At 60.3% G+C, this 57,671-nt stretch carries 49 protein-coding genes and 1 pseudogene (2 of these 50 cut by a window edge); 26 read left to right on the forward strand and 24 right to left on the reverse strand.

Annotated features, from left to right (window positions below; genetic code table 11):
* The 8 genes from FP026_RS04480 to FP026_RS04515 all read left to right on the forward strand — a co-directional run.
* Window positions 1-32 carry the 3' end of a class I SAM-dependent methyltransferase gene (locus tag FP026_RS04480; protein WP_246665233.1) on the forward strand. 769 nt of this gene lie to the left of the window's left edge, so 32 of the gene's 801 nt are visible here — the last part of the coding sequence; its start codon lies off the left edge, out of view; the stop codon is at window positions 30-32.
* A 93-nt stretch (window positions 33-125) separates the two neighbouring features.
* Complete coding sequence (locus tag FP026_RS04485; protein WP_149633418.1) at window positions 126-1,157, forward strand: prephenate dehydratase domain-containing protein; 1,032 nt, start codon at window positions 126-128, stop codon at window positions 1,155-1,157.
* Window positions 1,154-2,581, forward strand: a complete 1,428-nt coding sequence (locus FP026_RS04490) for an FAD-binding oxidoreductase (RefSeq protein ID WP_149633419.1) — start codon at window positions 1,154-1,156, stop codon at window positions 2,579-2,581. Before FP026_RS04485 ends, FP026_RS04490 begins: the two co-directional genes overlap by 4 nt.
* A 36-nt stretch (window positions 2,582-2,617) precedes the next feature.
* The gene (locus FP026_RS04495) at window positions 2,618-3,838 is read left to right on the forward strand and encodes an alpha-hydroxy acid oxidase (RefSeq protein WP_149633420.1); all 1,221 of its coding nucleotides are present in this window, start codon (window positions 2,618-2,620) and stop codon (window positions 3,836-3,838) included.
* A 39-nt stretch (window positions 3,839-3,877) separates the two neighbouring features.
* Window positions 3,878-4,858: an ABC transporter substrate-binding protein gene (locus FP026_RS04500; protein WP_149633421.1), complete on the forward strand. Its 981-nt coding sequence runs from the start codon at window positions 3,878-3,880 to the stop codon at window positions 4,856-4,858.
* Window positions 4,855-5,787: an ABC transporter permease gene (locus FP026_RS04505; RefSeq protein WP_149633422.1), complete on the forward strand. Its 933-nt coding sequence runs from the start codon at window positions 4,855-4,857 to the stop codon at window positions 5,785-5,787. Before FP026_RS04500 ends, FP026_RS04505 begins: the two co-directional genes overlap by 4 nt.
* The gene (locus FP026_RS04510; RefSeq protein WP_188112507.1) at window positions 5,787-6,584 is read left to right on the forward strand and encodes an ABC transporter ATP-binding protein; all 798 of its coding nucleotides are present in this window, start codon (window positions 5,787-5,789) and stop codon (window positions 6,582-6,584) included. Before FP026_RS04505 ends, FP026_RS04510 begins: the two co-directional genes overlap by 1 nt.
* A gap of 91 nt (window positions 6,585-6,675) precedes the next feature.
* On the forward strand, window positions 6,676-7,194 hold the full coding sequence (locus FP026_RS04515) for a MarR family winged helix-turn-helix transcriptional regulator (RefSeq protein WP_246665234.1): 519 nt from the start codon (window positions 6,676-6,678) through the stop codon (window positions 7,192-7,194).
* 183 nt (window positions 7,195-7,377) lie between these two features.
* On the opposite strand, the gene FP026_RS04520 is transcribed toward FP026_RS04515, so the two are convergent.
* Window positions 7,378-8,121 (reverse strand): SDR family NAD(P)-dependent oxidoreductase, encoded by a 744-nt coding sequence (locus tag FP026_RS04520; RefSeq protein WP_149633425.1) that lies wholly within the window; start codon window positions 8,119-8,121, stop codon window positions 7,378-7,380.
* Between the two features lie 599 nt (window positions 8,122-8,720).
* Between FP026_RS04520 and FP026_RS04525 the strand changes: the two genes are divergently transcribed.
* From FP026_RS04525 to FP026_RS04535, 3 genes are all read left to right on the forward strand, one after another.
* On the forward strand, window positions 8,721-10,511 hold the full coding sequence (locus FP026_RS04525; protein ID WP_149633668.1) for an ABC transporter ATP-binding protein: 1,791 nt from the start codon (window positions 8,721-8,723) through the stop codon (window positions 10,509-10,511).
* Window positions 10,512-10,785: 274 nt separating this feature from the next.
* Window positions 10,786-11,337 (forward strand): glutathione peroxidase, encoded by a 552-nt coding sequence (locus FP026_RS04530; protein WP_149633426.1) that lies wholly within the window; start codon window positions 10,786-10,788, stop codon window positions 11,335-11,337.
* 181 nt (window positions 11,338-11,518) lie between these two features.
* Window positions 11,519-12,580 carry a class I SAM-dependent methyltransferase gene (locus FP026_RS04535; RefSeq protein WP_149633427.1) on the forward strand — a complete coding sequence of 354 codons (1,062 nt, stop codon included), beginning with the start codon at window positions 11,519-11,521 and terminating at the stop codon, window positions 12,578-12,580.
* Between the two features lie 41 nt (window positions 12,581-12,621).
* On the opposite strand, the gene FP026_RS04540 is transcribed toward FP026_RS04535, so the two are convergent.
* From FP026_RS04540 to FP026_RS04570, 7 genes are all read right to left on the reverse strand, one after another.
* A complete protein-coding gene (locus FP026_RS04540; RefSeq protein WP_149633428.1) occupies window positions 12,622-13,707 on the reverse strand; it encodes an ABC transporter ATP-binding protein in 1,086 nt (361 codons plus the stop codon).
* A gap of 3 nt (window positions 13,708-13,710) precedes the next feature.
* Entirely contained in the window at window positions 13,711-14,619 is a 909-nt protein-coding gene (locus FP026_RS04545) for a carbohydrate ABC transporter permease (RefSeq protein WP_149633429.1), read from the reverse strand.
* Window positions 14,619-15,557: a carbohydrate ABC transporter permease gene (locus FP026_RS04550; protein ID WP_149633430.1), complete on the reverse strand. Its 939-nt coding sequence runs from the start codon at window positions 15,555-15,557 to the stop codon at window positions 14,619-14,621. Before FP026_RS04550 ends, FP026_RS04545 begins: the two co-directional genes overlap by 1 nt.
* A gap of 75 nt (window positions 15,558-15,632) precedes the next feature.
* On the reverse strand, window positions 15,633-16,880 hold the full coding sequence (locus tag FP026_RS04555) for an ABC transporter substrate-binding protein (protein WP_246665235.1): 1,248 nt from the start codon (window positions 16,878-16,880) through the stop codon (window positions 15,633-15,635).
* 210 nt (window positions 16,881-17,090) lie between these two features.
* The gene (locus tag FP026_RS04560; protein ID WP_149633431.1) at window positions 17,091-18,212 is read right to left on the reverse strand and encodes a Gfo/Idh/MocA family protein; all 1,122 of its coding nucleotides are present in this window, start codon (window positions 18,210-18,212) and stop codon (window positions 17,091-17,093) included.
* A gap of 13 nt (window positions 18,213-18,225) precedes the next feature.
* Window positions 18,226-19,155, reverse strand: a complete 930-nt coding sequence (locus FP026_RS04565; protein ID WP_188112494.1) for a sugar phosphate isomerase/epimerase family protein — start codon at window positions 19,153-19,155, stop codon at window positions 18,226-18,228.
* 244 nt (window positions 19,156-19,399) lie between these two features.
* Complete coding sequence (locus FP026_RS04570; protein ID WP_246665254.1) at window positions 19,400-20,461, reverse strand: LacI family transcriptional regulator; 1,062 nt, start codon at window positions 20,459-20,461, stop codon at window positions 19,400-19,402.
* Window positions 20,462-20,690: 229 nt separating this feature from the next.
* Between FP026_RS04570 and FP026_RS30125 the strand changes: the two genes are divergently transcribed.
* Window positions 20,691-20,840 (forward strand): hypothetical protein, encoded by a 150-nt coding sequence (locus FP026_RS30125; protein WP_015342612.1) that lies wholly within the window; start codon window positions 20,691-20,693, stop codon window positions 20,838-20,840.
* Between the two features lie 51 nt (window positions 20,841-20,891).
* Here the strand turns inward: FP026_RS30125 and FP026_RS04575 are convergent, their stop codons facing one another.
* Window positions 20,892-21,683, reverse strand: coding sequence for an HpcH/HpaI aldolase family protein (locus FP026_RS04575; RefSeq protein ID WP_149633434.1), 792 nt, complete (start codon window positions 21,681-21,683; stop codon window positions 20,892-20,894).
* A 396-nt stretch (window positions 21,684-22,079) separates the two neighbouring features.
* Between FP026_RS04575 and FP026_RS04580 the strand changes: the two are divergent.
* Window positions 22,080-23,761 (forward strand): annotated as a pseudogene (locus tag FP026_RS04580) (gamma-glutamyltransferase family protein).
* 159 nt (window positions 23,762-23,920) lie between these two features.
* On the opposite strand, the gene rhaI reads toward FP026_RS04580, so the two are convergent.
* Together rhaI and FP026_RS04590 are read right to left on the reverse strand one after the other, a co-directional pair.
* Window positions 23,921-25,213: an L-rhamnose catabolism isomerase gene (rhaI, locus tag FP026_RS04585; protein ID WP_149633435.1), complete on the reverse strand. Its 1,293-nt coding sequence runs from the start codon at window positions 25,211-25,213 to the stop codon at window positions 23,921-23,923.
* A gap of 92 nt (window positions 25,214-25,305) precedes the next feature.
* Window positions 25,306-27,402: a bifunctional rhamnulose-1-phosphate aldolase/short-chain dehydrogenase gene (locus tag FP026_RS04590; protein ID WP_149633436.1), complete on the reverse strand. Its 2,097-nt coding sequence runs from the start codon at window positions 27,400-27,402 to the stop codon at window positions 25,306-25,308.
* 207 nt (window positions 27,403-27,609) lie between these two features.
* Here FP026_RS04590 and FP026_RS04595 point away from each other — a divergent pair, with 207 nt between their 5' ends.
* The 7 genes from FP026_RS04595 (at window position 27,610) to FP026_RS04625 (ending at window position 34,912) form a co-directional block, all read left to right on the forward strand.
* Complete coding sequence (locus FP026_RS04595) at window positions 27,610-28,422, forward strand: DeoR/GlpR family DNA-binding transcription regulator (RefSeq protein ID WP_149633437.1); 813 nt, start codon at window positions 27,610-27,612, stop codon at window positions 28,420-28,422.
* A gap of 54 nt (window positions 28,423-28,476) precedes the next feature.
* On the forward strand, window positions 28,477-29,472 hold the full coding sequence (rhaS, locus tag FP026_RS04600) for a rhamnose ABC transporter substrate-binding protein (RefSeq protein WP_149633438.1): 996 nt from the start codon (window positions 28,477-28,479) through the stop codon (window positions 29,470-29,472).
* Window positions 29,473-29,545: 73 nt separating this feature from the next.
* Complete coding sequence (locus tag FP026_RS04605; RefSeq protein WP_149633439.1) at window positions 29,546-31,081, forward strand: sugar ABC transporter ATP-binding protein; 1,536 nt, start codon at window positions 29,546-29,548, stop codon at window positions 31,079-31,081.
* Window positions 31,082-31,192: 111 nt separating this feature from the next.
* Window positions 31,193-32,197, forward strand: a complete 1,005-nt coding sequence (locus FP026_RS04610; RefSeq protein WP_149633440.1) for an ABC transporter permease — start codon at window positions 31,193-31,195, stop codon at window positions 32,195-32,197.
* Window positions 32,194-33,210 carry an ABC transporter permease gene (locus FP026_RS04615; protein WP_149633441.1) on the forward strand — a complete coding sequence of 339 codons (1,017 nt, stop codon included), beginning with the start codon at window positions 32,194-32,196 and terminating at the stop codon, window positions 33,208-33,210. Before FP026_RS04610 ends, FP026_RS04615 begins: the two co-directional genes overlap by 4 nt.
* Complete coding sequence (gene rhaM, locus FP026_RS04620) at window positions 33,207-33,533, forward strand: L-rhamnose mutarotase (protein ID WP_149633442.1); 327 nt, start codon at window positions 33,207-33,209, stop codon at window positions 33,531-33,533. The genes FP026_RS04615 and rhaM overlap by 4 nt, the downstream gene beginning before the upstream one ends.
* A complete protein-coding gene (locus FP026_RS04625; protein ID WP_149633443.1) occupies window positions 33,530-34,912 on the forward strand; it encodes an FGGY-family carbohydrate kinase in 1,383 nt (460 codons plus the stop codon). The genes rhaM and FP026_RS04625 overlap by 4 nt, the downstream gene beginning before the upstream one ends.
* 57 nt (window positions 34,913-34,969) lie before the next feature.
* On the opposite strand, the gene FP026_RS04630 is transcribed toward FP026_RS04625, so the two are convergent.
* On the reverse strand, window positions 34,970-35,797 hold the full coding sequence (locus tag FP026_RS04630) for an aminoglycoside phosphotransferase family protein (protein WP_149633444.1): 828 nt from the start codon (window positions 35,795-35,797) through the stop codon (window positions 34,970-34,972).
* Window positions 35,798-36,203: 406 nt separating this feature from the next.
* On the opposite strand from FP026_RS04630, the gene FP026_RS04635 reads away from it, so the two are divergent.
* Window positions 36,204-37,310: a branched-chain amino acid ABC transporter substrate-binding protein gene (locus FP026_RS04635; RefSeq protein ID WP_149633445.1), complete on the forward strand. Its 1,107-nt coding sequence runs from the start codon at window positions 36,204-36,206 to the stop codon at window positions 37,308-37,310.
* Between the two features lie 80 nt (window positions 37,311-37,390).
* On the opposite strand, the gene FP026_RS04640 is transcribed toward FP026_RS04635, so the two are convergent.
* The 4 genes from FP026_RS04640 to FP026_RS04655 form a co-directional block, all read right to left on the reverse strand.
* The gene (locus FP026_RS04640) at window positions 37,391-38,215 is read right to left on the reverse strand and encodes a sugar phosphate isomerase/epimerase family protein (RefSeq protein WP_149633446.1); all 825 of its coding nucleotides are present in this window, start codon (window positions 38,213-38,215) and stop codon (window positions 37,391-37,393) included.
* Between the two features lie 27 nt (window positions 38,216-38,242).
* Entirely contained in the window at window positions 38,243-39,418 is a 1,176-nt protein-coding gene (locus FP026_RS04645; RefSeq protein ID WP_149633447.1) for a dihydrodipicolinate synthase family protein, read from the reverse strand.
* Between the two features lie 12 nt (window positions 39,419-39,430).
* Window positions 39,431-40,588: a Gfo/Idh/MocA family protein gene (locus FP026_RS04650; protein ID WP_149633448.1), complete on the reverse strand. Its 1,158-nt coding sequence runs from the start codon at window positions 40,586-40,588 to the stop codon at window positions 39,431-39,433.
* Window positions 40,589-40,828: 240 nt separating this feature from the next.
* Complete coding sequence (locus tag FP026_RS04655; RefSeq protein ID WP_149633449.1) at window positions 40,829-41,536, reverse strand: TetR/AcrR family transcriptional regulator; 708 nt, start codon at window positions 41,534-41,536, stop codon at window positions 40,829-40,831.
* Between the two features lie 268 nt (window positions 41,537-41,804).
* Between FP026_RS04655 and FP026_RS04660 the strand changes: the two genes are divergently transcribed.
* Window positions 41,805-43,016: a TIGR03862 family flavoprotein gene (locus FP026_RS04660; protein ID WP_149633450.1), complete on the forward strand. Its 1,212-nt coding sequence runs from the start codon at window positions 41,805-41,807 to the stop codon at window positions 43,014-43,016.
* Window positions 43,017-43,038: 22 nt separating this feature from the next.
* On the opposite strand, the gene FP026_RS04665 is transcribed toward FP026_RS04660, so the two are convergent.
* The 6 genes from FP026_RS04665 to FP026_RS04690 form a co-directional block, all read right to left on the reverse strand.
* Window positions 43,039-43,992: an NAD-dependent epimerase/dehydratase family protein gene (locus FP026_RS04665; RefSeq protein ID WP_149633451.1), complete on the reverse strand. Its 954-nt coding sequence runs from the start codon at window positions 43,990-43,992 to the stop codon at window positions 43,039-43,041.
* A gap of 180 nt (window positions 43,993-44,172) precedes the next feature.
* Window positions 44,173-46,308: a beta-galactosidase gene (locus FP026_RS04670; protein ID WP_149633452.1), complete on the reverse strand. Its 2,136-nt coding sequence runs from the start codon at window positions 46,306-46,308 to the stop codon at window positions 44,173-44,175.
* Between the two features lie 26 nt (window positions 46,309-46,334).
* The gene (locus FP026_RS04675; protein ID WP_149633453.1) at window positions 46,335-47,480 is read right to left on the reverse strand and encodes an ABC transporter ATP-binding protein; all 1,146 of its coding nucleotides are present in this window, start codon (window positions 47,478-47,480) and stop codon (window positions 46,335-46,337) included.
* A 58-nt stretch (window positions 47,481-47,538) separates the two neighbouring features.
* On the reverse strand, window positions 47,539-48,390 hold the full coding sequence (locus FP026_RS04680) for a carbohydrate ABC transporter permease (protein ID WP_149633454.1): 852 nt from the start codon (window positions 48,388-48,390) through the stop codon (window positions 47,539-47,541).
* Window positions 48,390-49,274 (reverse strand): carbohydrate ABC transporter permease, encoded by an 885-nt coding sequence (locus tag FP026_RS04685; protein ID WP_149633455.1) that lies wholly within the window; start codon window positions 49,272-49,274, stop codon window positions 48,390-48,392. The genes FP026_RS04680 and FP026_RS04685 overlap by 1 nt, the downstream gene beginning before the upstream one ends.
* Before the next feature lie 64 nt (window positions 49,275-49,338).
* Entirely contained in the window at window positions 49,339-50,610 is a 1,272-nt protein-coding gene (locus FP026_RS04690) for an ABC transporter substrate-binding protein (protein ID WP_149633456.1), read from the reverse strand.
* Window positions 50,611-50,885: 275 nt separating this feature from the next.
* Between FP026_RS04690 and FP026_RS04695 the strand changes: the two genes are divergently transcribed.
* Window positions 50,886-52,091, forward strand: a complete 1,206-nt coding sequence (locus FP026_RS04695; RefSeq protein ID WP_149633457.1) for an ROK family transcriptional regulator — start codon at window positions 50,886-50,888, stop codon at window positions 52,089-52,091.
* 270 nt (window positions 52,092-52,361) lie between these two features.
* On the opposite strand, the gene FP026_RS04700 is transcribed toward FP026_RS04695, so the two are convergent.
* Window positions 52,362-52,718 (reverse strand): hypothetical protein, encoded by a 357-nt coding sequence (locus FP026_RS04700; RefSeq protein ID WP_149633458.1) that lies wholly within the window; start codon window positions 52,716-52,718, stop codon window positions 52,362-52,364.
* Between the two features lie 110 nt (window positions 52,719-52,828).
* Here FP026_RS04700 and FP026_RS04705 point away from each other — a divergent pair, with 110 nt between their 5' ends.
* The 3 genes from FP026_RS04705 (at window position 52,829) to FP026_RS04715 (ending at window position 57,182) form a co-directional block, all read left to right on the forward strand.
* Complete coding sequence (locus FP026_RS04705) at window positions 52,829-53,749, forward strand: LysR family transcriptional regulator (RefSeq protein WP_149633459.1); 921 nt, start codon at window positions 52,829-52,831, stop codon at window positions 53,747-53,749.
* A 493-nt stretch (window positions 53,750-54,242) separates the two neighbouring features.
* Entirely contained in the window at window positions 54,243-56,600 is a 2,358-nt protein-coding gene (locus tag FP026_RS04710) for an Orn/Lys/Arg decarboxylase N-terminal domain-containing protein (RefSeq protein WP_149633460.1), read from the forward strand.
* A gap of 21 nt (window positions 56,601-56,621) precedes the next feature.
* Entirely contained in the window at window positions 56,622-57,182 is a 561-nt protein-coding gene (locus tag FP026_RS04715; RefSeq protein WP_149633461.1) for a GNAT family N-acetyltransferase, read from the forward strand.
* A gap of 118 nt (window positions 57,183-57,300) precedes the next feature.
* Here FP026_RS04715 and FP026_RS04720 read toward each other — a convergent pair whose 3' ends face one another.
* Window positions 57,301-57,671, reverse strand: the 3' portion of a protein-coding gene (locus FP026_RS04720) for a hypothetical protein (RefSeq protein ID WP_149633462.1). The gene runs 85 nt beyond the window's last position; 371 of the gene's 456 nt are visible here — the last part of the coding sequence; its start codon lies beyond the right edge, outside the window — the gene reads right to left on this strand; it ends in the stop codon at window positions 57,301-57,303.

Consider the following 57,671-nt stretch of genomic DNA (forward strand, 5'->3'; position numbering starts at 1 on the left):
TGGAAACGACACGGCTGCCGCCCGCAAATTAATCATAGATGACCGATGACAGGCGCTTGACGCGGGACGGACAAATCCGCCCGCGGTGTGACCTGGCGTGCACAAATTTCCTTCGGAGATCGCCTATGACATCGACCGCCGCAAACCGTGGATCCACGGCCCCTCCCTCCGCGACCCCTTTCGATCCGGATACAGGTCCATTGGCTCCGGGCGCCAAGAAACCCGGTTCGGACACCGCAGTCCATAAAGTCGGCTATAATGGTCGGCCCGGTGCATTTGCAGATGTTGCCTGCAGGATGGCGTTCCCATCCGCAGATCGCATCGCCCTGCCGAGCTTGGAGACCACGATTGCCAGCACCGCCCGCGGTGAAGTCGACCGGATCCTCCTGCCATGCGAAAACAGCTTGGTTGGGCGCGTGCCGGATGTGCACAGGATCGTGCCCGACAGTGGTTTGCATATCGTCGGCGAGCATTTTCAACGCGTCGAACATTGCCTCATGGCGCCGGCAGGCGCATCGCTTGCGAGCATCAGACGCGTGCGTTCGCATCCCGTGGCGCTTGGTCAGGTCAGCCGGCTTATCGCCGCACTCGATCTCGAGGCAATCGCCGCTCCGACGACATCGCACGCCGCCGAGCTGGTGGCTTCTTGCGAGGATCCGAGCGAGGCCGCGATTGCTTCGGATCTCGCAGCCGACCTTTACGGATTGAATATCCTCAAACGCAATGTCGAAGACGATCCGCATAACACGACGCGGTTCTATGTGCTGTCTGCCGAACCTCAAGCGGTCGAGCAAAAGACACAGCTTCTGACGACAATCGTCTTCCGCACCCAGAACCGGCCGGGCTGCCTCTACCACGCCATTGCCGGATTTGCCGAAAACGGCATCAACATGACCAAGATCGAAAGCTACCTTGTCGGCGGGCAATTCGTGCCGTCCCGCTTCCTGTGTGAGTTCGAGGGCGATCCAGCCACACCAGACGTGGCTGATGCGCTCGATATTCTCGCCCGCCATGCTCGCGAGCTGGTCGTGCTCGGTACGTTTCCGATGGCGAGCCGCCATCTGCGAAACCGCAGTGAGGAAAGTCTCTGTTCTTGGGGAACCAAGCCTCCGGCCGCCTTTCGATGGTCCCATGGCCAGCAGGAGGTCGAGCAATGACGACCGCGGTGAACCACTACGGACGCCATGGCGATCTTGTCGATGCGGCAATCATGAAATTGAAGCTGCATTTTGGCGATCGGCTGACAACGGCGGCGGCCGTGCGTGATCAGCATGGCCATGACGTAAGCTGGCATCCTTCTCATCCGCCGGACGCGGTCGTTTTCCCTGATACGGCGGGTGAGGTATCGCGTATCGTGGCGACCTGCTACGCCTTTGACGTGCCGGTGATCCCGTTTGGAACCGGCACCTCCTGCGAGGGACATGTTGCCGCCCTTATGGGCGGAATATGCATCGATCTCTCACGGTTGGATCGGATTTTGATGATTCGACCGGACGACATGACGGCGACGGTCGAGGCAGGTGTGACCCGCAAGCGCCTCAACGCCGAACTGCGCGATACCGGATTGTTCTTTCCCGTCGATCCCGGCGCAGACGCCTCACTTGGCGGGATGGCCTCGACGCGGGCCTCAGGTACGAATGCCATGCGGTATGGCACGATGAAAGACAACGTCATTTCACTCGGTGTCGTCCTGCCCAATGGTGATCGGATCCGCACCGCAAGCCATGCTCGCAAATCGGCTGCCGGGTACGATCTGACACGTCTCTGGGTCGGGTCGGAAGGCACGCTCGGCATCGTGACCGACGTGACCGTCAAGCTTCATCCAATTCCAGACCACGTCGTTGCGATCTCGGCGAGTTTCTCCACACTGGAACAGGCGGTCGGTTTCGTGCTTGTTGCGACCAGGCTCACCGACACATTGGCACGCATCGAACTGCTCGATGAACTGCAGGTCGAGGCCGTCAATCGCTATTCAAAACTCTCCTTGCCGGTCGAACCAACGCTTTTTATCGAACTGCATGGTAGCCGCGCGGCGGTCGAGGCCGCCTTGCCGTTCATAGAGGAGGAGGCACGCGTCGCCGGCGCCAGTCGGTTTGATACGGCCGTGTCGGCAGAGGACAGAGGCAGGCTCTGGCAGGCACGCCATGATATCTGGTGGGCCAACCTCGCGCTGCGCCCGGGCGCAAGTGCCCTCCCCACGGATAGCTGCGTGCCGGTATCGCGGCTCGTCGAGGCAATTCTTGCCGCCAAGGCCGACGTGCGAGATCTTGGTCTCCTCGCCCCCATCTGTGGTCATGTAGGTGACGGCAATTTCCATCTTTGCGTACTCTTTGATCCCACCGACGCCGACGAGCGTCAGCGCGTCGAGGCGCTAACCAAACGTCTCGCCGCACGCGCCATCGCCCTGCAAGGGACGTCGACCGGCGAGCATGGGATAGGCCACGGCAAAATAGCAGCGCTTGTCGCGGAGCATGGTCCTGCCATTCGGGTCATGGCAGCGATCAAGCGCGCCATCGATCCTCACAACATCATGAATCCAGGCAAGATTTTCAATCTCGCCGAAGCGCCGCCTTTCAATTGAGCAAGATCCATAAACCAGGGAGGAAATAGAACAATTATGTCCAACCAGCATGGCCCAGCATCGATCGCCGATTTCAGAATTGCCGCGCGGCGCACATTGCCGAAAATGGTCTTTGACTTCTTCGACGGCGGGGCCGGCTCGGAACTGACGCTGCTCGAAAACCGCGCGGCACTGGACCGGATCCGTCTCGTCGGCTCCGCACCGGTCGATGTCGGTCATCGCTCGGCGGCGATCTCGCTTTTCGGCAAGCCGGTCTCAATGCCGATCATCATCGGACCTACCGGGCTTGCAGGTGCGGCATGGCCCGCAGGCGACCAGGCGTTGGCCCGGGCCGCCGGACGAGCGGGAATCCCCTTTGTCATGAGTTCGGCAGCCAGCGCGACCATGGAGGCGGTAGCCGCCGCCGGCGAAGGCAGAAAGTGGTTTCAGCTCTACCTGTTCCGTGACCGCGAGGTAAGCCTCAGACTATTGAAGCACGCTGAGGCGTTGGGCTTCGAAGCAATCGAGATAACCGTCGACAACGCCATTCCCGGCAGACGGTTACGTGACGCCCGCAATGGCTTTTCGCTGCCGTTCCGCTGGACACCCAGAAAGCTCCTGAGCCTTGCGGCTCATCCCGGATGGGCCTTGCGAATGGCCAAGGCCGGCGCTCCGCGTCTGGAAGTCATGGAAGCCGAGTTCGATCTCAAATCTGCAGGAACGATTGCCGAGGTGATGGAGCAGCAGCTCGATCCGACCGTGTCTTGGGACGACATCGCCTTCATACGGGATCGCTGGAAGGGACCACTGATCCTCAAGGGATTGCTCAATCCGAGGCAGGGGAACCGGGCAGCCGAGTTTGGGCTTGACGGTATCGTGGTCAGCAATCACGGCGGGCGGCAACTCGATGGAGCCGTCGCGAGTATCGACATCCTGCCGGAATTTGTCAGCGCTGTCGGGGGCAAGCTCGCAATCCTGGTCGACAGCGGCTTTCGCAGCGGCACCGATGTTGCCAAGGCGCTGGCGCTTGGAGCAACGGCCGTGCAGGTCGGCCGGGCGACACTCTACGCCTTGGCGAGTGGCGGCGAGGATGCCGTGTTTAGAGCCCTTGCCATCATCGCTGCCGAACTCGACGTCGCTCAGGCAATGATGGGTGCGCCCACCATTGCCGATCTTCGACCTTCCAAGCTTCGCCTTCCTCCAACGCTGTTGCGGCCCGAGCAAGTTTCCGCCCGCGAACCCATGTCTTCGCGCCCGCAGTCACCATTTGCCGCCTGACCCCGTCATTACCAAAACCCTTACGAGGAGATTGCTCCGGTGAAACGCAGAACCGCTTTAGTACACGCACTGGCCCTCTCGGCCCTACTCCTGTCTCTTTCCGCCACGGTCACAACCGCGGCGAACAAGACGGTGGCACTGACCTATATCGTCGAGCATCCGGCCATCGACGCGGCCCGCAAGGGAATCGTCGATGCACTGGCCGATGCCGGTTTCGTCGATGGCAAAACCATAACGCTCGACGTCGCAAGCGCTCAAGGGAGCATGCCAACGCAGACGCAGATCGCCAGGACATTTGCCGGCAAATCGCCCGACGTGATCGTCGCCATCTCCACACCGTCCGCCCAGGCCTGCCAGGCCGCGGCCAAAGGAGCGATCCCGATCGTGTTCTCGGCCGTGACGGATCCCGTTGCCGCGAAATTGGTCAAAAGCTTCGCTCAGCCGGACGGCACGCTGACCGGAACCAGCGACAGACAACCTCTGAACCTGACCTTCGAACTGATCCATAAAATGACACCAACGGCAACGAAGGTCGGCGTCCTCTATAATGCTGGCGAAGCCAATTCCGTCGCACAAGTGGCTGAGATGAAGACCGAGGCGGCCAAGATTGGCATGAGTATCGTCGAGGCGACGGCGGCACAGTCAGCCGCGGTGCCGGACGCCGCCCGCAGCCTCGTCGGCAAGGCCGATGTGATCCTCCTGCCAACCGACAGCACGGTGGTTTCCGCCGTCGAAAGCGTGGTCAAGGTCGGCGTCGACGCGAAGATCCCGGTCTACGCCAGCGACACCAATTCGGTCGAACGGGGTGCAATGGCTGCACTGGGATTCAATTATTACAAGCTGGGACGGCTGACGGGCGAGATTGCCGCCAAGGTTCTGAACGGCGCAAAGCCGGGCGACATCCCGGTCGGAACGCTGGACAGCGAGGATCTTTACCTCAATCTCGCCTCGGCCAAGAAGATGGGCGTCACTCTCTCTGAAGCGATGACGCAGAGCGCAGCGAAGGTGATCGACCAATGAGCCTGATTGCCCTTTCCGGTGCCTGCGAAGCAGGCCTGCTGTTTGCCCTCGTTGCCCTTGGCGTCTATCTCTCGTTCCGAGTGCTCGATTTTCCGGATCTAACTGTCGACGGCAGTTTCCCGCTCGGCGCCTCGGTCGCGGCGTCGACGATCGTGGCCGGCGTGCCGCCCATTGTCGCAACACTCCTCGGATTTGCCGCGGGCGCTTCTGCGGGCTTCGTCACGGCATTCCTGTCGGTCCGGCTGAAGATCATGAACCTGCTCGCAGGGATCCTGACCATGGTCGCATTGTTCTCCATCAATCTGCGCGTCATGGGTAAGCCGAATATTTCGCTTTATGGGACCGACACCATATTTTCCTGGATCGACGGGATCGCGGCGCTCGGGGTCTGGGCCAATACGATATTGCTTTTCTGCATCGTGTTAGCCGCAAAGGTGTTCGTAGACTGGTTCCTTGCCACGCAAATGGGGCTGGCCTTGCGTGCAACCGGCGCCAGCCCGAGGATGGCCGAGGCACAGGCCGTCGATAATGGCCGCATGGTCACGCTCGGCATGGCCCTCGCCAACGGCCTCGTCGGCCTTGCCGGGGCGCTTTATGCCGAAAGCCAAGGCGTTGCCGATGTCTCGATGGGTATCGGCACGATCGTCACCGGTCTTGCCGCCGTCATTATCGGCGAAACAGTCGTCGGCGCAGGATCGGTCGCACGAGCTACGCTCGGCTGTATCCTCGGTGCATTGATCTACCGGCTGGTCATTGCGCTGGCGCTCGACGGTGGCGTGATCGGAATCCAGGCACAGGATCTCAATCTGGTAACCGCATTGGTGGTCGCCGTCGCCGTGATGATTTCGAAAACACGGCTGAAGAAGCTACCCTCCATCAGGCGTACCCGGCTGCCTGAGTCATCGAAAGCAGAAGGAGCGGCCTCATGATGCTGAATCTCGATACGATATCGGTCACGTTCAACCCGGGGACAGCTCTCGAAGTGGCCGCCCTGCGCAACCTGTCCCTGGCGATCCCACAAGGGCAGTTCGTAACCGTCATCGGCAGCAATGGTGCCGGAAAGTCCACACTGCTTTCGACCATTGCCGGTGCAACTTCGCCCGATCGGGGCCGGATCGTTATCGACGGCGTCGACGTTACGCGGTTGTCTACGCAGGCACGGGCGCGATTCATCGGCCGCGTATTCCAGGACCCCCGTATCGGAACCTGTGAGGCTCTTACCGTCGAGGAAAATCTCGCGCTCGCTTCCGCGCGCGCCGGACGGCGCGGACTGTCCCTTGCGCTTGGCGGACGGAATGGGCGCGCGCGGTTCGAAGAACAGCTTGCCAGTCTTGGTCTTGGACTTGAAAGGAAGCTTAGGGCGGGGATCGGCACGCTTTCCGGCGGCCAGCGACAGGCGGTAAGCCTGTTGATGGCGACATTGCTGCCGATGAAGCTACTTCTTCTCGACGAACATACGGCAGCGCTCGATCCCAAGGCAGCGTCGCGCATCCTGGCACTTTCGGCGGAGATCAGCGAACGTCAGCATCTCACCACGCTGATGGTCACGCACAGCATGCGCCATGCTCTCGACTATGGCGAGCGCACCATCATGATGAGCGGTGGACGCATCGTACTTGATGTGGCAGGCGAAGAGCGGGCCGGCTATGATATGCCCGGCCTAATCGCCCTGTTCGGAGCGGCGAGTGGCGGCGAGATTGCCGAAGACAGGCTATTGCTCGCTTGATTGCCGCCGCGATCGTCCGCAGCTTGTTTTCGCAACTTCACTGGAATATATCTGCAATATGCAATTAAAAAACGATCAACCTGATAATAGGGTGGCGGAGGAACGCGAGGATGGAACGGCGGTCAAGCCGGCATTTCGGCTGGATCGCTGGATACCCTATCGAATGTTTCTGGTCGCAAGCAGCACCGCCGAGTTGCTCGCGTCCTACTACGGGCCGCGCTACGGCCTGTCCCAGGCGTCGTGGCGCATTCTCGCCATCGCTGGGGGCCGACCCGGGCTTTCGAGCAAGGAAATCTGTCACGCCGGTGCGCTGGACCAATTCGCCGTCAGCCGCGGTATAGCGCAACTGGTCTCTCTGGGTTTTGCCCGGCGCAATGCCGGTGCCGGTGACCGGCGGTTTTCGGCGGTCGAACTGACAGCCGATGGCTACAAGGTGCTCGAAGAGATTGTGTCCATCGGCCAGGCCATGGAAGCACGTATTCTCGAAAGTCTGTCCGAGGGTGAGCACGAGACGCTGCATGCCATGCTTGATCGCATCGAAGATGCTTGCGCCGGAGCGGTTGCTCGCGGCTGGCAGGCTGTCGTGACCGACGTCAAATCTGGAACCTGATCTCCTGTTCGGATCAGCACACCAACCTGGAAGCGCTAAGTTTGAAGGTGCGACGCTTCGGGGCCGATAGCGGCCTGAGGCGGCGGTGCTCGAACATCTGGAGTGTTCGCCTTCGCGTTTATGAATTAAAGGCAGCCGCTTGCGCCGAACGGCGCGGCAATGCCGTTCGGCGCAAACAGAGCGTCAGTGGTGACAACAGTCCAGAGCCGCCTCAGCTATCGGCGGAACGTACGCGGCAAACTCCCGTTCGAGAGCCTTGATGACGCCGGTGCGCCAGCCATCTGCAATGCGTTCGGAATAGGGATCCGGAAAGATATCCTCCTCTCCTCTTTCGAAGCCGTTGAATATTCCGGCTGCCACCAGGCTGGGCGGCGACTTCGGCACCTCGAAACCGCGTGTCATGTCGGTATCAACAGGCCCGGTGAAACAACTGTGCACTGCGACACCGTGCGCCGACAGGAGCGCTCGGAAGGCCTGCATCAAATTATGCGCCGCCGCCTTCGAGATCGAATAGGCAGGTGTAGAAGCGACCGGCACGAGTGCCGATAGCGAGAGGTTGTTGATGATGGCGCCTTTCGATCGCATCAATGCCGGCAGAAAGGCCTGGGTCACTCTCAGTGGCCCGAAGAAATTGACCGCCAGATGGCGATTGATGATGTCTGCGTTGCCGAGATCGTCAGGCATGAAGATGCCGGCATTGTTGATGAGGATATCGAGATTCCCGATCGTCGTGACTGCCTCCTGGAGGTCGCGTTCGTCGGTTATGTCGAGTTTGACGACGGTGACGCGTTCATCATCATGACGTTGCTCGCTACGCGATCCCGAATAGACGCGCTTTGCACCGCGCCGCAGCGCTTCGTCCACGAGAGCCCGGCCGATGCCACGATTGGCGCCGGTGATCAGGACCGTTTTGTTTTCGATGTTCAAGACATGCTCCTGTAACTGACCAGCCACCAGGAGGGGTTTCCTGATGATCATCGAGAAGCTTAGTCCCGGCAGCCTATACGTGGGAGTAACAAGGTTGGCGGGATTTCTGAGGCGTATGCGGGTGACTGGACCCCCAGGCCCTCTCGCGACGAGCTTGCCTTGCCGGGATTTCCACCGCTTGGACGGCTCGCCGGGCCGCTGCGCAACCCACAGCCCTACGGCGGCGCGCCAGCGCGCATCAGCTCGACCAGGCGGATGGCTCTTTATGCGCCGAAATGGTGTGGCATTCGCGCATCATTCTCCGCAAAGTAGAAAATATCGAGTTGGCAAAAACGAAATAGTTCGGTACAGAATTTCCACCGCAGCAGATCAATCAAAGGAGGCGTTGCATGACACCAGCATCCATCGAAACCCTCCCGTCCGGAATGATCCGACACTAGGTCATTTCTATTCGCGGCCCGCCACGGGTGCGACATGCGGTTTTTAATTTCCTTCACAGCTCGATCGATCTGCCGGGATTAGTTCGTCTCCCGTCCGACTGTGTCTATTAACTCTCGATTTTGGGGCCGACTGCCAAACACGGAGTCGGACTGGTTAAAATGACTCGCAAGAAGCTCGACTTCCGTGCCGATGCTTATCGCAACGTGCTCGGCTTTGTTTTTCGTCAGTGGACCCATCGTCCCGCTCTGGTGGGCATCATCATTCTGCTGGTAATCGCTAGCACGCTGGCCGAAGTTTTGGTGCCAGTATTTTCCGGCCAGATCGTCGACACGATTGCCAGCGGCGATGCGGCTGGTGATGCAATTCGTGCCTTCGCTATCGTAGCGACCCTGGGCCTGACCAGTGTCACCTTACGCTGGTTTATCTTCGACGGGATCATCCGGCTGACGCTGCGCATCATGGCGGATGTGGTCAATAACGGCTTCCACAAAGTCCAGCGGTTCTCAACCGATTGGCATGCCAATAGTTTCGCCGGCTCGACCGTACGCAAGATCACCCGCGGCATGTGGGCGCTCGACTCTCTCAATGACTTGCTGCTCGTAGCCCTGCTGCCTTCGATCGTCATGCTGGTGGGCGCAAGCATCGTGCTGGGCAGTTACTGGCCGATCATGGGTCTGATCGTGGCTGCTGGATCGCTGATCTACATCGGCGTGACTGTGATGCTTTCGGTGGGCTTGGTGTCACCGGCGGCGAAGCTTGCCAATGCCTGGGATACCAAGCTGGGTGGTGCGCTGGCTGATGCCATCAGCTGCAACTCGGTGGTGAAGGCTTTCGGCGCTGAAATCCGCGAAGAGGAACGCTTGCGCCATGTACTGGCCAAGTGGGACAACCGAACACGACGGACGTGGAAGCGCGGGACACTGAACGGCACGATCCAGGGCTTCATGATGGTCTTCATGCAGGCCGGCATTCTTGGGACCGGGCTTGTCATGTGGCAGCAGGGGCTGGCGACGCCCGGCGATATCACATTTGTCCTAGCGATGTTTTTCGTCCTGCAGGGATATCTGCGCTCGGTAGGGCAAGACATTCGAAACCTGCAGCGCGCTGTCAACGACATGGAGGAGCTTGTCCTGCTCGACAAAACGCCGCTGGGCATCGAGGATAAGCCGAACGCGAAGACCATCGCGATCGGTGAGGGCGAAATCGTGTTCGATCGCGTCACCTTCCAGTACGGCGCCCATCCCACCCCGCTCTACGACGATTTCTCGGTCACGATCAAACCGGGGGAACGGGTCGGATTGGTGGGACATTCGGGCTCGGGTAAGACGACCTTTGTCAAACTCATCCAGCGCCTCCATGACGTGAAGTCCGGCTCGATCCGAATCGACGGACAGGATATCGGCCAAGTCAAGCAATCGAGCCTGCGCGGCCAGATCGCTATCGTGCAGCAGGAGCCTATCCTGTTTCATCGCACTCTGGCCGAAAACATCGCCTATGGCCGGCCAAACGCATCCCGGCGTGAGATCGAGAATGCAGCGAAACAGGCCAGTGCACATCGCTTTATCATGGACTTGCCGAAGGGCTATGAGACGATGGTGGGCGAGCGCGGTGTCAAGCTGTCGGGTGGCGAACGTCAGCGTGTCGCCATCGCTCGGGCATTTCTGGCTGATGCACCCGTGCTGATCCTGGATGAGGCGACCTCCAGCCTGGACAGTGAGAGCGAAGTGCAGATCCAGCAGGCCATGGAGCGCCTGATGGAGGGCCGCACGACGCTCGTGATCGCGCACCGGCTGTCGACGGTGCGGGCGCTCGACCGACTGCTGGTTTTCGATAGAGGAAAGATCGTCGAAGAAGGCGACCATCAAGCGCTCATCCGGCTCAACAACGGCATCTATCGCCGACTGTTCGAGCGGCAGGCGCTCGAACTGACCAAGGGACTGGTGGCATGAGCAGAAGCACTGCAGCTTTATCTGCACTTGCTCAATAGGGAAGAAGTCTCGTCCGCCTTCGGGCCCATTGCGGACTTTCATAGCCCGTGCGAATTTGAGATCATGACAAGACCTTGTGCAGGATACCACCCGGGATAACACAGCGATCGGAAATTGGCGGATAATGGTAGCGGCAAATGCGACAATCCGTCAAAGCAACACATTGATATTGTAGTGTACTTAGGATCGCAGCGCAGTATAGGGTAGATCAAAATCATGTTTGGAGTTGAATGAAATGACCGACAGCGTGCTCGATATTCCGGTAAAAAGGATCGACGGCAGCGATACGACGCTTACCGACTTTCGCGGCAAGGTCATCATGGTCGTCAACGTCGCGTCCAAATGCGGCCTGACGGTGCAGTACGAAGGATTGGAAAAGCTTTACGAGGACAAGCGTGACGAGGGCTTTGTCATTGCCGGCTTCCCAGCCAATGATTTCAAGGGCCAGGAGCCGGGCAGCAACGACGAAATATTGAGCTTCTGCACCCTGACCTACGATGTGCAGTTCCCGATGTTTTCCAAGATTTCCGTCACCGGCGAGGAACGCCACCCGCTGTATACCAGCCTGATCGCCTCCGGTGTCGAGACGATCGGAGACGGACCGATGCGTGAGCGGCTGGCAAAGCACGGCCTTGAAACCGGACAGGACGGCGGCATTGTCTGGAATTTCGAAAAATTCCTCATCGGCCGCGATGGCAAGGTTGCCGCCCGTTTTGCTCCGGATATAACTGCGGATGATCCACGTTTTATTTCCGTTCTGGAAAAAGAACTCGCTCGCGCCGGCTGAAAAACCGCGACGATTTAGATAAGAAACCTCAATTAATTCAAAGTAATAATCTATATCTCCATCAACGCGGCAAGTATTACTTTGCCGCGTTGCGCCATTGCTTACCCTTGTGCCCAGGAGTATTTTGAAGCCTCCGAATATATCGGATGGAACGCTACATCAATTCTGGGAGGAGGATGTCATGCGCGAACCTGATATGCAGAAACTTGATGCCTTGGTTGGGCGCCTGGTCGGCGATGTCGGCGCGGCGGTCTCGGGCGTGCTGGTGACACTCGGGGACCATCTGGGTCTTTTCAAGGCCATGGCGGACGGAACACCGATGACGTCGGCGGAGCTTGCCGACAAGGTTGGCGTGAAGGAGCGCTATGTGCGCGAATGGCTGTCGGCGCAGGCGGCGGCCGATTATGTCACCTACGACGACAAGACCGAGCGCTTCTACCTGACGCCGGAACAAGCCATGGTGTTTGCGGAGGAAAACAGCCCCGCCTTCTTCACCGGCGCCTTCGACGTGGTTCAATCCATGTGGCTGGATGAGCCGAAGATCGCCAATGCCTTCAAGACCGGCAGCGGCCTCGGCTGGCATGAGCACAGCGCCTGCCTGTTCCGCGGCACGGAGCGGTTCTTCCGGCCGGGCTACAACAGCCATCTCGTTGCTGAATGGATACCAGCGCTGGACGGTGTGCATGAAAAGCTTCAGGCAGGCGCCGCCGTTGCCGATGTCGGCTGCGGCCACGGTGCCTCGACCATTCTGATGGCACAGGCCTATCCGAACTCGACCTTCTTCGGCTTCGACTATCATCTGCCCTCGATCGAACGGGCGCAAGCTGCCGCCAAGGAGGCGGGCGTTGACGGCCGCATCACGTTCGAGCAGGCAAGTGCCAAGGATTTCCCGGCTGCCGGTTACGATCTCGTGGCGATGTTCGATTGCCTGCATGACATGGGCGATCCGGTCGGCGCCGGCAAACATGTCAAGGAAAGCCTCGCTGATGATGGCACCTGGATGATCGTCGAGCCCTTCGCGCATGATTGCCTGAAGGACAACCTCAACCCGGTCGGCCGCGTCTATTACGGCGCATCGACGATGATCTGCACACCGGCTTCGCTGTCGCAGGAAGTCGGGTTGGGTCTGGGCGCGCAAGCCGGCGAGTTGAAACTGCGCAAGGTTGCCATGGATGCGGGCTATTCGCATTTCCGCAAAGCGACCGAAACGCCGTTCAACATGGTCTTCGAAGTCAGGCCATGAAGATCGTGCGGCGCGCTTGATCGAAGGCGCGGCACGGCGGCTTATAGACGCTGCCCGTCTTCGCCGAACAGCGACGCGAGCGTCGGCTGGAAATAGACCGGCTGCTCGCGGTCGAGCGCAACATCCTCGTCGGCATCGATGCGCACCGACAGCGTCTCGCTGCCGACCTGGCCCCAGATCAGATTGTCCGAGCCCATGGGCTCGACGATGGTGAAGGTTGCCGGCAGACTGGCAGCCCGGCCACCCGCGGGCTGGAACTGCATCTGCTCGGGCCGGACACCGAGCGTCGCCTTGCGGCCCTCGCCCGGCGCGCCCGAGAACTCGTAGCCGTTGAGATCGATCTTGCGGCCGTCCGGCAATGCAAAGGACGGCACGCCGCCGTTGCTCGTCACCTGCCCGGAGAGGAAATTCATCGAGGGCGAGCCGACGAAGCCTGCGACGAAGCGATTGACGGGGCGCCGGTAGATTTCCTTCGGCGTGGCGAATTGCTGGATGACCCCGCCGCTCATGACGGCGATACGATCGGCAAGCGTCAGCGCCTCGATCTGGTCGTGAGTCACATAGATCATGGTGGAGCCTAGGCCGCTGTGCAGGCGCTTCAGCTCGACGCGCAGCTCGGTTCGAAGCTTGGCGTCGAGATTGGAGAGCGGCTCGTCGAACAGGAAGACATCGACATCGCGCACCAGGGCACGGCCGATGGCGACACGCTGGCGCTGGCCACCGGACAACTCGCCCGGCCGGCGCTTGCGCAAGGGATCGATCTGCAGGATCTGCACGGCGCGGTCGACACGCTGGGCAATCTCGTTTTTCGGCATGCCGGCGATGCGCAGCCCGAAGGAGAGATTTCCCTCCACCGTCATCGTCGGATAGAGCGCGTAGGACTGGAACACCATGCCGATGCCACGATCCTTCGGCTCTTCCCAGGTGACGTTCCTGTCGCCGATCCAGACCTGCCCGTCGGTGATGTCGGTCAGGCCGGCAATCGCATTGAGCAAGGTCGACTTGCCGCAACCGGAGGGGCCGAGCAGCACGATGAACTCGCCGGATTGTATCTCGAGATTGAGCGATTTCAGGACACTGACGCTGCCGAAATCGATTGCAAGTTCGCGAATGGAAACATTGGCCATGAACTATCCCTTGACTGCACCGGCGGTGATGCCGCGCACGAACCAGCGGCCCGAGCCGAAATAGACGATCAGCGGCACCAGGGCGGTGAGAATGGTCGCCGCCATGTTGACGTTGTAGAGCTTCTCGCCCTGGGTTGAGTTGACGATATTGTTGAGCTGCACGGTCATGGGAAAGTTTTCCCGGCCGGCGAAAACGACGCCGAAGAGGAAGTCGTTCCAGATGCCGGTCACCTGCAGGATCGCCGCCACCACCAGGATCGGGATCGACATCGGGATCATCAGCCGGAAAAAGATCTGCCAAAGCCCGGCGCCGTCGATGCGGGCCGCCTTAAAGAGCTCCATCGGCAGGCTTGAATAATAGTTGCGGAACAAGAGCGTCAGGACCGGCAGGCCGAAGACCGTATGGGTGATGATGATGCAGGGCAGCGTCGAATAGATGCCGACATCACGATAGATCAGGACCAGCGGATAGATGAACACCTGATAGGGGATAAAGGCGCCAAGCAGCAGGATGGCAAAGAGCACGTTTGCGCCCTTGACCCGCCAGAAGGAGAGCGCGTAGCCGGTCAGCGACGAGATCAGGATCGACAGGATCATGCTTGGGATCAGGATCTTCACCGAGTTCCAGAAGCCGACGCTGATGCCCCCGCATTCAAGCCCGGTGCAGGCCGTGCTCCACGCCTGTACCCAGGCATCCGCTGTCCACATCTGCGGTAAGGCGAAGATATTGCCCTGGCGGATCTCCGGCATGGATTTGAACGAGGTGACGAGCATCACATAGAGCGGCAGGAGGAAAAACAGTGCCGCGAGGACGAGAAAGAGATAAAGGCCGATGCGGCCAGGGGTCAGATGCTGCGGCTTGCGCCCGGTCGGACCCTGCATGGCACCAGTGACGGAAGACGGCGTCGTCATCAGTTCCCCCTCGGCTTTTCACGGAAATATTCATAATAAAGCCAGGGCGTCACCAGGATGACCACCGTGATGAACATCACGGTCGATGCCCCGGTCGCAAGGCCGATATTGCCGCGCCCGAAGAGGTAATCCATGATGAATTTCCCGGGCACTTCGGTCGAGATCCCCGGACCGCCACCTGTGGTCGCCAGCACGAGTTCGTAGACCCTGACGACGGCAATCGCCAAGAGCACGCTGGCGGTGATAATCGTCGGCCTGAGGATCGGGATGACGATGTGAAGATAGACGCGCCAGCTCGGTACGCCGTCGATGCGCGTCGCCTTCCACAATTCGCGGTCGACGCCGCGCAGGCCGGCCAGCATGATCGCCATGACAAGGCCGGACGATTGCCAGATGCCGGCAAGCACGATGACGTAAAGGGCGAGATCGCTTTGGACGATCCAGTCGAAACGGAACCAGGTGAAGCCGATGCTGTCGGCAACCTTCTGCAGGCCGAGCGTCGGGTTCATGATCCACTGCCAGACCAGCCCGGTGACGATGAAGGACATCGCGAAGGGATAGAGAAAGATCGTCCGGAACGTGTTTTCGAAACGGACCTTCTGATCGAGCGCGACGGCCAGTAGAAAGCCGAGGATCAGGCAGCCGGCAATAAACAGAATGCCGAAGACGACGACATTCTGCAGCGACAGCAGCCAGCGCGCCGTCGAAAACAACCGCTCATACTGCTTCGAGCCGACGAAAATGTTGACCGGCAGCACCTTGCTGTCCGTGAACGATATCCAGATGTTCCAGACGACCGTGACGACATAGGCCAGAAGCACAATGACGAAGGCCGGGAACAGCGCCACATAGGGCGAAAAATGCATCTTCCTGCGGCTGACGCTCGCAGGCGTGGCGGCCGCTGGCACGGCGGCGGCACTCGTGTCTGGGGTGCTCATGGGCGCGCTCCTCCTCAGCATTCATGGAAGCCGGCGGCAGGGGATGCCTGCCGCCGCATGGATGTCGATCGAAGCTTACTTCGCCTGTTCAATCACCTGCGCAAACTGCTCGGCGAACTGGTCGGCCGTCATGCTGGGCGTCGTCCAGTATTGGGCGACCAGATCCTGTTCCGTCTGGACGATGTCCTGAGCCGTGAGCACGTCCGGCGCGAGGATCTGGCGGCTCGGATCCTTGAGCGCAGTCAGGCCTTTCTGGGCACAGGCATCGAGCTTCGACGTATCGACGTCGAGGCGCACCGGCACGGAACCCTTCTTGGAATTGAAGGCAAGCTGGCCTTCCTTCGACATGATGACCGTTGCCAGCAGCGTCTGGGCGTCGGTGGCGGTCTTGTCCTTCAGAACCGGGAAGACGAAGATGTCGCCGCCCATCATGAAGTTGGATTCACCCGGTCCAAGGATGCAGCCGAAATCCTTGTCGGCGGCAAGGCCGGCATGGATGAACTCGCCCTTGGCCCAGTCGCCCATGAACTGGATGCCAGCCTTGCCGTCGATCAGCATACCGGTCGCGACGTTCCAGTCACGGTTCGGGCTGCCAGGATCCTGATAGTTGCGCAGCTTGGCGAAGACTTCCGCCACGTGCTTGAACTTGTCTGACTTGACCGCATCCGTATCGAGGTCCTTCCAGACCTTGGCGTAGAGATCCTTGCCGCCCTCTCCGAGCAGGATGGCATTGAACATCGACTGCAGCTGCCAGGGCTGGCCGCCGACGGCAACCGGGATCAGGCCGGCGGCCTTGATCTTGTCGAGCGCGGCAAACATTTCGTCCCAGGTCTTCGGCTCTTCCGTTACGCCGGCCTTGGTGAAGACGGCCTTGGAATAAAAGACCCAGTTCTGGCCGTGATCATTGATCGGAGCGCCATAGATATGGTCCTGAAATTGGATGGCCTGATAGAAGGACGGCGTCAGGACCGATTTCCAATCCTGCTCCTTGGCAAGATCGTCGAGCGGCCGCAGCAGACCTTGCTGTGCCAGTTCGTTCATCTGGGTGCCGGTATTGAACTGCATGGCCGTCGGCGGGTTGCCGCCGATGATACGGTTGATGCCGATCGGACGGGCGGTCGAGCCGGAGCCAGCAATTGCGGTATCCACCCATTCGCCGCCGGCGGCGTTGAAGGCCTTGGCCAGTTCCTTCACGGCGGCGGCTTCGCCGCCGGACGTCCACCAATGCAGGACTTCAGCTTTCTTGCCTTCGGCCAGAGCGCCGGTCACGCTCGCCGCAACCAGCGCCGTGGCGCCGACCAATGCCATCATCAATTTGCGCATGCGTTCCTCCTCCTTTGATAACGTTCTCCCAACGCCTGTGTTCAGCCGCCGCCGTCCACAGACATCGGATGCCGAATTCAACGATCCTCCAAAACCGCGCCGCCGGGCCTCCGTTCCCAGCGGCAAATGGTCAATGCTTCCTCTGGCATTGCCCCTTCGTCAAGCCTGCAGCCCGAAAGGACCGCATTTCCCTGAACTCTATAGCGCAGCCTAAGCGAAACGTCCCTCATTAATTGTGCGCGCTATTGGATCCGGGCGGCCGCAGCTGCTATGAATTGCAACCACGCCGCGTGACTGGGCAGAGCGCTCGAAAGCCGTCATGACTTCCAATGCGTGGAAGGCCAGTTCCGACGATACGCGATGTGGGCGTCTCGAGCGAAGGGAATCCACCATTTCGGCCGCGCCCAATCCGCGCAGACCGAGATGGCCGGGCATACCCTCGGTGTAGGGATGATCGACCGGAATCTCCCGCCATGCATCGTCACCATCGCGGAATATCTCGACCTTGCCGGTGAAATTGTTCGGGTCCGGCGTCACCATGGTGCCTTCGGAGCCGTAAAGCTCGATCTGATTGTGTCTGTGCTTGATGACGTCGAAGCTGGTGACGATGGTGACGGTCGCGCCGCTATGGAATTCCATCACGCCCGTCAGATGCGTCGGCACCAGGACCTTGATCGTCTCGCCGCGATGCGGATCGGTCTTTACCGTGCGTTCGATGCGGGTGATCTTCGCCGTACCGAAGACCTCGCGCACCGGGCCGAGCAGCGCGATCAGGTTGGTGACGTAATAGGGGCCGACATCGAGCATCGGACCGCCGCCACGACCATAGAAGAAGGCGGGATTGGGGTGCCAGTGCTCATGGCCAGGCAAGAGCAGCATTGCAGTGGCGGAGATTGTCTTGCCGATGCGCCCTTCGTCGAGCAGCCGACGCGTCAACTGGTGGCCGCCGCCGAGGAAGGTGTCGGGAGCACAGCCGAGCCGCAGATCCCCTGCCCGCGCGATCGCCATCAGCTCCTCCGCCTCTGCCATGGAGATGCCGAGCGGCTTTTCCGAATAGACATGCTTGCCGGCAAGCAGCGCCTTCTTGCTGATGGCATAATGCGAGACCGGCGTCGTCAGGTTGATGATCAGGCCGATTTCCGGATCCGAGAGCATCGTATCGAGCGCCACGGCTTCGATGCCGAACTGCTCGGCGAGTTTGCGTGCAGATGTGTCATAGAGATCGTAGACCGATTTCACGCGGATGAAATCGAACATATGCAGGGTCGCGACATAGGTGGCGCTGATATTGCCGGCGCCGACGATGCCGACTTTCATGGCCTCGTTGCTCATTGGGATTTGCCTCTTACGAAATGGTGATATCAAGCTCGGCGGCAGCGGCGCGCAGATAGCTCATGCCGCGGCGCATCTCGTCATCGAATTCCGCCGTCGCTTCGCGAAAATGCGTCCAGTGCGAGGCCCCCGGCGCATCTTCCAGCTCCAGCGTGATCGGGCCGGAATAGCCGATGGCCTGAAGTGCTGCGAAGATCGCTTTCCAGTCGATCTTGCCGCGCCCTGGCCGCCAATGGGCGTTGGTATGACCTTCATTGTCGGAAAAATGCGTATTGAAGATGCGATCGCCGAGTGCCAGCACGACATAATGCGGCATGTCGCCGGCCGGAAAGAGATGGCTCGGATCGAAATTCAGGCCGAGGTTGGCAGCACCGGTGCGCTCGATCAGGCGCAGCATGCCCTGACCGGAACTAACCCAGCGATAGGGGTGCGGCTCTATCGCGACCCTGAGATCGGCGGAGGCGGCGATTTCGCAAGCCCTGGCGAAACCGTCGACGACGGCATCATATTCGCCCGTCCAGTCCCATTGCGGCTCGACCGCCGCGCTCCATTCCTGCGAAATCGGCCGCTGCAGGATCGGCTTGACCTCGGACTGAAACGGATAGGGCGTCATGCTCGTGACGACCGGCGTGCCGATGGTAGCCGCGACATCCATCCCGCGCTTGTAGCCATCGAGATCGACGGTCGACATGGCAGCGTTCGCTGCGCGGCTGAACGGCAGATTGAAGAAGAAATTGGTGAGAACCAGCCCCTCTCCGTCAGCAATCGCCTTCAATTCGCCAATGGTTTCGGGCGTATAGTAACTCAGCATGTCCACCGACCATGCAGTCAGCTCGAAGCCCTTGCAGCCGGTGCGGACAAGCCGCCGGAGCGGCGCCTGATAGGGCGGATTCCAATTGAAGGTCCAAATAGGCGATCCGAAAAAAAGCGATCCGTCGCTCACGTCATCCTCCCTTGCAATCCGTAGAGCCGCTTCCGGCGAGGTCTCCACGCCTGAACAACTGTGCCTTGCCGATGAGCCTCCTCGCTCGAAATCGACAATTCGTAACGTTACGATTATGGAAAAGAGATGGGCTGTCAATCGACTATTTTGCAGCCACCGCATGCTTGATTTTGTTCAATCTGCAAATTTGTAACGTTACGAATATCTTCTAGGAACCTGCTCATCCTGCAAGCAGCAACATTCTTCAAGCGTGGCGTAACTGGCTTTGATGATCGACGAAGGCGGCGCGGACAACTTCGCGCAGATCGGCCGGATCTTCGCCGCCGATCGCCCGATGCAGGAAGGCGGCCAATCGCTCGCCTATGGCGTGGTTCGAATAGTGGAAGGTACTCAAAGGCGGGTTGAAGAAATCGGGTAGCGCCGTGCCGCCATAGGTAATCAGCGCGAAATCCTTGCCGGCCTGCCGCCCGGCATCGCGCAGGCCAGCAAGAAAACCGAGAGCCGCCTCCTCGCTGGCGACGAAGGCGGCCGTCGCCGCGGTATTCTGCGCTGCTATATGCTTTGCCATCTCGCGACCATTGTCGGGTGTGGCCGTGGTGAAATGGATGCCATCATCAGGCACATCGAGGTGACGCTCGGCAAAAGTCCTGCGCCAGCCCCTTACGAATTGCAGGCTGTAGGTGAATTGCTGGCTGGGCGCGATCAGCAGCGGCTTATGGTGGCCGGCATCGAGCAGAAGACGTGCAGCCTCCGCGCCGATCACTTCATGATCGAGATCGATGCTCGGATGAACGCTCAAGAGCTCCGTCCGCCCGAAGGTGACAAAGGGCATGCCGACTTCGAGCAGATATTTGACGCGATCGTCCTGCGGGGTCGTATGCGTAATGATGATGCCGTCGATCGATCCCTCCTCGACGATATCGCGTACCGTCGCGAGTGGATCATCTGCCTGGAGCTGCGGGACGATCGTCGTCCGGTACCCTCGCGCCTTCATATAGCGCGAAGCGCCTTCGATTAGCGAGGCGACGACAATGTTCATCTCGCCCTCGCGCCCGAAAGGCAGCACGATGCCGATGGCGTGGGTCTTGCCGGTGCGCAGATTGATGCCGCCGAGATTCGGACGATAGCCAAGCTCGCCCGCAACGCGCTTGACCAGTTCGATGGTCTCGCGATTGACCTCCGGGCCTTCCTTGAGGGCACGGCTGACTGTCGTGACCGAAAGACCGAGAGCCGTAGCCACGGTTCGCAAGGTCACGCGCTGACCTACTTCGCGACGCAAGCCGCGCCCCATCGCCAATCCCTGCACCTTCGACAAATCATTCCGCTCCGCCATGTCGGCGCGAGAATGCCCGCAGGCGGGTAACGATGCAAGCGCAGGCTGCGATCAAAGTCGAAGAGGGGTGCGTGTTTGGGCTCTCGATCCGATAGTGTCGCCTGACATCAGGACACAACCTTAAGCATAGATATTCAGCCGGCATTCAGAAAGGCAATTTTAAGGTGCATATCGTCAGTCATTCCATCATTAGGGGAAACTAATGGACAAATATACCAAAACTGTTTTGACAATCATCGCCGTCGCGCTCGCGGCAATCGCCATCCAAAACACAATTACGCCGGCGCAAGCCGTCGGTGGCGGCTGCGGTACGGAGACCTACCGGCCCTGCTATGTAAAGCTGGTGAACTAACGCAACCACCGCTGCCCGTGGAATACCTCGGGCAGCTTTTATCCCAGCCGATTATGAATCAGCGCCTTTTCGCGCAGCCTGGATGGCCGTGCGGGCGCCTGTCCGCAGCTGCGCCGTTTCCGTGCCGGCGATGACCAGATCGAGGCCGAGCTTCAAATATTGCCCGGCACGATCGCCATCGCCGCCGAAGGCGCAGATGACCTTGCCATGGGCGCGGCAGCGTGCAAGCGCTGTGGCAAGTGCCTGATCGATCGCGGCACTCTCGGGCGCAAGCCGGGCACCATTCGAAAGCGCGATGGAAAGATCCGACGGGCCGATGAAGATGCCGTCGATACCATCAACGGCAAGGATCTCGTCGATTGCGTCGAGCGCCGTCCGGGTTTCGACCATTGCGATGGTGACTGTCAGGCTATTAGCGCTCTGCAGATAGTCTTCAGCAGAAATGCCGAAATGATTGAGAGCAAGCGAGGGTCCCCAGCTACGCTCGCCGAGCGGCGGATATTTGGTCGCCTTCACTAGGGCGCGCGCGTCATCTCCGGAATTGATCATCGGCGCGATGATGGCGGACGCGCCGGCGTCCAGAAGCCTTGATGCCGATGCGAAGTCGCCGACCGGAATGCGGGCAATTGCCGGCTTGCCAGCAAGCCGGACATGCGCAATGCCGTTTGCGGCCGAGGCCATATCCCACATGCCGTGCTGCATATCCAAGACGAGGGTATCGAAATCTTCCTGCGCCAGATGGTTGACGAGCATCGCGTCGGGAATACCGACCCAGCCGGAGATCATGCCGCCATTTTCGCGGCGCTTCAGGCGTCCGGCAAAACCGTTAATGTCAGTCGTCATCATCTTTCCTCACCAATCCAGAACAGGCTTTGTTCTTCCAGACATCCGTTGATCATCAAATCATGAATCGACGGCATCGTTGCCTTCGACAATACTCAATTCCAGCTGTCGAACCACTCGAAAGTGATCACCCGCTGCGCGCGAATCAGGAGAACAAGCTCTTCAGGGCTCCGATCACGCAACCTAAGTTCGACCCACAATGTGCCAGAGCAACATGACAAATACCCAGATATTTTCGTCATTTGACCATTCAGCGTTATCTCGTAGGCGACAGCGGGACTCCGAAAATCACCATCTGACCAGTTCATCTCTTCCATGACTGCCAAAACACCGTAAAACACTAACGGCGCTCATCGCATGCGGATGAGAGTGGGACATATGGAGAGCATCGAGATCATGCAGCAACGAGACTTTTTCAAGCCAGGCCGATCGGTCGCGATCTCCGACAAGGGCATGGCGGCGACCTCGCATCCATTGGCAACGCTTGCCGCCGTCGACATTCTGCGTGCCGGCGGCAATGCCGTGGACGCTGCGGTTGCCGCGGTCGCGTTGCAGTCTGTCATTGACCCGCACATGACGGGGATCGGTGGCGATTGCTTCGCACTCTACAGCGCAGCCGGCGGCATGCCTGTCGGGCTGAACGGCTCCGGCCGCGCAGCCCGCACATGACGGGGATCGGTGGCGATTGCTTCGCACTCTACAGCGCAGCCGGCGGCATGCCTGTCGGGCTGAACGGCTCCGGCCGCGCACCGAAGAGGGCAAATCTCGATTATTTCCTTGAGAAAGGCTTCACCGCCATCCCGGACGACAGCCCGCACGCCGTGACCATTCCTGGCGCGATCGATGCATGGTGCCGGCTGATCGGCTCCTATGGCCGGCTGGGCATGGATCGCGTTCTGGCTCCGGCGATCGCGGCTGCGGAAGAGGGCTATTGCGTCACGCCGCGCGTTGAACTCGATTGGCGTCGCTACAGCTATCGTGTGGCCAAATATCCGCAATCGGCTGCCTACTTCCTGCCGAACGGCAAGGCGCCGCGTACCGGCGACCGTATTGCCAACCCCGCGCTTGCCGACACCCTGAAGGCCATTGTCAGAGATGGTCGGGACGCATTCTACCGCGGTCCGGTAGCCGAGGAGATCACCACGCTCCTTCAATCGCTCGGCGGTCTGCACGAGGAAAGCGACTTCGCGGACTACAAGGCTTTCGACACGAAGCCGATTTCCGGCAAGTTCCGTGGCCGGGATCTGCTGGAATGCCCTCCGAACGGCCAGGGCCTGGCAGCGCTGCTGATCACCCGTATTCTCGACGGCTTCGATCTTCGCGATCCCAAGTTTTCCGAAGCCGACCGCATTCACCTGCATGCCGAAGCGACCAAGGCCGGTTACGCCATGCGCGACCAACTGATCTGCGATCCCGATCATCTCACTTTCGACATCTACGAATTGCTGTCAGATCGATCGGTCGCCGCCATGCGGGCGAAGATCAGCCTCGATCATGCCGCCGACACCAAAATCTGGGATGGGCCGACACATCGCGATACGGTCTATGTTTCCGTCGTCGATCGGGATGGCAACGCCATTTCTCTGATCAATTCCGTGTTCATGGCCTTCGGCAGCGGCATCTATGCTCCTCGCTCGGGCGTCTTGCTGCAGAACCGCGGTGCCGGCTTCGTCGTCAAACCAGGCCATCCGAACGCCATCGGTCCCGGCAAGCTGCCCTTCCATACGATCATTCCGGCAATGCTGATGGAAGATGGCAAGGTGCGCATGAGTTTCGGCGTCATGGGCGGGCAATATCAGGCAGCCGGTCATGCCCACATGCTCACCCAGATCCTCGATCGCGATCTCGATCCACAGCAGGCGAGCGACCAACCGCGCAGCTTCTGCTTCGGCGGCAAGCTCTCGCTCGAGCCGACCATATCGGAGGAAACCCGGCGGGATCTGGAGCGACGCGGCCATGTCGTCGAATGGGCGGATGAACCGATCGGCGGCGCGCAGGCGATCATGATCGATCGCGAGCGCGGCATCCTGCTCGGCGCATCCGACCATCGCAAGGATGGCATGGCGCTCGGCTATTGACCTAGAGCAATTCCAGGAAAAGTGCGCCGCCGTTTTCCGTCTGGAATTGCGATAAACCAATGAGACAGAGCGGCTCAGAGATTGCGTGAAAAGCTGAACCGCTCTAGGCACTTTCGGCGGAGGGCATGAGTTCGCCCATCCGCCGGAACTATAGGGGCCTCAGATGATCCCGCCACCGCCGGCAACGGACGCCGGACGTTCGCCGGCAACCTTGCGGCGATAGCCGCTCGCCCTGTACGTCGCCACCGGATCGATGGCGCCGCCGGTGCGGCGACGCGCTTCGGCCAGGATCGGCTCGACATCGGCGCGATAGGCGCGCTTCAGCGTTTCCGATGCCATCAGTGCATCATTCGCCTCCTGATAGTCGTCCAATGCCTTCCGGTCGACGATCAGTGCCTGCGCGTAGGCGCGGCGTATCTCGTTGGCGCTGGAAATCAGGCTCTCGATCGGATCCGTGACATTGTGCGACTGGTCGATCATATGCGCCGGATTGAAGTCGTTGACCCCACGCCGTTCGGCATCGACCAGTTCGTTGAAGACGAGGAAGAGGCGATAGGGCTCGATGGCGCCGGCATCGAGATCGTCGTCGCCATATTTCGAATCGTTGAAGTGGAAGCCACCGAGCTTGCCGAACTGGATGAGGCGCGCGACAATCATCTCGATATTGGTATTCGGCGCGTGGTGGCCGAGATCGACAAGGCAATGCGCCTTGGGGCCGAGCGTCTGCGCGATCAGATAGTTGGTGCCCCAGTCCTGAACGACTGTGGAATAGAAGGCCGGCTCGTACATCTTGTGCTCGGAAAACAGCCGCCAGTCATCCGGCAGTGCCTTGTAGATATCGGCCATGGCGGCGAGATAGCGCTCGAAAGCCCTAGTGAAATTGGTCTGCCCGGGGAAGTTCGAGCCGTCGCCGATCCATACCGTCAGCGCCTTCGAGCCGATCGCCTTGCCGATCTCGATGCATTCGATATTGTGCTCGACGGCCTGGGCGCGGGTCGCCGCATCGACGTGGCTCAGCGAACCGAATTTGTAGGAATGCGCCTGGCCAGGCGCGTCGGAGAATGTGTTGGAGTTCATGGCGTCGAAGCCGAGGCCGAGCGCCTCGCCCTTGGCCTTGAGTTCGCGCGGATCCGCCTTGTCCCAGGGAATGTGCAGCGAGACATTCGGCGTCGCCCGCGTCAGCTGATGGATCACGGCGCAATCGTCGAGCTTGTCGAAGATGCCGCGCGGCTCGCCGGTGCCGGGGAAGCGGGCAAAGCGCGTGCCGCCGGTGCCAACGCCCCAGGACGGAACCGCGACGAAGAATTCTGAAACCTTCTTGGTGACGGCTTCGATATCGATGCCACGGCGGGCGAGCGCGGCGCCAAGCGCCTCATAATCGGACTTCAGCGCGGCGCCGCGCTTCTCGTTTTCTGCAGCGACCAGATCGGGCGCAATTCTAAACTCGGCCATTCTTTCCTCCCATATACGTCATTCGAAACGTTACAGCCTCTCGACTAGCTGTCCCGTCTTCTCCCCGGCGGGGAGAAGGAAAAATACAGTCGTTACCGCGTAAAACTCTGCGCGTTGCCCGCATCGACGTTGATGATATTACCGGTCGATTTGGCGGAAAGATCCGAAGCCAGGAAGTAGATCGCCTCGGCAATGTCCTCCGGGAACACATTGAGCTTCAGCATCGAGCGCTTGCGGTAATGTTCCTCCAGCTCGTCGACCTCGATCTTCGAGGAGGCGGCGCGCTGTTCACGCCATTCGCCGTTCCAGATCTTCGAGCCGCGAAGAACGGCATCGGGATTGACCGTGTTGACGCGGATGCCGGCTTCCGCTCCCTCCAGCGCCAGGCAGCGCGCCAAATGGATTTCGGCAGCCTTTGCCGTGCAATAGGCGGCGGCATTCGGCGAGGATGCAAGACCGTTCTTCGATGCGACGAAGACGACGTTGCCGCCAAGGTTCTGGCGGCGGAACAACCGGAAGGCTTCGCGCGAAACCAGGAAATAGCCGGTCGCGAGAATATCGATATTACGGTTCCACATCGAAAGCTCGGTGCTTTCGATCGGCGCGGAAGACGCAATGCCGGCGTTCGAGACCAAAATGTCGACACCACCGAATTCGACGCAAGCCTCGGCAAAAGAAGAGATAACCGCGTCTTCCTTCGTCACGTCGAGCTTGACGCTGCGCACCGCATCAGCGCCGTATCTCTTGGCAAAATCCGCCTGGGTGCCCTCAAGTGCCGCCTGGTCGATGTCAGCCAGAACCACACAAGCCCCCTCGCCCACCAGGCGCGCCGCCGTGGCGCGGCCGATGCCGCCGGCGCCGCCGGTCACGAAGGCGACACGGCCTGCGAGGCTCTTCGGCTTCGGCATGCGCTGCAGCTTCGCCTCCTCCAGCAGCCAGTATTCAATATCGAAGGCTTCCTGTTCCGGCAGGCCCTGATATTCCGAAACCGTGGAGGCACCGCGCATGACGTTGATGGCGTTGACATAGAATTCGCCGGCAATACGGGCAGTCGCCTTATCGCGGGCAAAGGACAACATGCCGACGCCGGGAACAAGGAAGATCACCGGGTTCGGATCGCGCATGGCAGGCGAGTTATCATGCTTGCAATCATTGTAGTAGCGCGCGTAGTCGGCGCGATAGTCTTCCAGCGCCTTGTCGAGACTGGCAATCACCGCATCGACATCTGGCTTGGCCGGATCGAAATCGACGATCAACGGCCGGATCTTGGTGCGCAGGAAGTGATCCGGGCAGCTCGTGCCGAGTGCGCCGAGCGGACGAAGGCTCTTCGAGTTGACGAATTCAAGCACGGCGTCCTGATCGTCGAAATCGCCGAGCTTGCGCTCGGCCTTGCCGATGCGGCCGCGGATCTCAGGCATCAGCCGGGCGGCGATGGCACGGCGCTCCGCCTGCGGCAGGCTTTCGGCGACCGCGCCACCGAAAATGGTCTTGCCTTCCGTCTTGGCGGCGAACCATTCGATCGCCTTGTTGATGATCTGAAGCGTCAGCTCGTAGCAGGTCTTGGCATCATTGGCCCAGGTAAAGAGGCCATGGCTTTCCAGGACGACACCCTTGGCATTCGGATGCGCCTTGACGAAGGCTTCTAGATCGAGGCCGAGCTGGAAGCCGGGACGGCGCCAGGGGAGCCAGCCGATCTCGTCGCCGAAGATTTCGCGCGTCAGTTCGCGCGAGTTCTTCGAGGCGGCGATGGCGATGATGGCATCGGGATGCATGTGATCGACATGGGTGAACGGCACGAAACCGTGCAGCGGAGTGTCGATGGAGGCGGCGCGGGCATTGAGATTGAAGGTGCAATGCGGCAGGAAACCGACCATGCGATCCTCGTCGGCAACGCCCTGATAGATGTTCTTCAGGCTGTCGAGCTTATCCTGATAAAGTGTCGCGAAACCGTCGAGCTTGATGGTGCCGACATCGCCGCCGGAGCCCTTGACCCAGAGCACCTTGACCTTTTCGCCGGAGAGCGGATCGGTTTCCATGACCTTGGCCGATGTGTTGCCGCCGCCGTAGTTGGTGATACGCTTGTCGGCACCGAGCAGATTCGAGCGATAAAGCAGCTTGCCCGGCTCATCCAAGCCGGCTGCATATGCATCATCCCAACGGTTCTTCAGAAGCTGAACGCCAGCCGCCATGTCATCCTCCCTTGAAATCAAGTCCTACGGGCGGACCGGATCATGATGGAGCCGCCCTTTGTGAGCAGGGTATCGCTCACGTATAGTCACCTTGTCAATCGAAAACGATCAAATTCGATAATGCTGCGATGCAATATGAAAGTTTATGATCGTTTGTGATTGACACATTGTCATATTTGCGAAATAACCGCCAACAAGGAGGAGCCGATGCACGAACGTGAACGCCATCGCATTATTCTGAGCGCCGTACAGGAAAAGTCTGTCGTGACGATTCAGGATATTTCCGAGCTGACCGAGGCTTCGGAAGCGACGATACGCCGTGATATCGCCGCCCTGCATGTGCAGGGAAAGATCCGGCGCGTGCGCGGCGGCGCGGAATCGATCCATCCTCCTCAGCTCGGCAATCTGGCGGCGCGGCCCTTCCGCGTATCGGAAGCCGTCAATATCGATAGGAAGCGTGCAATTGCGCGCAAGGCCGCCGAACTCTGCAATCCGGGCGACGCGATCATCATCAATGGCGGCACGACCACATTCCAGCTCGTGCATTATATTTCTGCCTTCCGGCTGCAGGTGATGACGAATTCCTTCGCCATCGCGGAACATCTGATCAAGCATTCGAAGAATATGGTGACGATACCGGGCGGCGCGATCTATCGCGAGCAGAGCCTGATCCTCTCACCCTTCGACAACGATACGATCCGGAATTTCTACGCGCGCCGCATGTTCATCGGCGCGCAGGGCGTCGGCCCGCTCGGCATCATGGAAGCCGACGCGCTGGTCATCCAGAGCGAGCAGAAGCTCATGCGCCAGGCCGACGAGCTCGTCGTCATGGTGGATTCGAGCAAATTCCGTCAGCGCTCCAGCCTGATCCTCTGCCCGCTCGAACAGGTCTCGACCATCATCACCGATGACGGCGTTACCGCCGAGACGGTGCGCATGATCGAGGATGCGGGCATCTCGCTTGTTATCGCAAATGTTTCGGCTCAGGCCGAGGAGGAAGATTCCCCGTCGGTCGCATAAGACGCACGGCTCAGGCGGGGTGAGCATGGCCTATCAACTTTGGGAGGAACTGACATGAATATAGCAAAGAAACTGGCGATCGGCGTTGCGCTTGCCGCCACGCTTTTCGCCGGTGCCGCAAGTGCAAAGGACGTCAAGATCGGTCTCGTGGTGAAGTCGCTGGGCAACGGCTTCTTCGAGGCCGCCAACAAGGGCGCTCAGGAAGCAGCCAAGGATCTCGGCGGCGTGCAGGTGATCTACACCGGCCCGACCTCGACCACGGCCGAAGGCCAGATCGAAGTGATCAACTCGCTGATCGCGCAGGGCGTCGATGCCATTGCGATTTCGGCGAACGATCCCGATGCCGTCGTCCCGGCCCTCAAGAAGGCGACGCAGCGCGGCATCAAGGTGATCTCCTGGGATTCCGGCGTTGCCAAGGCCGGCCGCATCTTGCAGCTGAACCCCTCGTCCAACGAGCTGATCGGCAAGATGTGCCTGACGCTCGCCAAGGATCATCTTGACGGCGGCAAGGGCGACTTCGCCATTCTGTCGGCCACGACCACCTCGACCAATCAGAACATCTGGATCGGCGAGATGAAGAAGCAGCTCAAGGATTTCCCGGGCCTCAACCTGGTGACGACCGTCTACGGCGACGACCTTTCGGACAAGAGCTATCGTGAAGCCCAGGGCCTCCTGACCTCGCATCCGGAAGTCAAGGTCATCGTCGCTCCGACCACCGTCGGCGTGCTTGCCGCCTCGCAGGCCGTCAAGGATGCAGGCAAGATCGGCCAGGTCTATGTGACCGGTCTCGGCCTGCCGTCCGAAATGGCCGGCGCCATCAAGTCCGGCGCAACGAAGGAATTCGCGATCTGGAATCCGATCGATCTCGGCTACTCCGCAACGCAGATCGCCTATCGCCTCGTCAAGGGCGAGACCGACGGCAAGCCGGGCAGCGAAATCAATGCCGGTCGCATGGGCAAGATCAAGGTCGGCGAAAACGGCGAAGCCGCCATGGCCGATCCGTTCGTCTACAATGCGTCGAACATCGATCAGTTTTCCAAGGTTTTCTGATCGCCAACCGCTTTCGCAGCTCTCCGGCGGCGCCAGCCGCCGGACCTGGTTTCACTGATCCGGTACATAGCTGATGACCACAGTCCTTCAACGCCCTAGAGCGGACGCACCAGCCGCGAACAATCAGGCCATTCTGGAGATGCGCGGCATTTCCCAGATCTTTCCCGGCGTCAAGGCGCTGGATGGCGTCAGCATTTCGCTTTATCCCGGCAAGGTCACCGCCCTTATCGGCGAAAACGGCGCGGGAAAATCGACCCTCGTCAAGATCCTGACCGGCATCTACCGTCCGAATGAGGGCGAAATCCTCGTCGACGGCAAGCTGACAGCCTTTCATCACGCGCAGGCGGCCATCGACGCCGGCGTCACGGCCATCCATCAGGAAACCGTGCTCTTCGACGAACTGACCGTCGCCGAAAACATTTTTCTCGGTCATGCGCCGCGCACGTCCTGGCGCACCATCGACTGGAAGACGATGAACAGCCGGTCGAGACAGCTCCTCGAATCGCTGGAAAGCGCCATCGATCCCGCAACCAGACTGAAGGACCTCTCCATTGCGCAGCGCCATCTCGTCGCGATCGCGCGCGCTTTGTCGATCGAAGCCCGCATCGTCATCATGGATGAGCCGACCGCCGCCCTATCGCGCAAGGAGATCGACGATCTCTTCCGCATCGTCGAAGGGCTGAAAGCAAAGGGCAAAGCGATCCTGTTCATCAGCCACAAATTCGACGAGCTCTATGAAATCGCCGACAATTTCGTCGTCTTCCGCGACGGCCGCGCCGTCGGCCATGGCGATCTGAAAGCGACGCCGCAGGATGAGATCGTGCGCATGATGGTCGGACGCGACGTCAAGGACGCCTTTCCGAAAGTGCCCGTCACGATCGGCGCAACTGTCCTCGAGGTCGACAAATACTGTCACCGCACGGAATTCCGCGACATTTCCTTCAAGCTCAGGCGCGGCGAGATCCTCGGCGTTTACGGCCTGATCGGCGCCGGACGCTCCGAGCTTTGCCAATCGCTGTTCGGCATCACCAGGCCGCTCTCCGGGCGGCTGACGCTCGACGGACAGGAAATCCACGTGCGCTCGCCGCAGGATGCCATTGCCGCCGGCATCGTCTATGTGCCGGAAGAGCGTGGCCGCCACGGTCTGGCGCTGCCGATGCCGATCTATCAGAACATGTCGCTTCCTTCGCTCGGGCGCACCTCGCGCAAGGGCTTCCTGAAGGTGGCCAACGAATTTGCTCTCGCCCGCAAATATGCCGAACGGCTCGATCTGCGCGCCGCTGCCCTGTCCGTGCCGGTCGGCACGCTCTCCGGCGGCAACCAGCAGAAGGTGGTCATCGGCAAGTGGCTCGCGACGCAGCCGAAGATCATCATTCTGGACGAGCCCACCAAGGGTATCGATATCGGTTCCAAGGCGGCCGTGCACGGTTTCATCAGCGAACTGGCGGCCGAAGGCCTCAGCATCATCATGATCTCCTCGGAACTGCCCGAGATTCTCGGCATGGCAGATCGTGTGCTGGTCATGAAGGAAGGCCTCTCCGCAGGCCTGTTCGAGCGCGAGGGGCTGACGCCGGAAACGTTGGTGCGCGCCGCCACGGGCAACGCATGAGCGTTCTGGCTTTTCTTCGATCAGCCAGAACGCTTTCTCTGTTTGTTTTTGCCGCATTTATGCGGCGCCGGGTGAGGATACCTGGCTGCAAAATGCTCTAGGGAGGACGGGATGCCACGCATCCTCAAAAAGCGCGAAACACTGCTCGCCATCATTATCGCGGTGATGATCGCCGGTTTCGCAACGCGCGCGGCCGGCTTTGCCGAGCCCGCCAATCTCGCCAATATCTTCAACGACACATCGATCCTCATCATCCTGGCCCTTGCCCAGATGACGGTCATCCTGACGAAATCGATCGATCTGTCCGTCGCCGCGAACCTGGCACTGACGGGTATGGCAGTCGCCATGCTGAACGCCGCCTATCCCGATATTCCCTTGATCGCGCTTGTCTTCATGGCGATCCTGATGGGTGCGGTTCTCGGTGCCATCAACGGCTATCTCGTCTGGGCGCTCGAAATCCCGCCGATCGTCGTCACGCTCGGCACCCTGACGATCTATCGCGGTATGGCTTTCGTGCTGTCGGGCGGCGCCTGGGTCAATGCGCATCAGTTCACGCCGGTCTTCCTGAACGTGCCGCGCACGCAGCTTCTCGGCCTGCCTGTGCTTGCCTGGATCGGCATCGCGATCGTGCTGATGATGTATCTGGTGCTGCGCTATACGCAGTTCGGCCGCTCGGCCTATGCGAGCGGCGGTAATCCGGTGGCCGCCGTCTATGCCGGCATCGATGTCGGCTGGACGCGCTTCCTCGCCTTCGTTCTTTCCGGCGCGCTTGCCGGTCTCAGCGGCTATCTCTGGGTTTCGCGTTATGCCGTTGCCTATGTCGATATCGCGAACGGCTTCGAGCTCGATAGCGTGGCAGCATGCGTCATCGGCGGCATTTCGATTGCCGGCGGAGTCGGTTCGGTGGCAGGCGCCGTCCTAGGCGCCCTCTTCCTCGGCGTCATCAAGAATGCGCTACCGGTCATCGGCATCTCGCCGTTCACGCAGATGGCGATCTCGGGCACCGTCATCATCCTTGCGGTCGTCTTCAACGCCCGGCGCGAACGCAACCGCGGCCGCATCATCCTTCGGGATCAGGCCGCAAAAGACACCGCCAGTGAGGGAGCACACGCATGAGCAACGGTTCGCAAGCGGCGACGGCGGAAAAGCGCGTCATTCCGGATCGCCTCGGCACTCCTTTCAAGCGCATCTTGTCGAGCTGGGAAACACTGCTCTTCGGCGTTGCGGTCGCGATCTTCATCTTCAATTCGCTGGCCTCGCCCTATTTCCTCGATCCCTATAACCTCTCCGATGCGACTTTCAACTTCACCGAAAAGGCGATGATCGCCTTTGCCATGGCGCTACTCGTCATCGCGGGCGAAATCGACCTTTCGGTCGCAGCCATCATTGCGCTCTCCTCGACGGCAATGGGGGCTGCCGCGCAAGTGGGCGTCGACACGCCCGGCCTTGTCGCCATCGGCCTCGGCGTCGGCCTCGTCTGTGGCATCTTCAACGGCTTCCTGGTTTCAGTACTGAAGCTGCCGTCGATTGTCGTCACTATCGGTACGATGAGCCTGTTTCGCGGCATTTCCTATATCGTTCTCGGCGACCAGGCCTATGGCAACTATCCGGATAGCTTCGCCTATTTCGGCCAGGGCTATGTCGTCTGGGTTTTCTCGTTCGAATTCGTGCTGTTCATCGTGCTAGCAATCGCCTTTGCGATCCTGCTGCATGCGACGAATTTCGGCCGGCAGGTCTATACGATCGGCAACAATGATTTCGCGGCGCGCTTCTCCGGCATTCCGGTCGAGCGGGTGAAATTCATTCTCTTCCTGCTGACCGGCATCATGAGCGGCATTGCCGCCGTCTGCCTCACCTCGCGCCTCGGCTCCACGCGCCCCTCGATCGCGCTTGGATGGGAACTGGAAGTGGTCACCATGGTCGTGCTCGGCGGGGTATCGATCCTCGGCGGCTCTGGGACGATCGTCGGCGTCGTCATCGCCGCCTTCGTGATGGGCCTCGTCACCTTCGGCCTTGGTCTGCTCAACGTTCCAGGCATCGTCATGTCGATCTTCATCGGCCTTCTTCTTATCATCACCATCGCGCTGCCGATCGTCGCCCGGCGCATCAAGACCATGAGTTCCAAATGACAGCCGCCCTCGAACGCCATGCCTTCAAGATGACGCTCAATCCCGGCATGGAAGCCGAATACAGGAAGCGGCATGACGAAATCTGGCCCGAGCTTGTCGACCTGCTGCATCAGGCTGGTGTCAGCGATTATTCCATCCATCTCGACCGCGAGACGAATACGCTCTTCGGTGTACTGACGCGGCCGAAGGATCATTCCATGGCGAGCCTGCCAGAGCATCCCGTCATGAAGAAATGGTGGGCGCACATGGCCGACATCATGGCGACCAATCCCGACAATTCGCCCGTTCAGAGCGAGCTCGTCACGGTCTTTCATCTGCCATGAACAACGAGGCAGCCTATCGTCATATCGCGGTCATCGATATCGGCAAGACCAACGCCAAAGTCGTTGTGCTCGATGCAGAGACGGGTGCCGAGATTGCCACCATCAAGACTGCGAACAGCGTTTTGAAATCAGGCCCCTACCCGCACTACGATATCGAAGGACTGTGGGATTTCATCATCTCGGCCCTCAAGAGCTTTGCCGCCACGCCGGGGTTCGACGCCATATCGATCACCACGCACGGCGCATCCGCCGTGATGCTGGCGGCAGATGGCAGCCTTGCCATGCCGGTTCTAGACTACGAGCACGGTTATCCCCAAGCCGTTCAGAATGCCTATGCTCAATTGCGGCCGGACTTTAGCGAGACATTTTCGCCCGGGCTGTCGGTCGGGCTTAATGTCGGCGCGCAGATCCATTATCTGAAAAGCACATTTCCCGCCGATTTCGCCCATGTCGCCACGATCCTGACCTATCCGCAATATTGGGCCTTCCGCCTGAGCGGTGTCGCGGCCAATGAGGTGACGTCGCTTGGCTGCCACACAGATCTCTGGAACCCAACCACGCAAAGCTACTCTTCTCTGGTCGACACGCTTGGCATCCGCGCGCTGATGGCACCGGTTCGTTCGGCTTTCGACGCGCTCGGGCCGGTCTTGCCGCCGCTTGCCGCCGAGATTGGGCAGGCAAAGGCGGTGCCCGTCTATTGCGGCATCCATGACTCCAACGCCTCGTTATTGCCGCATCTGGTCGAGAACGAAGCCCCCTTTGCGGTCGTCTCGACGGGAACTTGGGTCATCAGCTTCGGCGTTGGTGGAGATCTGGACCATCTCGATCCCAAACGAGATGCGCTTGCCAATGTCGACGCCTATGGCCGCGCCGTGCCATCGGCGCGGTTCATGGGCGGCCGTGAGTTCGAGATCCTCCTGACCGAAATCGGCACTGCGCCGGCCAATGCCGTCGAGGGCGCCCTTGAAACGGTGGTCGAGAAAGGCCTCATGCTACTGCCCAATGTGGTCGAGGGCTCCGGTCCGTTTCCGGGCAGAAAAATGCGATGGATCGGCAACGCGACTGGTTCCGCCGAGCGGCTCGCAGCCGCCAGCCTTTATCTTGCGCTGATGACGGAGGCCTGCCTCGATCTGATCGGCGCCAAGGGACCGATCTTCGTCGAAGGTCCGTGCGCGCTCAATCGCGCCTATCTCGTCGCACTGGCTGCAGTAACCGGCAAGAACGTCATTGCTTTGCCGGGTTCGACTGGAACAAGCCAGGGAGCGGCCCTGCTGACGGGAATTCGCCCACCTGTCGCCATGAAAAATGTGCCGATCCGCGCGGATTTGCGGGGATTACGACACTATAGGCAGGCCTGGCACGGCGCTTTGGGCGGTTAGAGCGGTTCAGCATTTCAGCATTTCAAAGGATCGCCAGACTGCGCCATCCGTTCGCTCCTATGCAATGCCGACCTCATCCAGTTCTGCCGCCGCGATCTCCACCCTCTGGATGGCCGCCTCGACGTGCTGGTCGAGACCGTCCTCAATCAACCACGCAGCCGAGAGGCCTGCCCAGGCAACGATCCATTGCAACAGACGGAAGCGATCCAGCCCCGCCGCCTTCGAGACGACATTGACCTGACGCGCAAGGCGACCGTGGGATGTTGCGACGGCATGGTCAGGGTTGCAGAACAGATTGGCGTAGTCGAAGCCGCGCTCGCCCACCAGCCCCTTCGGATCGATCGCGAGCCAGCCTCGCTCGGCGAAATCCAAAATGTTGCCGTGATGAACATCGCCGTGCAGTGGCACGACATCCTGCGGTTCCGATAACAGCATGCGGGCTGTAGCGGCGGACCGCACGAAGGGCCCTCCCTCGCGCTGCGCCGCTGCCACGAGCGAGCGGAATCGATCGGATAGAGGAATGAGTGGCGGCAAGGATATCCCGCGAGGAACGTGGAGCCCCGCGATCGTCTCGCAGATGATGCGGCTTGCTTCGTCGTCCCGGCCATTCCTTGCCATGTCTGCAAGAGAAAGAGGGCCGGTCGCTCGCTCGAGCAGGATGGCATCGTCCTTGTGCTCGAGGACACATGCAGCACCAACTCCATTCCACCAGACCATGAGCTCGGCGCCCGATTTCTCTTCCGGCACGACGGCGATCTTGAGCATGGCTGGCTCGCCATCCCGGCGCACGGGAAAAAGCCGGCTGGAATGCGTGACGATCGGGATACCATCCGGGATCAGCCGCCAGAGGTCGAAATAAACTCCGGAAATGTCATTCTCGCTCATGCGGCATCCAGTTCCTCAAGCACGCCCCAGATGACGACAAGCGGCATCGCTACCGCGGCCGATGAGATATTGGAGGCAACGATTTCCATTTTGGATCCACCCATCATACAGCCATATCACTTGGGCTCTGGCCGCGAAGATACAACAACCATCCCTCGTCGAAACGAAGCGAAAAATCGTCAAAATTGTCTTCGCGACGGTTATTTTCTTGCGGAATCGTCACAATATTCCTACAGAAAATATCCTCATGGGCGCTTTCGAGATCAAAAATGTCCGAAAGCGATCATCGGCTTAGATATCGGTTCTGTCTTCTTGAAAAGAACGCCACACGGCAGTTTGCGCGTCGAGACAGGCGATTGCGGGCGGGTTCAAAGGGCGCTGCCGCGCCCATCCAAGGAGAGCTAAAATGAATCTGAAGACATTGACGGCCGCGACCTTCGTCGCTTCGCTGGCCTTTGCACCTCTCGCGCATGCGGACATCACTGTCGGCCTTATCGCACCGCTGACCGGACCGGTCGCGGCTTACGGCGAACAGGTCAAGAATGGCGCGCAGACCGCTATCGAAGAAATCAACAAGAGCGGCGGCGTTCTCGGCCAGAAGCTCGTTCTGAAGCTCGGCGACGACGCCGGTGATCCGAAGCAGGGCGTATCCGTCGCCAACGGCTTCGTCGGCGAGAGCATCCGCTTCGTCGTCGGCCCGGTCACCTCCGGCGTTGCCATTCCGGTTTCCGACGCGCTTGCCGAAAACGGCATCCTGATGGTTACGCCGACCGCGACGGCTCCGGGCCTGACCAATCGCGGCCTGACGAACATCCTGCGCACCTGCGGCCGTGATGACCAGCAGGCGACGGTTGCCGGCGAATATGTGGTGAAGAACTTCAAGGACAAGAAGATCGCCATCCTCAACGACAAGGGCGCTTACGGAAAGGGTCTGGCGGACGCCTTCAAGGCGACCCTCAATAAGGGCGGGGTCACGGAAGTCGTCAACGACTCGCTGACCCCGGGCGAAAAGGACTATAGCGCCCTGACGACGAAGCTGAAGCAGGCTGGCGTCGAGGTGATCTACTTCGGCGGCTACCATCCGGAAGCCGGTCTGCTTGCCCGCCAGCTGCACGACATCTCCGTCAAGGCACAGATCATCGGCGGTGACGGCCTGTCCAACACCGAATATTGGGCGATCGCCAACGAATCCGCTGCCGGCACGCTCTTCACCAACGCGGCCGACGCCCTGAAGAATCCGGATTCGCAGAGCGCCGTTGCAGCCCTGAAGGCGCGCAACATCCCGGCCGAAGCCTTCACGCTGAATGCTTATGCCGCCGTGCAGGTGCTGAAGGCCGGTATCGAAAAGGCTGGCAAGGCAGATGATGCCGAAGCCGTCGGCACTGCCTTGAAGAAGGGCGAGCCGATCGACACCGCCATCGGCAAGGTCACCTATGGCGAAACGGGCGACCTGACCTCGCAGAGCTTCTCGCTCTACAAGTGGGAAGGCGGCAAGATCGTTTCGGCCGAATAAGCCGTCACGTCATCGCTTCGAAATAGAGCCGGGCCACTTGCTGGCCCGGTTTTTTGTTGTCGATCCTAGGGTACTGCCACTCAACAAACGGTACGGAAGCGCTCGATGCAGGTGGAGAGAACCTCCTCACCCGGCCGTTTCCACCAATTGCTCTCAGAGAAGATCTCGACCTCCTGCAGGCCGAAAAAGCCGGCTTTCTCAATCTCGGCGCGGATGCGCTTGAGGTCGATGACGCCGTCGCCCATCATGCCGCGATCAAGCAGCAGGTCCGTGGTCGGCACGAGCCAGTCGCAGATGTGATGGGCCAGGATGTGGCCGCCGGCGCCGGCGCGCGCGATCTGCTCATAGAGCTTCGGATCCCACCAGACATGATAGACATCGATGGCGACACCAATGCCATCGCCCAGGAGATCGCAAATATCGAGCGCCTGCTCCAGCGTGTTCACGCATGCGCGGTCGCCGGCATACATGGGATGCAGAGGCTCGATCGCCAAGGGTATTCCGGCGCTGCGGGCATGCGGCAGGATCGCGGCAATGCCGTCCGCCACCATTTCGCGGGCATGGGCGATATCCTTCGATCCCTGCGGCAATCCACCGACGACGAGAACGAGGCAATCGGCATTCAGCGCCGCCGCTTCGTCGATCGCCCGCCTGTTATCGTCGATCGCCGCTGCCCTGCCCTCGGCGCTTGCGGCAGGAAACATGCCGCCGCGGCAAAGGCCGGTCACCTTCAGCCTATTGTCGGTAACGATGCGAGCAGCTTCGGAAAGCCCGATCTTGTGTACCTGATCGCGCCATGGCGCGATGGCGACGATATCCTGCTTCAAGCAGGCCTCCACCGCCTGGCGCATGTCATATTGCTGGCGCACCGTTGCCAGATTGATGGACAGACCGTCTATGGCCATCGTGATAATCCTCCCCGATCTTGTCCGTTAGTCGATGCCGACGGTGGCAAGGATCGCCTTCATGCGATAGACGGCCAGGTCGGGATCACGCAGCACGCGGGCGGCATCCGCCAAACGGAACAGTTCCGACAGATGCTGGATGGAGCGGGCGCTCTGCTGACCGCCGAGCATCTGGAAATGATCCTGGAAACCGTTGAGATAGGCGAGGAAGACGACGCCGGTCTTATAGAAGCGCGTCGGCGCCTTGAAGATATGGCGCGATAGCGGGACGGTCGGCGCCAGGATGGCATGGAAGGCGTCGAGATCGTTCTGGGCAAGCTTTGCAAGGGCTGCGCTCGCGGCGGGCGCAACCGCATCGAAGATACCGAGCAATGCATGCGAATAGCCCTGTTCGTCACCGGCGATCAGTTCGGCATAGTTGAAATCGTCGCCGGTATACATCTTGACCGACGGATCCAGCCGCCGGCGCATAACGATTTCCTTTTCCGCCGAAAGCAGCGAAATCTTCACGCCATCGACCTTGGCCGCATTCTGGTTGATGATCGCGATCGCCGTCTCCATGGCACGCATATCGTCGGGCAATCCCCAATAGCCCGCAAGCGCCGGATCGAACATCGAGCCGAGCCAATGGATGATGACAGGCTCTTTGACCTGCCCGAGAATGCGATCATAAACGCGGACATAATCGTCCGGGCTCCTGGCCACCGCGGCAAGTGCCCGGCTTGCCATCAGGATGATGCGGCCGCCCTGCCCTTCCACGTAGGCGATCTGTTCCTCGTAGGCGCGGATCACATCGTCGATCGTGACATTGGGACCGGGCTGCAGGTGATCGGTGCCGGCGCCATAGGCGATCACGGCATCCGACCGCCCGCGAGCGGCCGACTGCGCATGCGAAATCAGTTCTTTCGCGCCGGCCCAGTCGAGACCCATGCCGCGCTGCGCGGTATCCATCGCTTCCGCCACACCGAGGCCGAGACCCCAGAGATATTCGCGGAAGGCGATAGTGCGCTCCCAATCGATGTTGCGGTCTAGCCAGGGATCGTTGTCGGCAAGCGCGTCGACCACGACATGCGCGGCGGCATAGGCGACGCGATTGAAATGATGACCGCCCGCAGGCTTCACAGGTGCAATCAGGGGCTCGTTGGCGGGAGTAAAGGCGGCGATGGTGCCGTCCGCCATCGGCAAGCGAAGGCTTTTCGTCATCAGACCAGCCTCCTAGCGGGCCGAAAGCGAGGGCACGTCGACCCAGCGACGCTCCGCCCAGCTCTTTTGCGCAAGCTCCGCCAGCTGCACGCCCTTAGCGCCCTCGCGAAGCGTGAACTTCCACGGCGCGTCCTCGGCCACATGGCACAGGAACTGCTCCCATTGCGCCTTGAAGCCATTGTCGAAGGCCTGCGTGTCGGGCACCTCTTCCCAGGTATCGAAGAAATTGATCGGCTGCGGCTGATCCGGGTTCCAGACCGGCTTCGGCGTGTTGACGCGATGCTGCGTCCAGCAGCGCATCAGGCCGCAGACGGCCGAACCATGCGTGCCGTCGACCTGGAAGGTGACGAGATCGTCACGACGGACGCGCACCGCCCAGGAGGAGTTGATATGGGCGATGACGCCACCTTCGAGCTCGAACGTGGCATAGGCCGCATCGTCGGCATCGGCGGCATAGGTATTGCCGTTCTCGTCGACGCGGCTCGGAATATGCGTCGCGCCGAGGCAGCTGACCGACTTGACCTCGCCGAACAGATTGTCGAGCACATAGCGCCAATGCGGCAGCATGTCGAGGATCATGCCGCCGCCATCCTTTTTGCGGTAATTCCAGGAGGGGCGCTGTGCCTTCACGCCCCAGTCACCTTCGAAGACCCAATAGCCAAATTCGCCGCGCACCGAGAGGATCTTGCCGAAGAAGCCGCTGTCGCGCAGCATGGCGATCTTCCGCAGCCCCGGCAGGAACAGCTTGTCCTGGACGACGCCGTTCTTGACGCCGCGCCGCTCTGCCGAAGCAGCAACCGACAGCGCCTCCTCCAGCGTCTCCGAGATCGGCTTTTCGCAATAGACGTGCTTGCCGGCGGCAATCGCCTTCTCGAGAAGCTCGACGCGCATCTGCGTCGAGCCGGCATCGAAGAAGATCGTATTGCTGGGATCGGCGAGAGCGGCATCGAGATCGGTCGTCGTCTTCGACAGACCATGCTTGCGGGCGATGGCCTCGATTTTTTCTGCATTGCGGCCGACGAGCACCGGTTCGGGCATCAGCCTGTCGCCATTCGACAACTGAACACCGCCCTGTTCGCGAATTGCCAGGATGGAGCGCACGAGATGCTGATTATAGCCCATGCGGCCGGTAATGCCGTGCATGATGATGCCGATCGGCTTCGTTGCCATGAGTTCTTCCTCCCGTAAATAACTATATAGTTACATAACTGGCATGAGGAAGCAATGCTGTCAACGACCATCCTCAATGGTCGCGGCAACAGGGATCTATGACTGTCCGCTTGTCGAGATGGAGTGCCTAGAGCACGAAGCCGAAACGCGTACGCGGTTTTCGGATGACATCATGCGCTACCTATTTGATTCCAGCACAGATTCAGTTTTCAGGCCGGTTCGATCTGAAATCATCCGGCGCTAGGGACGCAGATAGGCGAAAATGACGTCGACGATATGCTCGCCCCACCCCTCGATTTCGGCCTTTTCGGAAAGGTTGCGGCGGAAGATCGTCGAGAGCGTCCAGCGGTTCGTCAGGAAGAACGAGCCGAGTGCCGCAATGCTCATATAGATTTTCACCGGATCGCAATCGGCACGGAAGACACCGGCTGCAGAACCTCGGTCGAGCAAGCCGGAGATTTCGGCAACGAGCGGCGAATGCAGCTCGAAAATACGCGCCGAGCGCTTCAGGAAGCGCGCCTTGTGCATGTTTTCCGTGCTGAGAATTCCGAGGAATTCGGGATGATCCAGGAAATACTGCCAGGTGAAGACGACGAGGTCCCGCATGCCGTCCTCGGGCGAACGGTGCGTGAGATCGAGCCGCGCCTCCGCCGAGCGGATGGCGATATAGCTACCCTCCAGAACGGCGACATAGAGCGCATCCTTGCCGCCGAAATAGTGGTAGAGCATCCGCTTGTTGATCTTGGCGCGCTCGGCAATGGCATCGACGCGCGCGCCGCCATAGCCGCGCTCGGCGAATTCCTTGGTTGCGGCTGCGAGGATCGCCTTGCTGGTGCGTTCCGCATCCCTGAGGCGAGGCCGTTCCGGAGCAGCGCGCGCGATCGTTTTTTCTGCATTCGCAGGGTCTGCGCTTTTTATGCTGCGCTTCACAATTTTTGCTTCCGACATCATGGCTCCCGGCGGCATTTCATAGGGCTTATGCGGTCTTTCCTCGCGCCGATAAGTAACCGATCATCGCATAAGTTGACAGTCCCTGGCGAATCGAGGGTTATAGTAACCATATGGTTATATCGATTTAAATGGGAATATCGCGGCAAAAGCCTCCGAAAACGAGGGGGTCGCGCTCTCGCCGGAACTGGCCGGAGAAGCTGCAACGATCTTGCTTTCGGCCCCGGTCCGGCTCTAGAGAGCAATAGGCAACCGGCGGCGGACGAGCATGACTGAAAAGCAAATCGCAATCATAGGCGGCGGACCTGCGGGGCTGATGGCGGCGGAAACCTTATCCCTGCTCGGTCATCACATCACCGTCTACGACAGCATGCCGACGGTCGCGCGCAAATTCCTGCTGGCGGGGAAGTCTGGTCTCAACATCACCCATTCGGAAGATTATGGCCTATTTGCCGATCGGTTCGGCGCAGCTTCGACCCGATTGCGCGCCGCACTCGACGGCTTCACACCCGACGATGTCAGGGCCTGGGCACAGGGCCTGGGAACCGAAACCTTTATTGGCTCATCCGGGCGCGTCTTCCCGAAAGTCATGAAGGCATCGCCGCTCCTGCGCGCTTGGCTGGCGCGGCTGGAGGCGCGAGGCGTCACCATCCTGACACGGCATCGTTGGTGCGGCTTCGACGATGGCTGCCTGCTGTTTGAAACGCCGCTGGGACGCGAGGCTGTTCGACATGACGCCGTTCTGCTCGCGCTCGGCGGTGCAAGCTATGCCCGGCTGGGTTCGGACGCGGCATGGGTCAGCTGGCTCCGCGACAAGGGGATCGATATCGCCGCCTTTCAGCCGGCCAATTGCGGTTTCGACGTAACCTGGAACGCGCCGTTCAGCGAACGCTTTGCCGGTGAACCCCTCAAGGCCGTCACGGCGACATCGGATGCCGGAACCGTCCCCGGCGAATTCGTCATTTCGAAAACCGGGATCGAGGGCAGCCTCGTCTATGCGCATGCCGCCTCGCTGCGGGATCGTTTGACGAAAAAGGGTGACGCCTCGCTTATAGTCGATCTTGCGCCGGGCCGAAACGAGGAGCGCCTGGCGCGTGATCTGGTACGGCAGGATCCCAAAGCCAGTTTCTCCAACCGGCTGCGCAAGGGTGCCGGCATCGAGGGCGTCAAGGCTGGCCTGCTGCGCGAGCTTGCCGATCCGGCAACGCTCTCTCATCCAGAAAGACTTGCACGCCTGATCAAGGCCCTGCCGATTCCACTGCTGAGACCAAGGCCGATCGCCGAGGCCATTTCATCGGCCGGTGGCGTCCGTTGGGGTGAGCTCGACGACGGATACATGCTGAAAAAGCTCCCCGGCATGTTCATTGCCGGCGAGATGATCGATTGGGAAGCGCCGACGGGAGGCTATCTCCTCACGGCGTGCTTTGCCACCGGGCGTGCGGCAGCCAAGGGCATGGATGCCTGGCTTAAGGGCCGCTGATCTAAGCTTGAACGCCTAACTTTCAGCCGATCCGGCCTTTCTCCATCAACCAGGCGACCGACTCCTGAACCGCCTGCAGCGACGTATAGCGAGGCCTGTAACCAAGCAGCCGCTCGGCCTTCGCAATCGAGCAATTCGGGCTGCGGGCAATATGCTCCCAAGTCGCCTGCGCATTCTCCGCCGCCTGCCCTTCCGCCCATCTCTCATAGGGCAGAAACTCCAACTTCGGCTCATGTCCGAACCAGCGCGACATGGCCTCGGCGTAGCCTCTCAGCGTCAGCGCACCACCTGAAACCGCATGAAAGGCCTCGCCGGTCGAAACGCGCCAATTGGCGATCGCGCCCATGAACATCTGCGCGACGTCATCCGCATGGACATGATGAACCGTCTCCAGGCCGAAATTCGGAAGTACCAGCGTTTCGCCGCGCGCCAATGTCGAGAATGCCGACAGATTGAAATGCCCGGCCGGATTGAGGGGTGCCCAGCCAGGACCGACAATATGGCCGGGATGGATCAGGGTTGCGGGAAATCCCCTGCGGCGCGCCTCCTCCAGCAAATATGCCTCGATGGTTGCCTTCTGGACGCCATAATCGCCGAACGGCCTCTTCGGCGCCTCCTCCGGCGTCGGAACGATGGTCGAAAAGCCATGCGTCCAGATTGTGCCGGTATGCAGGAAATGGCCGACATGGCCGACAAGCGTCTCCGCCAGATGCCTCGCGCTATCGAGCGTGAAGCAGATCATGTCGATGACGATATCCGGCTTCAATGCGCGGACGGCCGGACCGAAACTGCCATCCTTCTCCATGGCGGCACGATCCATCACCAGCGTCTCGGCCTCGTTCCAGGCCTTGTTCGGCGAATAGGGCGTGGCCTGTCCGCGGCTGATCGCCACCACTTCATGTCCTGCCTCGACCAGTCGCGGCACGAGATAGGTGCCGACATGGCCGGTGGCGCCGATAATCACCGTGCGCGTCATGATATCCTCCCAATCGTCGAGATCGAAATCGGCTGCTACCGAAGTTCAAGACATGATCAGCGTGGGAGAATAGGCGCGCGCGCCACTTTGTCACCCTCCCGCTGGAGAAAGTCGTAATTTTTCCGCGACGACATCGCGATGATCGGCACCCGCTCATAGAAGCGGGTGCCGAAAGAGTGCCTAGCGAAGCTCTATGATGGCGCAACCATAGGCGTCGAGCGACAGAGTGCCGGATATCGCCTTGCCGTTATCAAGGAGATTGATTCCGGCCGGGACCTCGCGCAGTTCGGCGCGCTGGTCGAGATAGTTCTGCAGGAAAAGCAGGCGTCGCTCGTCGTTCTGGCGCATCGTCACTTCGACGCCATCGGGCAGATCGCCGACAAGAGGCGCGATTCCCGCTTCCGCAAAGGTTCGATCGGCAAGAGCATCCGTCAGTTCCGGCGTCAGATAGGTGCCGAGATAAAGGACCCGGCCCTTGCCGACACGGCGCAGGCTTGCCATCGGCATACCCTCGGCATAACGGTTCGACCACACCGCAATCACCTCGACATCATCCGTCACCGTCAGGTTCTCGTAGAAATGGGCAGCCTCGATCTCGTGATTGCCAAAGGTAAAGCGGCGAACGCGACGATGGGATTCCGCTGGACGGCCAGGTGGAACGACAAGCCCGCCCGACCGCGACATGACGTCGAAAAGCCCGTTGGCGCCGGGTGCGGCAAGGCGGCCGAAATCCTCGACCTTCACGCCTGTCAATCGCGTCAGTGACGAGCCCGGCGCGGCCTCGCGGATGACATGATTGTTTTCGTCACGCGTGCCGGTGCGCGCGCCGATGATGACGGTGCCGCCGTCCCGGGCGAAGGCCTCAAGCCGCTCGGTCCAACCGTCCTTCCACATGACCCAATGCGGCACATAGAGCAATTTCAGTCGCGATAGATCGTCTTCCGGATGGATGAAGCCGCAGGCAATGCCGCGATCGTAACAATATTGATGCAGCTGAACGGCATCGTCCTGCGGGCTCGGCAGCCCGATCGAATAGGTCTTGTGCGCCTCCTGATTGTCGAAATCCGAGCCGGCGATGCCGACATCCATGCGTACATAGGTGCCGAGGATCTTATCTTTGAGCGCCGTCATCTCGGTCGCGAAGCGCTTGGCCTCGTCATAACGATGACGGGGCACATCGTCATGATCGATGATGCCCATCCAATAGATTTCCGCGCCGAAATGCGCCGGACGCCAGCGGAAGAACATGAGGCCGTCGGCGCCGCGCGCGACGGACGACATGGCCATGCGCCGCATTTCGCCGGGCTCCGGCGTCAGCGTGCAAAAGCCCGGCTGGCTGCCGAACCCGGACTGCTGCTCGGGCACGATGTAGTTTCCCGAGAACCCGCGGCAGATGTCGAGGTGGAGTGCCTGTACCTTGGCATGGTTGCCGATGCGCTGGAATTCGTCATAGAGCATCGGATAGATGTCATAGCCGACGAAATCGAGATCGGCGGAGAACTGCCCACGAAAATCGATATCTCGAAGACCGCCGAGATTGTGGAAGATGAACCACTCGGACTTGATGGCCCGCAGGATTTCCACCTGATCGTGCTGGAAACGGGCCGTCGCGAAGGCGAGGAAGCGATGGTAATCCTGGACATGGCCGGGGCTTGGGAAGGTAGGACCGAATTCGATCGGAAGCACGACCTGGCCGAAATCGTCATAGGCCGTCGCCCAAAAATCGCCGCCCCAGGCGAAATTGAGCTTGTCGATCGTCCCGTATTTCTCGGCAAGAAAGGCCTGAAACTCCGAAAGCGTCGCCGCAGAGAAGGATTCCGGCATGCTGGTGTTGAGCTCGTTGTCGGTCTGCCAGCCGATGACATGGCGATTATCGCGATAGTGCTCAGCCATCGCCTTCGTGATGCGCTTGCTGTGCTCGCGGAAAACCGGGCTCGCCGTGTCGGCATGCTGGCGTGAACCGTGGCTCATTGTCCGGCCGTTGCCGTCGACGCGAAGGATTTCGGGATGGGCCGCCGTCAGCCAGCGCGGCGGGGTCGCCGTCGGCGTGCACATGATGGTATCGATGCCATGGCGTGCCAGAACCTCGATGGCACGGTCGAATAGGTCGAAATCGAACGTGCCGAGCTTCGGCTCGAAAAGATGCCATGCAAATTCGCCGAGACGCACGACATTGAAGCCGGCTTCGGACATGCGCTTGGCATCCCGCTCCCAATAGCCCTCGTCGACATGTTCCGGATAATGCGGTGCGCCGACCAGAAACCTGTCGGTCTTGATGGTCCGCCATACGGAAAGGTCGTTCTTACTGCTGCTCACTGGCACGATATCAGGCTCCTGAACTGTTATTTATCGAGAATTGGCTTGCGGACGGTGATGGTCCGCTCGTCCTGGCCGGAGAAAAGGTAGATTTCCTTGGGATCGATGCTGAGGCCGATCGGCGCATCGTTGGCAATGCCGGCAACATGGCCGATCTGTACGGTGATGTTGCCAGTGCCGCTTTCGGAACCGATGCATTGCAGCGCGCCGGCATCGACATAGAGAATGGTCTCGCGCCCGAGATGCTCGACGAGACGGACTTGGCCGGAAATCGGAGCGCCCGCGGACTGTCCCGCGGCGATGGAGATGTTCTCGGGCCGGATACCGAGGGTGAGCTTTTCTCCCTGCCGAACCGCGCAGCCGGGCGCGAGCTCGACAGCCACCGGCGCTAGGCCGGGCGCGGAGACGGTCACGCTATGTCCGGAAACCTGATCGACGGTCACCGTGAAGAAATTCATCCTCGGCGCACCGAGGAATCCCGCCACGAAGAGATTTTCCGGATTGCGATAGAGCTCCAGCGGCGAGCCCACCTGCTCGATGATGCCGCGGTTGAGAACCACGATCCGGCTCGCCATCGTCATGGCCTCGACCTGGTCATGGGTGACATAGATCATGGTCGCGCCAAGCTCGGCATGCAGGCTGCTCAACTCGACGCGCATCTGCGTGCGAAGTGCCGCGTCGAGATTGGATAGCGGCTCGTCGAACAGGAAAACATCCGGGGAGCGGGTAATGGCGCGGCCGATCGCGACGCGCTGGCGCTGGCCGCCGGAAAGCTGCTTCGGCCGCTTGTCGAGCTGATCGGTAATCCTGAGGATCTTGGCGGCGCGCGCCACCGCCGCATCGATCTCCGCCTTCGGCCGCTTGGCCATGCACAGGCCGAAGCCCATATTCTCGGCAACCGTCATATGCGGATAGAGCGCATAGGACTGGAATACCATGGCAATACCGCGCTCGCCCGGCTCGGCCGTGGTGACATCGCGGCCATTGATCAGGATTTGGCCGGAAGAGATCGTCTCCAGCCCGGCGATCGACTTCAGCAATGTGGACTTGCCGCAGCCGGAGGGACCGACCATGACGATGAATTCGCCCTGCTCGACGGAAAGATCGATACCGCGCAGCGCATGATAGGCGCCGTAATTCTTGTTGATATGGCGTAGTTCGAGACTGGTCATACTTCTAGGCTCGCAAGGAAAGAATTGGCACTGAGGGCGGATGTGGCGGATGGAATGCTCATCCCTTCACCGCGCCCATGGTGAGTCCGGCAATGAAATGCCGCTGCATCAGGAAAAACATGATGACCGGTGGCACGGCGACGACGATGGTGCCGGCGGAGATCAGATTCCAGGCGGAAACCCACTCGCCACGCAGGTTGGCAAGTCCAGCCGTGACGGGCTTGACCGTATCGCTGATGGTCAGCACCACGGCCCAGAAGTAATCGTTCCACACGAAGGTGAAGATAAGGATCGCAAGCGCCGCCAGTGCCGGGCGCACCAGGGGCACGACGACGTGAATGAGCGTCTGGAAAGGCGTCGCGCCTTCCGCTCTTGCCGCCTGAAACAGCTCATCCGGCAGAGCGGCGATGAAGTTGCGCATGAACAGCGTCGCAAAACCCGTCTGGAAGGCGATATGGAAGATGATCAGCGCCACGGGCGTGTCGTAGAGGCCGATGCGCACCATCAGATCGCGCACCGGAATCATCATGATCTGATAGGGCAGGAAATTGCCGCCGACGAACAGAGCAAACACCAGCATGTTGCCGCGGAAACGATAGCGCGCCAGCACGAAGCCGGCGAGCGTGCTCAGGACCAGCACGCCAAGGACGGCCGGCAGGGTGATCATCAGACTGTTGAGGAAATAGCGTGCCATCGGCGTCTGGGTGAAGACGGACGTATAGTTCTCCACTAGGCCGAACTGCGTCGGCCAACCCCAGAGATTGCCGCCCATGACATCCCGCGTCGAGCGGAACGACGTCAGGATGATGGCAAACAGCGGGCAGAGCCAGAGGACAAGGATGGCAAGCACGGCAATGAAATAGAAGCGACGCCGCCAGATGGCATCTTCGGCAATTGGGCGCGGATACATCAGGCTCCTCTTTCTTCGATGCGAATGATGCGGCTGAGATACCAGGCGATGAACACCGCCATGATCACGAACAGGACCGAGGCGATCGCGGCGCCGTAGCCGAAGCGATAGGAGAAGATCGACTGCTCGAACATCTGGTAGGCGAGCACTTCGGACGAGCCGAAAGGACCGCCTTGCGTCATGACCGAGACCATGTCGAACGAGCGCAGCGCACCGACGACGGTGACGGCGATCGCGATGAAGGTGACCTGCGTCAGCTGCGGCAGGACGATATGGCGCAGCATGTTCCATCCTCGCGCTCCATCGACACGACCGGCGCCGATCAGTTCCTCGCTGAGATTGTTGAGCCCTGCGAGGTAGAGCACCATGCAGAAGGCGATCTGCGGCCAGAGCGCTGCAATCACGATCGCGAAGGTGACGAAATGCTCGTCCGACAGGACCGCTGGTGCAGTCGCGCCGAAAAAGCCGAAGATCAGCGCCAGCAGACCGAGTTGCGGCGTATAGACCCAGGTGAAGACGACGCCGACCGCGACCGAGGCCAGTACCAGCGGAATGAAGAAGAGCGACTTCATGAGCCGCATGCCGCGAATCTTCTGGTTGACCAACAGGGCGATCGCCAGTCCGAGCGGCGGCGCTGCCATGAACATGACCAGCCAGATGATGTTGTTCTTCAGCGAGACATAGAATTGCGGGTCGTTGAACAGCTCGGCATAATTGCCGAAGCCGATCCAAGTCATCGGGCTGAAGCCATCCCATTCGTGCAGGCTGATCCAGAGGCTTTCTATCGCCGACCACAGGATCACGACTGAAAAGAGAATGGCCGCGGGCAATATCAGCAAAGTCGGGGTGAGCCACCAGCGATGGCGGCGCCAAAATCTTATCATCTTATCCTCTTTTGGTATGGGCAGGCGGAGCAGCAGCCCCGCCTGCCTGTCGCTGGGAGGAGAGTCAGATCTTGTAGATACGCTTGCGCGTACCTTCGAGCCGCTTCAGGATCGCATCGCGCCGCTCGGGCTTCGCCATAAACTCCTGGAAGCCGACGAGGCCGGCCTGAGCCATGTCGGGATCGCTGTCACGGTCGTAATATTGCGAGGTACCCTGTACCGTCTTCAGCGTTTCGACGGCTGCGTTGACGAGCGGGTCCTTGCTCGGCGGCAGATCGTTGCGGGGCGGCACGTTGCCGCCGGGCTCCAGATACGGGCCGAGATTTTCCGGCCGATAGAAATAGGCGAGGAATTCGCGTGCACCCTGCTTGTTCTTGGCATTAGCCGGGATATGCACCGAGTTCAGCGAAAACTCCTCGAAACGGCCGATTTTCGAATCGATCGTCGGGAAGGGAGCGAAAGCGAGCTGATCGAGCTCTTCCTTCGGGAAAGTGGAGCGGACGAAGGCGCCGAGGTTCATCATGCCAGCCTTCTTTTGCGACAGAAGCGCACCCGCTTCTTGCCAGCCGAAGGATGTGTTGTTCGGCGTGAAGAAATCCTGCTTGATCAGGGTTTCCCACATGTCGAACACCGGCTTCAGTGCCGCATCGAGATAGCTCATCTCGCCGTTCATCAACGCCATGTGCTTGTCGAGGCCGTTTATGCGCAGGTTCATCTGATCGAACCACCCGGCGGCAGGCCACAATTCCTTTGTGCCCATCGCGATCGGCGTCAGATTGGCGCTCTTGCATTTCGCGCCGTAGGCCAGGAAATCATCCCAACTTGCCGGCACCGCAGTGCCGAGCTGGGCGAAGACGTCCTTGCGATAGAACATGCCCCAGAGCGTGCCGCCCGTCGGCAGACCGTATTGCTTGCCGTCGACCGTCACCGAACCGGCCGCCGCGCCAAGGACGTCCTTGTACTTCTCCTTTTCGAAGAGATCGGAAATATCGTCGAACAGGCCGCGCTTGACGAAGGCGCGCATGCGGTTTCCCGAGAACCAGAAGCAGATATCTGGCGCCCCGGCGACCAGATAGTTGCGGATCGCGGTTTTGTGCGCCTCATGATCCATATTGTTGATCACGACTTTAACGCCGGCCTGCTTGCCGAAATCCTCAGCCATCTTGCGCAGGATTGCCAGCGCATCGGCGTTGTTCTCGTCGGAAATGATGTTGATGTCCTGCGCCTGTGCAATGGCAGGCATGGGAAAACCGGTGAGCGCTGCGGCGGAAACCGCCCCTGCCCCCTTCAAAAAATTGCGCCGGCTCGCCGGCCTTCCAAGCAAATTGAAAGTCATTTGGACTCCTCCCGTTGTGATATCTATCCTCGTCCTTAGCCAGCGGACCGGACGGAATGCGCGGCGGACGCCCCTCTTGCCCTCTACGCAATGGTCGCAAAGAAACTGCCGCCGCGATGCATGTGCACCGCCCGGAACCCTCGGTTCGAGAAACCTTGTCCTATTGCTGACTTCTTCGTGCTTGCGCACATGCCGGATGTTGATCGACAAGTGAAGTTATGCATAAGTCTGAAGCGGGCGCAATAATTAATTTACAAAATTAAGAAAGAGAAATCGTGAAGCTGAAAGGTGACCAGAGCACTTCGCGAGCCCTCAACCGGCGGCTCATCCTGAACCTTCTGCGGCAGGAAGGGCCGAAAAGCCGCGCCGAAATCGCAACGATCACCGGCCTCAGCCCAGCAGCGGTCACCTTCGTCATCGCCGACCTGATCGAGGAAGGACACGTCACCGAAGGCAAGGCCGTGGCCGGACTTTCGGGTCGACGCCCCATACCCGTCGAGATCAATTACGCCAACGGGCTAGCGATCGGTTTCAAGCTGATGGTCGGCTCCGTCGAATGCGTCGTCACAGATCTTGCAACCAACCCGCTTGCCTCCCGTCGCCTGTCCCTTGATGACAACGAGCCGGAAAATGTTGCAACGACGCTGGCCGAAGCCGTACCCCAGCTCGTCAAGGCCGCGGGGCGCCCTCACGCGCGGCTGGCGGGCATTGGCGTTTCCATGCCTGGTGTCATCGACAACGGCCAGGCCGTCTGCGTGCGCAGCTTTCGCTTCAAGTGGAACAATGTTCCTTTCGCATCGATGGTCGCGCAAAAGGTCAAGGTGCCGGTCTGGCTCGAGGACGACACGAATGCCTATGCCATTGCCCAACAGCTCTTTGGCCCGGGAAGGCATCATCGCAATATGGCCGTGCTTGCAATCGGCGTCGGCATCAGCTGTGCCGTCATCGTCGACGGAAAACTCTACCGCGGCGCCCATGGCGCAGCCGGCAAATTCGGCCATACCTTGCATGAGGAGAACGGCCGGCTTTGCGAATGCGGCAAGCGCGGCTGCCTGATGGCCTATTATTCCGAACCCGCCATGCTCCGCACATGGCGCGAGGCGACCGATCGGGATCGTAGCCACAACCTGTCCGACATGCTGGAATCAGCAGAGGCAGGAGATGCGGAGGTCAACAGAATCCTGCGCGATGCCGGCGCCGGGATCGGCAAGGCGCTCGCCAACCTCGTCAACATCACCGACCCCGAAGTCATCGTCGTCGGTGGCGAGGCCGTTTCGTTCGGCGATGCTCTTTTCGGCCCCCTGGAAGCCAGCATGGCCGCCCGCACCTTTTTCGCCTCGCCGCCTCTTCTGCCCGATTGGGAAGACAATTCCTGGGCGCGCGGCGCAGCCGCCCTCGTCACCCAGAAATTTTTCGACTTCGAGACGGTGGACGGAACAACCGGAATGAGCGAACCGGCCACGCCAACCTACCTCGCATGATCGGCCGCTCTCGAGAGCCCATTCGGGTGCCAGTCCATCGGGATGGAAAACCGCCGAAGAGAGGATGCATTCCGCAGCGAAGGCTCGCTCAGCCTTTGGTGACCCCCGCCGTCAGACCGTCCACGAACAGGTTCTGGAAAAACAGGAACAGGAGAGCGACTGGAATTGAGGCACGCCTCTTATAGAGCTAGGCTCAGGACCGGTTTAATTGCTTGCGGCAGATGGAGATTGGTTGTTTTACCGAAGATGGTCTTAGGTGAAAAGTTGCTCTCAAGAAATGTTGAAGACCACCCAGGCAAGCAATGCGGATTGAACTACTCCGAGAAAAATAGGACCCCACGTCGTGCGGGCGTTCCGCAATTGCGTCCCGACATAACCGTCCAATAATTGGAGCAGCGCCGACAGCGCGCTGAGCCAAAGCATTGCAATCAAAGGAGCCCAGACCCCAGCAGCGATGGTGACGACGGCTATCGGTATGGTGCGGGCTAAGGTGTAAAGGGCAAATATCCGGCTGGATTCGGTTTGCGACCCGGGGGCAACCAAGGTTGGGCGCACTAGACCGGCGATAGCAAAGAAGGCAGCGCCGAGGACGTTGATGATAGTGACCGTATATAGGGCGGTTAGCATGTGTTCTCCTAGAACCGAAATCATCGCCTTCGCTGCGCTCCGTGTCTCTGCTCGGGCCTTTGTGTCGAATATCGTTTCATAAATCCAATTGATTATTGTAATAAAGATATATGCACGAAATCGATCTACGCCGCGTCGACCTCAACCTGCTGGTAGTATTTGAAACCCTCATGCGGCAACGGCACGTCGGCCGCTCGGGCGAGGCTCTCGGCTTGACCCAGCCGGCGGTGAGCCATGCCCTGTCCCGGCTGCGCCACCTGTTGGGAGACCCGCTTTTCGTGAGGCATGCCGGGGGCGTCAGGCCAACGCCGCGGGCGGAGGCATTGGATGCGCCGATCGGTCATGCACTGGCGGCTGTGCGCACAGCCTTGGCCGAGGCCAGCACCGTCGCCTTTAATCCCGCCCGCGCGGTTCGCACCGTGTCGATTGGGGCCTCAGACTATGCGGACTTGGTGCTGATGCCGGCCCTGATGGCCGAGGTGCGCGCCTCCGCGCCCGGACTCGACATTCGGCGGCGATCGACCAGCAGGGAGGTCCTGCTTGGCGATCTGAGGCGTCGCGACATCGACCTGGTGATCGGCCCGCTCGCTGCAGCGCCAGATGGCTTGGTCCTGACGCCCCTCTTCACCGAGCATCTGGTACTGGTGGCCCAAAAAGGCCACCCGGCTCTGGCCGCCGAGATGTCCCTGAAGATGCTCGCCGAGCTCGAACATCTGCTGGTCTCGCTAGGCGGCGATGCGACTGGCAGTCTTGACCAACGCCTTGGCGAGACCGGCCTTTCCCGGCGCGTCGTAATGACCCTTCCGAATTTTCTAGCGGCGCCCTTCATCGTGGGGGCGACAGACCTCGTCGCCCTGCTGGCCGAGCGCGTGGCGCGGAGGCTCGCCGATGCCGCAGCCATCGCCATTCACCCGCAGCCGGCCCCCGTCCCGACATGGTCCATCGGCCTTGCGCGTCTGGCTGGTGCCGCGCCAGATCCGGCCATAGATTGGATCGCCGCAAAGGCGGCAAAGGTTGCCGCGACAATCTAGGCTAACCCGCCGATCATCGACGCGCGGGACGCTATGAGCCAACGGAAAATACGGCTCAATTCGCTATCTGGCGCTCGCTCAACAAAACAAATCACTCATCACGATCTTCTTCCTGAAGACCATGAATCACATCCCAAACTTATTTAATAGGTCCTGAGCCTAGACGCCGAGAGGGACAGCAAGCCGCGTTTGTCGGACGACGACGCGACGGAAACAGGCGTCGGCAAGGCTGCGCTGGCGCCGGCGAGTGGGCGATAAAATCGATCGCATATGTCGATTTCCCCGATCGACATGGCGTCACGTCGACGCAGCAGCGGATCGCGAGACTGTGCCAAGCATGCCAGGCGGTGCCTTGTTGATCGCTCCCGAACCGCCGACCTCGCATAATCGGCCGCCTAGAATGGGTTTGCATGTTTCGGACATTCGATATTTTGTCACATCCATGTCATGAAATACGTCGACAGCTCGTGCCAGATCAAAAGCGGGTACCCAGATGGATTATTTCAGACGTTTCAACTTTCTGTTCGCAACACCAACCTTTGACAATGAGGATCTGGAGGGCGCCCGCTATAATCAGATCGTCGAGGAGATCGAACGCTCCGGCTTTGAAGTGGTGCGGGCGCGCAATCTCGAAGATGCGGAGATCGCCGTACAGACGGACGCCGCCATCGGCTGCATGCTGGTCGACTGGGGCAAGAAGGGGCTCGAAGGTAAAACTGCCGCTCTCATCAATCTGATGCGCCGGCGCGGTCTGGAATTCCCGATCATCCTGCTCATCCGCCGCAAGCGCTTCGAGGATGTGCCGGTCGAAGTCCTCGATTTCATAGACGGCTATGTCTTCCTATCCGAAGAGACGCCCGCCTTTATCGCCAAGAGCCTCATCAGCCGGCTAAAGCAATATGCCGAGACGTTGAAGACGCCATTTTTCGGTGCGCTGGTCGATTATGCCGAGGAAGGCAACCACCTCTGGACCTGCCCCGGGCACAATGGCGGCATCTTCTACAGCCGCAGCCCCATCGGTCGTGTCTTCATGGAGCATCTGGGCGAAGCGGTGTTTCGCGACGACCTCGACAATTCCGTGCTCGACCTCGGCGACCTTCTGACCCATGAGGGACCCGCGCTTGCCGCACAGAAGGAAGCGGCAAAGATCTTCGGCGCCGAGAAGACCTATTTCGTGCTGAACGGCACCTCCACCTCCAACAAGGTCGCTCTGTCAGCTCTCGTCACCGATGGCGATCTCGTGCTGTTCGATCGCAACAACCACAAGGCTGCTCATCACGGCGCTCTGATGATCTCGGGCGGCATTCCGGTCTATCTGCCGACCAGACGCAACCTTTATGGGCTGATCGGCCCCATGGATTTTGCCGAAATGGACGAGGAGGCCCTGCGCGAGCGCATCCGCACCCACCCATTGGTGAAAGATCCGGAGGCTTACAAGAAGCCGCGCCCGTTCCGCGTCGCGGTCGTGGAGCAGTGCACCTATGATGGCACCATCCACAATGCCGAGATGATCCTCAAGCGCATCGGCCATTTGTGCGATTACATCCTCTTCGATGAGGCTTGGGCGGGTTTCATGAAATTTCACCCGCTCTATGCCGGACGTTTTGCCATGGGTCTTTCCGACCTCGGCCCGGATGCGCCCGGTATCATCGCCACGCAATCGACCCACAAGCAGCTCGCCAGCTTCTCGCAGGCCTCGCAGATCCACATGAAGGACCGGCATATCACCGGTCAGAAGCGCCGCGTGGAGCACCGGCGCTTCAACGAAAGCTTCATGCAGCATGCCTCGACCTCACCCTTCTATCCGCTGTTTGCCTCGCTCGACGTCGGTGCGCAGATGATGAAGGGCCGTTCGGGCGAAGTGCTCTGGGACGACACGATCCGCCTCGGCATCGAGCTGCGCAAGAAGATCCGCGCCGTGCGCCGCGAATTCGAGGAGAAGGAACATCGTCCGGAGCGCCGCTGGTTCTTCGAGCCCTTTGTGCCCGACCGGGTGGCGATCCCAGATGTCTCAAGTCCCGGCGCGGTGCACGACGTGCCGTGGGAGAGCGTCGCCACCGATCAGCTCGCCACCAATCCTGCCTTCTGGCACCTGACACCCGGTGCGGCATGGCACGGCTTTTCGGGGATGGAGCCGGGTTTCGCCATGACCGATCCGAACAAGCTGACCCTGCTGACCCCCGGTTTCGACCGGGCGAGCGGAAAATACACCGAGCACGGCATACCGGCGCCCGTGGTCGCACAATATCTGCGCGAAAACCGCATCGTTGCGGAAAAGAACGACCTCAATTCGCTGCTATTCCTCCTTACCCCTGGCGTCGAGGCCAGCAAGGCCGGCACGTTGATCAGCGGTCTTGTCGCTTTCAAGAAACTCCATGACGACAATGCGCTGCTGGAAGACGCAATCCCGGAATTCTATCGTCGCCGCCCAGGCCGCTATGCAGGCGTGCGCCTGCGCGATCTCTGCGCTGAGATGCACAATTTCTTCCGCCAGGCCGATGTGAGCGCGCTACAGACGAAGCAGTTTTCCGCCGACCACCTGCCGCCGATGGCCATGTCGCCGCATGATGCCGCGCGCTGCCTGGTGCGCAACGATGTGGATTATCTGCCGATCGACGCCATTGCCGGCCGCATCGCAACGACACCCTTCGTCGTCTACCCGCCGGGGATCGCGACCATCGTGCCCGGCGAGCGCCTGACGGAACAGGCAAAGCCGATGATCGACTATCTCAAGATGTTCGAGACCTGCTTCAACACCTTCCCCGGCTTCGAGGTAGAGATCCAGGGGCTCTATCGCGAGATCGACGCATCCGGCAAAATCCGGCTCTATACCTACGTCGTCGCGGAATAGGCTGGAAAATTCGGATTGGTCATGAAGCAGGATAAAACAATCGTCGTTCGTCCATCCCGGGAGAGCGACGTCGATGCGATGTTGGCGATCTATCGCCGCCATATTCACCGGGGCGTCGAGGCTGGGGTTGATGATAGCGACACGCCGCAACCGGATGACCTGCGCGAACGGCGCAAGAATTTAAAGGACCGCCGCTTCCCGCATGTCGTTGCGATCGACGGTGAGAAGGTCGTCGGCTATGCCTATGTGGTGTTGTTCCGCAAGCGCCCGGCCTACCGTTACACGGTCAAGCATTCGATCTATGTGCATCACGACCATATCGGCCAGGGCGTCGGGAGCCTGCTCATGCGCGGGCTGATCGACGCCTGTGCTGCGGCCGGCTTCCGGCAGATGATCGGCTATATCGACGCAGACAATGTCGCTTCACTCGCACTGCACGAACGCTTCGGCTTCGCCCGCGTCGGCCTATTGCCGGCGGTTGCCTATCGCTACGGCCGCTGGGCTGACACGGTCATGGTCCAGCGCTCACTCGCCTCCGGCTCGACCACCCCACCGCCACCGCCGGCCCTCTCCACCCGCTGAAACCAATGAGATCGATGCCGACAAGCATGGCTGGCGCAAACCATGCTCGTGGCACTTATCGTCATGTTCCACCGATGTGTCTCGCGCCTTCCAGGACCATTTGCGTTCAGCGATCCGATCAGGGCCGTCTTATTTCGTCGCGCCGTACCAGCCAGAACAGCAGCAGCAGAACGATCACGACGGGAAGGAAAACCGCCAGGATCGCAACCACCACGCTCCCGAAGGTTCCATCCGATATGACGTGAGGTGCGATGGAAGCTGTCACGGACAGCCAATAAAGCGGAAGGAGCCATATGACTGCGCCTGACCGCAACAGCATCGCGACGGTAGCAAGGATCAGCCCGAGCGATCCGACGATGAGATTTACGGTCGCAACTTTCGGGTCAACAAGTCCCGGCGTTTCGATCGCCATGTAATCCGCAACCTTCATCATGGCCCGCAACACAAAGACAGTGCCAATGATCATCGCCGCGGTGGCGATCCGATATA

It is taken from the genome of Martinezella tropici (assembly GCF_008370325.1).
In the GTDB taxonomy this organism is placed as follows: Bacteria; Pseudomonadota; Alphaproteobacteria; order Rhizobiales; family Rhizobiaceae; genus Rhizobium; species Rhizobium tropici_B.

Bases quoted from the DNA above. Each gene is read 5' to 3' on its own strand.
- FP026_RS04590 (WP_149633436.1), bottom strand. From the start codon at position 27,402: ATGGCGGCTGGCGTTCAGCTTCTGAAGAACCGTTGGGATGATGCATAT.
- FP026_RS04675 (WP_149633453.1), bottom strand. From the start codon at position 47,480: ATGACCAGTCTCGAACTACGCCATATCAACAAGAATTACGGCGCCTAT.
- FP026_RS04555 (WP_246665235.1), bottom strand. From the start codon at position 16,880: ATGCGCAAATTGATGATGGCATTGGTCGGCGCCACGGCGCTGGTTGCG.
- FP026_RS04575 (WP_149633434.1), bottom strand. From the start codon at position 21,683: ATGACGACTGACATTAACGGTTTTGCCGGACGCCTGAAGCGCCGCGAA.
- FP026_RS04650 (WP_149633448.1), bottom strand. From the start codon at position 40,588: ATGGCAACGAAGCCGATCGGCATCATCATGCACGGCATTACCGGCCGC.
- FP026_RS04685 (WP_149633455.1), bottom strand. From the start codon at position 49,274: ATGATAAGATTTTGGCGCCGCCATCGCTGGTGGCTCACCCCGACTTTG.
- rhaM (WP_149633442.1), top strand. From the start codon at position 33,207: ATGACAGCCGCCCTCGAACGCCATGCCTTCAAGATGACGCTCAATCCC.
- FP026_RS04505 (WP_149633422.1), top strand. From the start codon at position 4,855: ATGAGCCTGATTGCCCTTTCCGGTGCCTGCGAAGCAGGCCTGCTGTTT.
- FP026_RS04490 (WP_149633419.1), top strand. From the start codon at position 1,154: ATGACGACCGCGGTGAACCACTACGGACGCCATGGCGATCTTGTCGAT.
- FP026_RS04535 (WP_149633427.1), top strand. From the start codon at position 11,519: ATGCGCGAACCTGATATGCAGAAACTTGATGCCTTGGTTGGGCGCCTG.
- FP026_RS04710 (WP_149633460.1), top strand. From the start codon at position 54,243: ATGGATTATTTCAGACGTTTCAACTTTCTGTTCGCAACACCAACCTTT.
- rhaS (WP_149633438.1), top strand. From the start codon at position 28,477: ATGAATATAGCAAAGAAACTGGCGATCGGCGTTGCGCTTGCCGCCACG.
- FP026_RS04550 (WP_149633430.1), bottom strand. From the start codon at position 15,557: ATGAGCACCCCAGACACGAGTGCCGCCGCCGTGCCAGCGGCCGCCACG.
- FP026_RS04610 (WP_149633440.1), top strand. From the start codon at position 31,193: ATGCCACGCATCCTCAAAAAGCGCGAAACACTGCTCGCCATCATTATC.
- FP026_RS30125 (WP_015342612.1), top strand. From the start codon at position 20,691: ATGGACAAATATACCAAAACTGTTTTGACAATCATCGCCGTCGCGCTC.
- FP026_RS04545 (WP_149633429.1), bottom strand. From the start codon at position 14,619: ATGACGACGCCGTCTTCCGTCACTGGTGCCATGCAGGGTCCGACCGGG.
- FP026_RS04665 (WP_149633451.1), bottom strand. From the start codon at position 43,992: ATGACGCGCACGGTGATTATCGGCGCCACCGGCCATGTCGGCACCTAT.
- FP026_RS04615 (WP_149633441.1), top strand. From the start codon at position 32,194: ATGAGCAACGGTTCGCAAGCGGCGACGGCGGAAAAGCGCGTCATTCCG.
- FP026_RS04605 (WP_149633439.1), top strand. From the start codon at position 29,546: ATGACCACAGTCCTTCAACGCCCTAGAGCGGACGCACCAGCCGCGAAC.
- FP026_RS04655 (WP_149633449.1), bottom strand. From the start codon at position 41,536: ATGTCGGAAGCAAAAATTGTGAAGCGCAGCATAAAAAGCGCAGACCCT.
- FP026_RS04530 (WP_149633426.1), top strand. From the start codon at position 10,786: ATGACCGACAGCGTGCTCGATATTCCGGTAAAAAGGATCGACGGCAGC.
- FP026_RS04485 (WP_149633418.1), top strand. From the start codon at position 126: ATGACATCGACCGCCGCAAACCGTGGATCCACGGCCCCTCCCTCCGCG.
- FP026_RS04630 (WP_149633444.1), bottom strand. From the start codon at position 35,797: ATGAGCGAGAATGACATTTCCGGAGTTTATTTCGACCTCTGGCGGCTG.
- FP026_RS04705 (WP_149633459.1), top strand. From the start codon at position 52,829: ATGCACGAAATCGATCTACGCCGCGTCGACCTCAACCTGCTGGTAGTA.
- FP026_RS04680 (WP_149633454.1), bottom strand. From the start codon at position 48,390: ATGTATCCGCGCCCAATTGCCGAAGATGCCATCTGGCGGCGTCGCTTC.
- FP026_RS04640 (WP_149633446.1), bottom strand. From the start codon at position 38,215: ATGGCCATAGACGGTCTGTCCATCAATCTGGCAACGGTGCGCCAGCAA.
- FP026_RS04560 (WP_149633431.1), bottom strand. From the start codon at position 18,212: ATGAGCAACGAGGCCATGAAAGTCGGCATCGTCGGCGCCGGCAATATC.
- rhaI (WP_149633435.1), bottom strand. From the start codon at position 25,213: ATGGCCGAGTTTAGAATTGCGCCCGATCTGGTCGCTGCAGAAAACGAG.
- FP026_RS04510 (WP_188112507.1), top strand. From the start codon at position 5,787: ATGCTGAATCTCGATACGATATCGGTCACGTTCAACCCGGGGACAGCT.
- FP026_RS04540 (WP_149633428.1), bottom strand. From the start codon at position 13,707: ATGGCCAATGTTTCCATTCGCGAACTTGCAATCGATTTCGGCAGCGTC.
- FP026_RS04525 (WP_149633668.1), top strand. From the start codon at position 8,721: ATGACTCGCAAGAAGCTCGACTTCCGTGCCGATGCTTATCGCAACGTG.
- FP026_RS04700 (WP_149633458.1), bottom strand. From the start codon at position 52,718: ATGCTAACCGCCCTATATACGGTCACTATCATCAACGTCCTCGGCGCT.
- FP026_RS04595 (WP_149633437.1), top strand. From the start codon at position 27,610: ATGCACGAACGTGAACGCCATCGCATTATTCTGAGCGCCGTACAGGAA.
- FP026_RS04495 (WP_149633420.1), top strand. From the start codon at position 2,618: ATGTCCAACCAGCATGGCCCAGCATCGATCGCCGATTTCAGAATTGCC.
- FP026_RS04625 (WP_149633443.1), top strand. From the start codon at position 33,530: ATGAACAACGAGGCAGCCTATCGTCATATCGCGGTCATCGATATCGGC.
- FP026_RS04690 (WP_149633456.1), bottom strand. From the start codon at position 50,610: ATGACTTTCAATTTGCTTGGAAGGCCGGCGAGCCGGCGCAATTTTTTG.
- FP026_RS04660 (WP_149633450.1), top strand. From the start codon at position 41,805: ATGACTGAAAAGCAAATCGCAATCATAGGCGGCGGACCTGCGGGGCTG.
- FP026_RS04715 (WP_149633461.1), top strand. From the start codon at position 56,622: ATGAAGCAGGATAAAACAATCGTCGTTCGTCCATCCCGGGAGAGCGAC.
- FP026_RS04635 (WP_149633445.1), top strand. From the start codon at position 36,204: ATGAATCTGAAGACATTGACGGCCGCGACCTTCGTCGCTTCGCTGGCC.
- FP026_RS04645 (WP_149633447.1), bottom strand. From the start codon at position 39,418: ATGACGAAAAGCCTTCGCTTGCCGATGGCGGACGGCACCATCGCCGCC.